The sequence below is a fragment of the Adlercreutzia faecimuris genome (assembly GCF_022669055.1).
GTDB classification, from domain to species: Bacteria; Actinomycetota; Coriobacteriia; order Coriobacteriales; family Eggerthellaceae; genus Enterorhabdus; species Enterorhabdus faecimuris.
The window spans coordinates 230,687-287,197 of record NZ_JAJMLW010000003.1 but is presented as its reverse complement, the minus strand read 5'-3'; the positions used below and the strand labels follow the sequence as shown (position 1 = coordinate 287,197).

54 protein-coding genes are annotated in these 56,511 nt (G+C 68.4%); 8 read left to right on the top strand and 46 right to left on the bottom strand.

What is annotated here, in order from left to right; genetic code table 11:
- The first annotated feature begins 40 nt into the window (after window positions 1–40).
- Entirely contained in the window at window positions 41–421 is a 381-nt protein-coding gene (locus tag LPT13_RS09180) for a hypothetical protein (protein ID WP_242165875.1), read from the top strand.
- A 20-nt stretch (window positions 422–441) separates the two neighbouring features.
- A complete protein-coding gene (locus tag LPT13_RS09175; protein WP_242165873.1) occupies window positions 442–1,707 on the top strand; it encodes a PucR family transcriptional regulator in 1,266 nt (421 codons plus the stop codon).
- A gap of 78 nt (window positions 1,708–1,785) precedes the next feature.
- Here LPT13_RS09175 and LPT13_RS09170 read toward each other — a convergent pair whose 3' ends face one another.
- Both LPT13_RS09170 and LPT13_RS09165 read right to left on the bottom strand, forming a co-directional pair.
- Window positions 1,786–3,099, bottom strand: a complete 1,314-nt coding sequence (locus LPT13_RS09170; RefSeq protein WP_242165871.1) for an MFS transporter — start codon at window positions 3,097–3,099, stop codon at window positions 1,786–1,788.
- Between the two features lie 92 nt (window positions 3,100–3,191).
- Window positions 3,192–4,472 (bottom strand): MFS transporter, encoded by a 1,281-nt coding sequence (locus LPT13_RS09165; protein WP_242165870.1) that lies wholly within the window; start codon window positions 4,470–4,472, stop codon window positions 3,192–3,194.
- 612 nt (window positions 4,473–5,084) lie between these two features.
- Between LPT13_RS09165 and LPT13_RS09160 the strand changes: the two genes are divergently transcribed.
- The 3 genes from LPT13_RS09160 to LPT13_RS09150 are packed head-to-tail and all read left to right on the top strand — an operon-like array spanning window position 5,085 to window position 8,664.
- A complete protein-coding gene (locus LPT13_RS09160) occupies window positions 5,085–6,029 on the top strand; it encodes a dihydrodipicolinate synthase family protein (RefSeq protein ID WP_242165867.1) in 945 nt (314 codons plus the stop codon).
- Between the two features lie 40 nt (window positions 6,030–6,069).
- Complete coding sequence (locus LPT13_RS09155) at window positions 6,070–7,284, top strand: AGE family epimerase/isomerase (protein ID WP_242165865.1); 1,215 nt, start codon at window positions 6,070–6,072, stop codon at window positions 7,282–7,284.
- Between the two features lie 3 nt (window positions 7,285–7,287).
- Window positions 7,288–8,664 (top strand): ROK family protein, encoded by a 1,377-nt coding sequence (locus LPT13_RS09150; protein WP_242165863.1) that lies wholly within the window; start codon window positions 7,288–7,290, stop codon window positions 8,662–8,664.
- Between the two features lie 129 nt (window positions 8,665–8,793).
- Here the strand turns inward: LPT13_RS09150 and nagA are convergent, their stop codons facing one another.
- From nagA to tig, 28 genes are all read right to left on the bottom strand, one after another.
- Entirely contained in the window at window positions 8,794–9,933 is a 1,140-nt protein-coding gene (gene nagA, locus LPT13_RS09145; protein ID WP_242165861.1) for an N-acetylglucosamine-6-phosphate deacetylase, read from the bottom strand.
- A 78-nt stretch (window positions 9,934–10,011) separates the two neighbouring features.
- Entirely contained in the window at window positions 10,012–10,752 is a 741-nt protein-coding gene (gene nagB, locus LPT13_RS09140; protein WP_242165859.1) for a glucosamine-6-phosphate deaminase, read from the bottom strand.
- 65 nt (window positions 10,753–10,817) lie between these two features.
- Window positions 10,818–11,366, bottom strand: a complete 549-nt coding sequence (locus tag LPT13_RS09135) for a hypothetical protein (protein ID WP_242165856.1) — start codon at window positions 11,364–11,366, stop codon at window positions 10,818–10,820.
- Between the two features lie 133 nt (window positions 11,367–11,499).
- The gene (locus LPT13_RS09130; RefSeq protein ID WP_242165855.1) at window positions 11,500–12,702 is read right to left on the bottom strand and encodes an ATP-binding protein; all 1,203 of its coding nucleotides are present in this window, start codon (window positions 12,700–12,702) and stop codon (window positions 11,500–11,502) included.
- Between the two features lie 135 nt (window positions 12,703–12,837).
- A complete protein-coding gene (locus tag LPT13_RS09125) occupies window positions 12,838–15,018 on the bottom strand; it encodes a cytochrome C oxidase Cbb3 (RefSeq protein WP_242165852.1) in 2,181 nt (726 codons plus the stop codon).
- A 111-nt stretch (window positions 15,019–15,129) separates the two neighbouring features.
- Window positions 15,130–15,753, bottom strand: coding sequence for an adenylate kinase (locus LPT13_RS09120; RefSeq protein ID WP_242165849.1), 624 nt, complete (start codon window positions 15,751–15,753; stop codon window positions 15,130–15,132).
- 31 nt (window positions 15,754–15,784) lie between these two features.
- On the bottom strand, window positions 15,785–17,065 hold the full coding sequence (gene secY / locus LPT13_RS09115; protein WP_242165846.1) for a preprotein translocase subunit SecY: 1,281 nt from the start codon (window positions 17,063–17,065) through the stop codon (window positions 15,785–15,787).
- Window positions 17,059–17,508: a 50S ribosomal protein L15 gene (gene rplO, locus LPT13_RS09110; RefSeq protein ID WP_242165843.1), complete on the bottom strand. Its 450-nt coding sequence runs from the start codon at window positions 17,506–17,508 to the stop codon at window positions 17,059–17,061. The genes secY and rplO overlap by 7 nt, the downstream gene beginning before the upstream one ends.
- 162 nt (window positions 17,509–17,670) lie before the next feature.
- Complete coding sequence (gene rpmD / locus LPT13_RS09105) at window positions 17,671–17,862, bottom strand: 50S ribosomal protein L30 (protein ID WP_242165840.1); 192 nt, start codon at window positions 17,860–17,862, stop codon at window positions 17,671–17,673.
- A 5-nt stretch (window positions 17,863–17,867) separates the two neighbouring features.
- Window positions 17,868–18,392, bottom strand: coding sequence for a 30S ribosomal protein S5 (gene rpsE / locus LPT13_RS09100; protein WP_242165839.1), 525 nt, complete (start codon window positions 18,390–18,392; stop codon window positions 17,868–17,870).
- 15 nt (window positions 18,393–18,407) lie between these two features.
- A complete protein-coding gene (gene rplR / locus LPT13_RS09095; protein WP_242165837.1) occupies window positions 18,408–18,776 on the bottom strand; it encodes a 50S ribosomal protein L18 in 369 nt (122 codons plus the stop codon).
- Window positions 18,777–18,808: 32 nt separating this feature from the next.
- Entirely contained in the window at window positions 18,809–19,348 is a 540-nt protein-coding gene (rplF, locus tag LPT13_RS09090; RefSeq protein ID WP_242165834.1) for a 50S ribosomal protein L6, read from the bottom strand.
- Window positions 19,349–19,366: 18 nt separating this feature from the next.
- The gene (rpsH, locus tag LPT13_RS09085) at window positions 19,367–19,765 is read right to left on the bottom strand and encodes a 30S ribosomal protein S8 (RefSeq protein ID WP_242165831.1); all 399 of its coding nucleotides are present in this window, start codon (window positions 19,763–19,765) and stop codon (window positions 19,367–19,369) included.
- 102 nt (window positions 19,766–19,867) lie between these two features.
- Window positions 19,868–20,053: a type Z 30S ribosomal protein S14 gene (locus LPT13_RS09080; RefSeq protein ID WP_103265579.1), complete on the bottom strand. Its 186-nt coding sequence runs from the start codon at window positions 20,051–20,053 to the stop codon at window positions 19,868–19,870.
- A gap of 93 nt (window positions 20,054–20,146) precedes the next feature.
- A complete protein-coding gene (gene rplE / locus LPT13_RS09075) occupies window positions 20,147–20,692 on the bottom strand; it encodes a 50S ribosomal protein L5 (protein ID WP_242165829.1) in 546 nt (181 codons plus the stop codon).
- Window positions 20,693–20,842: 150 nt separating this feature from the next.
- Window positions 20,843–21,163, bottom strand: coding sequence for a 50S ribosomal protein L24 (gene rplX, locus LPT13_RS09070; RefSeq protein ID WP_242166218.1), 321 nt, complete (start codon window positions 21,161–21,163; stop codon window positions 20,843–20,845).
- A 44-nt stretch (window positions 21,164–21,207) separates the two neighbouring features.
- Window positions 21,208–21,576: a 50S ribosomal protein L14 gene (gene rplN, locus LPT13_RS09065; RefSeq protein WP_160710046.1), complete on the bottom strand. Its 369-nt coding sequence runs from the start codon at window positions 21,574–21,576 to the stop codon at window positions 21,208–21,210.
- 50 nt (window positions 21,577–21,626) lie between these two features.
- Window positions 21,627–21,887: a 30S ribosomal protein S17 gene (rpsQ, locus tag LPT13_RS09060; RefSeq protein WP_242165827.1), complete on the bottom strand. Its 261-nt coding sequence runs from the start codon at window positions 21,885–21,887 to the stop codon at window positions 21,627–21,629.
- Between the two features lie 20 nt (window positions 21,888–21,907).
- Window positions 21,908–22,102 (bottom strand): 50S ribosomal protein L29, encoded by a 195-nt coding sequence (rpmC, locus tag LPT13_RS09055; protein WP_160710048.1) that lies wholly within the window; start codon window positions 22,100–22,102, stop codon window positions 21,908–21,910.
- Entirely contained in the window at window positions 22,103–22,525 is a 423-nt protein-coding gene (rplP, locus tag LPT13_RS09050) for a 50S ribosomal protein L16 (RefSeq protein WP_242165825.1), read from the bottom strand. It lies immediately after the preceding gene.
- The gene (gene rpsC, locus LPT13_RS09045; RefSeq protein WP_242165823.1) at window positions 22,526–23,245 is read right to left on the bottom strand and encodes a 30S ribosomal protein S3; all 720 of its coding nucleotides are present in this window, start codon (window positions 23,243–23,245) and stop codon (window positions 22,526–22,528) included.
- 3 nt (window positions 23,246–23,248) lie between these two features.
- Complete coding sequence (gene rplV / locus LPT13_RS09040; protein WP_160710050.1) at window positions 23,249–23,590, bottom strand: 50S ribosomal protein L22; 342 nt, start codon at window positions 23,588–23,590, stop codon at window positions 23,249–23,251.
- Window positions 23,591–23,604: 14 nt separating this feature from the next.
- Window positions 23,605–23,877, bottom strand: coding sequence for a 30S ribosomal protein S19 (gene rpsS / locus LPT13_RS09035; protein WP_160710051.1), 273 nt, complete (start codon window positions 23,875–23,877; stop codon window positions 23,605–23,607).
- Between the two features lie 23 nt (window positions 23,878–23,900).
- On the bottom strand, window positions 23,901–24,731 hold the full coding sequence (rplB, locus tag LPT13_RS09030; RefSeq protein ID WP_242165821.1) for a 50S ribosomal protein L2: 831 nt from the start codon (window positions 24,729–24,731) through the stop codon (window positions 23,901–23,903).
- Window positions 24,732–25,253: 522 nt separating this feature from the next.
- Window positions 25,254–26,777: a uracil-xanthine permease family protein gene (locus LPT13_RS09025; RefSeq protein ID WP_242165818.1), complete on the bottom strand. Its 1,524-nt coding sequence runs from the start codon at window positions 26,775–26,777 to the stop codon at window positions 25,254–25,256.
- Window positions 26,778–26,931: 154 nt separating this feature from the next.
- A complete protein-coding gene (locus LPT13_RS09020; RefSeq protein ID WP_242165816.1) occupies window positions 26,932–29,085 on the bottom strand; it encodes a YgiQ family radical SAM protein in 2,154 nt (717 codons plus the stop codon).
- A gap of 1 nt (window position 29,086) precedes the next feature.
- Entirely contained in the window at window positions 29,087–30,088 is a 1,002-nt protein-coding gene (locus LPT13_RS09015) for a diacylglycerol/lipid kinase family protein (RefSeq protein WP_242165814.1), read from the bottom strand.
- A gap of 109 nt (window positions 30,089–30,197) precedes the next feature.
- The gene (gene tig, locus LPT13_RS09010) at window positions 30,198–31,550 is read right to left on the bottom strand and encodes a trigger factor (protein WP_242165812.1); all 1,353 of its coding nucleotides are present in this window, start codon (window positions 31,548–31,550) and stop codon (window positions 30,198–30,200) included.
- Window positions 31,551–31,946: 396 nt separating this feature from the next.
- Between tig and LPT13_RS09005 the strand changes: the two genes are divergently transcribed.
- Window positions 31,947–33,245, top strand: coding sequence for an MFS transporter (locus LPT13_RS09005; protein WP_242165810.1), 1,299 nt, complete (start codon window positions 31,947–31,949; stop codon window positions 33,243–33,245).
- A 392-nt stretch (window positions 33,246–33,637) separates the two neighbouring features.
- On the opposite strand, the gene LPT13_RS09000 is transcribed toward LPT13_RS09005, so the two are convergent.
- The 11 genes from LPT13_RS09000 to LPT13_RS08950 form a co-directional block, all read right to left on the bottom strand.
- The gene (locus LPT13_RS09000; RefSeq protein WP_242165806.1) at window positions 33,638–33,823 is read right to left on the bottom strand and encodes a hypothetical protein; all 186 of its coding nucleotides are present in this window, start codon (window positions 33,821–33,823) and stop codon (window positions 33,638–33,640) included.
- Between the two features lie 165 nt (window positions 33,824–33,988).
- Entirely contained in the window at window positions 33,989–34,348 is a 360-nt protein-coding gene (locus LPT13_RS08995) for an oxidoreductase (RefSeq protein WP_242165803.1), read from the bottom strand.
- A gap of 3 nt (window positions 34,349–34,351) precedes the next feature.
- Window positions 34,352–36,928, bottom strand: coding sequence for a molybdopterin-dependent oxidoreductase (locus LPT13_RS08990; RefSeq protein WP_242165801.1), 2,577 nt, complete (start codon window positions 36,926–36,928; stop codon window positions 34,352–34,354).
- Window positions 36,929–37,078: 150 nt separating this feature from the next.
- Window positions 37,079–38,362: an MFS transporter gene (locus tag LPT13_RS08985; protein ID WP_242165799.1), complete on the bottom strand. Its 1,284-nt coding sequence runs from the start codon at window positions 38,360–38,362 to the stop codon at window positions 37,079–37,081.
- Between the two features lie 124 nt (window positions 38,363–38,486).
- Window positions 38,487–39,800: an MFS transporter gene (locus LPT13_RS08980; protein ID WP_242165797.1), complete on the bottom strand. Its 1,314-nt coding sequence runs from the start codon at window positions 39,798–39,800 to the stop codon at window positions 38,487–38,489.
- 286 nt (window positions 39,801–40,086) lie between these two features.
- A complete protein-coding gene (locus LPT13_RS08975) occupies window positions 40,087–40,548 on the bottom strand; it encodes a molybdopterin dinucleotide binding domain-containing protein (protein ID WP_242166216.1) in 462 nt (153 codons plus the stop codon).
- A 104-nt stretch (window positions 40,549–40,652) separates the two neighbouring features.
- A complete protein-coding gene (locus LPT13_RS08970) occupies window positions 40,653–42,638 on the bottom strand; it encodes a molybdopterin-dependent oxidoreductase (RefSeq protein ID WP_242165794.1) in 1,986 nt (661 codons plus the stop codon).
- A 175-nt stretch (window positions 42,639–42,813) separates the two neighbouring features.
- Complete coding sequence (locus LPT13_RS08965) at window positions 42,814–43,152, bottom strand: 4Fe-4S dicluster domain-containing protein (RefSeq protein ID WP_242165793.1); 339 nt, start codon at window positions 43,150–43,152, stop codon at window positions 42,814–42,816.
- Window positions 43,153–45,693 carry a molybdopterin-dependent oxidoreductase gene (locus tag LPT13_RS08960; protein WP_242165791.1) on the bottom strand — a complete coding sequence of 847 codons (2,541 nt, stop codon included), beginning with the start codon at window positions 45,691–45,693 and terminating at the stop codon, window positions 43,153–43,155. It abuts the gene before it with no gap.
- Window positions 45,694–45,856: 163 nt separating this feature from the next.
- Entirely contained in the window at window positions 45,857–46,150 is a 294-nt protein-coding gene (locus LPT13_RS08955; protein ID WP_242165788.1) for a response regulator transcription factor, read from the bottom strand.
- Window positions 46,147–47,433, bottom strand: a complete 1,287-nt coding sequence (locus LPT13_RS08950) for a hypothetical protein (protein WP_242165786.1) — start codon at window positions 47,431–47,433, stop codon at window positions 46,147–46,149. Before LPT13_RS08950 ends, LPT13_RS08955 begins: the two co-directional genes overlap by 4 nt.
- A gap of 354 nt (window positions 47,434–47,787) precedes the next feature.
- On the opposite strand from LPT13_RS08950, the gene LPT13_RS08945 reads away from it, so the two are divergent.
- Together LPT13_RS08945 and LPT13_RS08940 are read left to right on the top strand one after the other, a co-directional pair.
- Window positions 47,788–50,232 (top strand): molybdopterin-dependent oxidoreductase, encoded by a 2,445-nt coding sequence (locus LPT13_RS08945; RefSeq protein WP_242165784.1) that lies wholly within the window; start codon window positions 47,788–47,790, stop codon window positions 50,230–50,232.
- A gap of 9 nt (window positions 50,233–50,241) precedes the next feature.
- Window positions 50,242–51,018 (top strand): 4Fe-4S dicluster domain-containing protein, encoded by a 777-nt coding sequence (locus LPT13_RS08940; protein ID WP_242165782.1) that lies wholly within the window; start codon window positions 50,242–50,244, stop codon window positions 51,016–51,018.
- A gap of 282 nt (window positions 51,019–51,300) precedes the next feature.
- Here the strand turns inward: LPT13_RS08940 and LPT13_RS08935 are convergent, their stop codons facing one another.
- The 5 genes from LPT13_RS08935 to LPT13_RS08915 form a co-directional block, all read right to left on the bottom strand.
- Window positions 51,301–51,486, bottom strand: a complete 186-nt coding sequence (locus LPT13_RS08935) for a hypothetical protein (protein ID WP_242165780.1) — start codon at window positions 51,484–51,486, stop codon at window positions 51,301–51,303.
- Between the two features lie 77 nt (window positions 51,487–51,563).
- A complete protein-coding gene (locus tag LPT13_RS08930; protein WP_242165778.1) occupies window positions 51,564–52,556 on the bottom strand; it encodes a uroporphyrinogen decarboxylase family protein in 993 nt (330 codons plus the stop codon).
- 77 nt (window positions 52,557–52,633) lie between these two features.
- Window positions 52,634–54,619: an FAD-dependent oxidoreductase gene (locus tag LPT13_RS08925; protein WP_242165775.1), complete on the bottom strand. Its 1,986-nt coding sequence runs from the start codon at window positions 54,617–54,619 to the stop codon at window positions 52,634–52,636.
- A 96-nt stretch (window positions 54,620–54,715) separates the two neighbouring features.
- Window positions 54,716–55,354, bottom strand: coding sequence for a corrinoid protein (locus LPT13_RS08920; RefSeq protein ID WP_242165774.1), 639 nt, complete (start codon window positions 55,352–55,354; stop codon window positions 54,716–54,718).
- Between the two features lie 24 nt (window positions 55,355–55,378).
- Window positions 55,379–56,368 carry a uroporphyrinogen decarboxylase family protein gene (locus LPT13_RS08915; protein ID WP_242165772.1) on the bottom strand — a complete coding sequence of 330 codons (990 nt, stop codon included), beginning with the start codon at window positions 56,366–56,368 and terminating at the stop codon, window positions 55,379–55,381.
- Window positions 56,369–56,511: the final 143 nt, after the last annotated feature.

Below are 56,511 nucleotides of genomic sequence, written 5' to 3'. Positions count from 1 at the left end.
TGGCGTAGGCGAAAGACGCCCGGCCGGGGAGAGGAGCGCCATGGACGATCACAGAGCGTATCAGGAAGCGTATTTGTCAGATCATCCACCCGGGCGCAGCATCACGCTCGGCATGCTCCTCGACGCGCTCGAGCCGCTCGGCATCGCCTCGGCGCCCGATCCCGCGAAGGCGCCCGCGACCCTGCGCTGGGTCGCCTGCTCGGAGAGCGCCGACATTCCCGAGGGGGCCGGGAGCGCCCCCTGGGACGTGGCGCCCGAGGAGGTCGCCCACCTCTGCACGCCCGCGGGCTACCTCGTCCTGCGCGCGGCGCGGCCGGACGCCTTCGCCGTCGTCTGCTCCCCCGACGCCGACGCCCGGCTCGACGACCCCCGCTGCGTGGCGCTGCGCACCGAGCGGCCCTCGTCTACGTCTATCTCGTGATCCGCGGGCTCATGGGGCGGATGGCCGCCTGGGAGCAGACCCTCGACGCGCTCGTGCGGGACGGGGCGTCCGTCACCACCGCGCTCGACGTGTCGCGCTCCGTCATCGGCGGCTACCTCTTCGTCGTCGACAAGAACGGCTACGTCATGGGGCAGTCCTCGTACCTGGAGCCGCCCGACGGCTTCCACCAGGCCGTGGCGGCATCGGGCTTCGCCCCCGCCCGGCAGGAGCCCGCGCCGCGCCATCGCCTGGCCGAGGGCGAGGTCGCGGCCGTGGCGGGCCAGGATCCCGGCGACAGGGACCGCCTCGTGGCCCCGCTCCACCACGACCACTCCCTCATCGGCACGCTGAGCATGGCCTGCCCCGCCGAGGGGCCGGGCGCGGGGACGCGGGACTGCCTGCGCGTCCTCGCCCACGCCGTCGAGGCCCTGTGCGGGCGCGTGCTCCCCTCCCTCACAAGCGTCAACATCCCGCGGCTGCGCTTCTTCGACCTGCTGCTCCAGGGGAGCCGCTTCGACCGGATCGTCGCCAAGGGGCAGCTCGAGGAGCTGCGCATCCCGCCCGAGTCGTGGTTCAAGCTCATCCTCGTCGACATCGACGAGGGGGCCGAGCCGGCCAAGGCGTCCCACATCGCCATGGCGTTCATATCCGAGAAGCGCATGCGCTGCCGCTGCTTCCTCCACAACGGCAGCCTGCTCGTCCTCCAGCACGCCGCCCGGGGGCCGGAGCTCTCCCACCTGGCCACCGAGAAGATCCTGTCGTCCCACGACCTGGCGCGCTTCGACGTGGCCTTCGGCGTGTCCGACCCCTTCGGCGACATCGCCTCGCTGCGCTACGCCTACCACGAGGCGCGCATCGCGCTCGACCTGCGCAAGCCCGTGATGGCGCAGCGCGACGTCGAGCAGTCGCCGCGGCGCAAAAGCGGCGCGTTCTTCTTCCACGAGGCCTTCCCCTTCTACCTGGTGGACCCCGAGCCGAAGGACGAGGGGCTCATGCGCTTCATCTTCGACGTGTCGTTTCTGCCCAGCCTGCTGGAGGAGGACGCGACCAAGGGCACCAACGACTTCCGGCTGTTGTGGACGTACCTCCTGAACGAGCGCAACGCCACCAAGACCGCCCAGGCGCTGTTCGTCCACCGCAACACCGTGCTCTACCGCGTCGAGCGCATCCAGGAGCGGTTCCAGATAGACCTGGACGACTCGAACATCCGCGAGAAGCTGCTGCTCGACTACCGCATGCACTTCCTGTCGGCCCAGGGCAGCAGGCCGCTCGTGGACCTGCGCTAGGGCCCGGACGCGCGCAGGGGCCCCGGCGCGCTGCCGGGGCCCCTGCTGCGTCGGGCGGCGCCTGCCGGGTGCGCCTCCCTAGAGGTGGCCGCCCTCCAGGATGCCCTCGGCGTCGTCGGCGGCGATGGCGCCGGCCGAGGCCGCCTGGTCGTCGGCGATCTTGCCGGCGACGCTCGAGCGGACGTTGGGGAACAGGAACAGCGATGCGACGGCCACGGCGCACACGACGCCGACCCCCACGTAGACGCCCTCGTAGTAGACGATGCCGTCGGTGGCGCCGGTGAAGGCGATGGCCAGGGGCGACACCACGTACGACGCGATGAGGAACATGCCGATGTTCTGGAACGTCGCCTGGATGCCGCCGACCACGCCGTAGTGCTCCGGCTTGACGCCGGGGATCAGCGTGGGGAGCATCTTGGTGAACGGCATGACGGCCGCCATGAAGACGGGCAGGATCACCAGGTAGGCGACCCACGTCCACACCCCGTAGGGGATGAAGAACGTCACCGCGAAGGTGATGCCGGTGACGACCAGGCAGATGACGAAGGGCGCGCGCATGTTCTTGAACGCCTTCGCGAACACGACGGGCATGACCATGGAGGCCACGCAGGTGATGACCGTGTTGATGGTGGACAGGTCGCTGGCGATGGGCGCGGCGGCCGGGTCGCCCATGAGGGCGGTGACGGCCGGCACCATGTACGAGCCGTTGATGTTGGTCATGCCGAACACCAGGAAGGCCACGATGCCGATGGCCCAGACGCTGCGGTCCTTGAGCACCTCGCGCATCATCTGGCCGACGGGCTCGACGGCGCAGTGCTCGTCGGGGTGCTTGCGGTAGACCGCGAACCACGCCACCAGGCCCACCACGATGAGCGCGAAGCTGATCCACCACGCCTGGTGGATCTCCGGCAGGTGCGACCCCACGTAGATGGCGAGCGCCGCGCCGCCGGACATGCCGGCGGTGTAGACGCCCATGGCGAACGAGTTGGCCGTCCCCGGGAACCACATGCGCAGAAGCTTGGCGGAGTTCGCGTTGAGCGCGGCCACGCCGGTGCCCATGAAGAAGCTCGCGACGAACAGCGTCCAGTAGTCGACCGCGAAGCAGCGCCCGAGCGCGCCGAGGGCGGCTATGACGAAGGCCACGAGGAACACCTTCCCCAGGCCGATGCGGTCGGCCAGCACGCCGCCGGCGATGCACAGCAGCACGCCCGAGAAGTACGGGATGGACATGATCATGGAGAACGCCATGGGCTCGCACTGGTACTCCTGCATGACGAGCAGGGCGGCGCCTCCGGGAATGATGAACGCGAACTGAAGCGATACGAGCAGCACCGTCATGCCGGCGAGGATAGCCCAACGCCAGGGCAGCAGCTTCTCTTCCTGCAACTTCATCCCCTCCTTTACGAGGATCGGTTAGAGTAGGCGAGCCCCCGCGCCCACCGCCGCCGCGGGCGGCGCGGCGGGCGCGGGGGCCAGGGCGCGGGCTACTTCGCGCCGTCGGCCTCGCGGGCGGCGGCGATGCCCTCGCGGGACGTCCGGCCCAGCTTGATGCTGAAGACGATGGCGCAGACCAGGCCCACCGCCGACACGACGGCCGGGGGCACGCCGAGCATGAACCAGTCGACGCCGGCCTCGATCATGGCGCCCATGACGGGAGCCGCCGGGATGCCGCCGCCGTTGGAGGCGATAGCGCAGATGCCGAACGCCGCGGCGATGACCGCTGGGCTCTTGGACACCCACTGGACGTTGGTGAAGATGGCCGGCATGACCATGTTCACGGCCAGGCCGAAGAAGAACATCGAGCAGATGGCCAGGGTCACCGTGCTGAACGCGAAGGCGGCCAGGCACGCGGCGACGGTGAGCACGAAGATGGCCACGAGCACCTTGGTGTGGTCGCTCACCTTGTTGAGGATGAAGCCGATGATGAGGCCCGCGGCGATGCCGATGATGTTGAGGATGCCGTTCCAGCTCTGGGCCGCGGCGGGATCCATCCCCACGGCCGCCTGCAGGTAGGCGACGACCTCGCTGGTGTAGCACGAGAACGAGAAGGCGAAGCAGAGCACCATGACGAAGCACAGCCACACGTAGCCGTTCTTGAACGCGTCGGAGATCTTCACGTTGTCGGAGCCGGCCACAGCCGCCATGAGCTCGGCCTTGGGGACGCGCACGCCCACGATGACCAGGACGAGGGCCACGGCTGCGAAGGCGATGCCGAACCAGAACAGCGGATGCCAGTCGAGGTTAGGGCCGCCCGTCAGGAAGTTCACCCCCTCGCCCGGCACCATCAGAAACGGGGCGAGGAAGTTGATCAGCACGCCGCCGAGGGCGATCCACATGGTCCAGATGGCGTTGGGCATGCCGCGCTTGGTGGGGTCGCTGAACAGGATGGTGACGAACGTCGGGCCCGCCGTGGCGATGAGGCCGTTGGCGAAGCCGAAGATGAAGCGGCCGACGAAGGCGATGGTGATGTCGGCGGTCATGACCACCATGACGTCCGAGACGAGGATGCACGCCAGGGCGATGATGATCATGTTCTTCGGGCCGATCTTCGACTGGATGGTGGCCGTGAAGAGCGCCAGGATGGTGCCGGCCACGGAGTTCCAGGACATCAGCCAGCCGGCGCCGACCATGTCGCCGCCGAACGTGTCGGCGACGTAGATCATCGCCGTCGGGATGGCCATGAGGGATATCGAGTACGCGATGCCCGCGATGAGGACGATGAGGAACGTCCCCCAGGAGGCACCGGCGCTTCTCTCTTGCGTCATATGCGCTTTCCTTTCGATGGAGTGGTTGCTTGGAAACGGGCCGATTCCCTACCGAGGACCGTCAGATGAGCGCCCGCGCGCCAGCGGGCGCACCGGGCCGAGCCGGGCCCTGGCGGCGATGGCGCGAGTTGGAGCTGCGATGGATGAGCCCGCGATGCGGGCGATGAGGGCGCAGGGCAGCACGGCGGCCGCGATGCGGGCGGTGACGATGAGGCGTGCCCGCCGATGCGGCGGACGGAGGCTGCTCTTCCATTGGGCGGTCCCCCCTAGAGAATCAGCGTCGGCAGCGCGGCTCCGGCCGATAGTTGCGGGTCGGACGGGCCTGCTGCGCGTGGACGTGTTCTCCGCGGACGTATCCCCTGCCTTGCGAAGCACCCCCATTATAGGAAGGGGCGGCGGCCCCTCCCATACGTGACTATCTCCATGTTTTCCCGCGGCCGCTTGGAAGATGCTCCAAGGGGGCGCCTCCGGCGCCGGCAAGCGGTCGTCTGGCGGGGTTGTGCGGAAGCTGTTCGTTTAGGCGATGTTCCTTGACGCGTGGGGGTAAACCCGCTGATAATCAGCGGGTTAGGAACTAAATCCATCCCTTAGGCAGAAAGAAGAAACGCTTACATGGAAACCTCTCAGTTCCGCGGCGTCATCCCCCCCGTCGTCATCCCCCTGACCGAGAAGAAGTCCCTCGACCTGGAGGCCTTCGATCGCTCCATCAACCGCATGATCGACGCGGGCGTGGACGGCCTGTTCTTCCTCGGCTCCAGCGGCGAGGTGGCGTTCCTCACCGACGCCCAGCGCTACCACGTGCTGCAGGAGGCCGTGGCCATCGTCAACGGCCGGGTGCCCGTGCTCGCCGGCATCATCGACATGGAGACGATGCGCGTCATCGACCAGGCCAAGCGCGCCGCCGGGTTCGGCGTGGACGCGCTGGTGGCCACCGCGCCCTTCTACGCGCTGGGCGGCCCGAAGGAGACCGAGCGCCACTTCCGCGCCATCCGCGAGTACACCGACCTGCCGCTGTTCGCCTATGACCTGCCCGTGTGCGTCCACACCAAGCTCGACCCGGACATGCTCGTGCGCCTGGGCGAGGACGGCGTGCTCCAGGGCGTCAAGGACTCCTCCGGCGACGACGTGAGCTTCCGCTGGCTCGTGCTCGAGAACGAGGACGCCGGCCACCCGCTGCAGCTGCTCACCGGCCACGAGGTCGTGGTCGACGGGGCCTACCTGGGCGGCGCCGACGGCAGCGTGCCGGGCCTGGCCAACCTCGACCCGGCGGCCTACGTGGCCCAGTGGAAGGCGGCCCAGGCCGGCGACTGGGAGAAGGCCAAGGAGATCCAGGACCACCTGGCGCGCCTCATGTTCGTCACCCGCCGCGTGAAGGCCACGGTCGGCTTCGGCGCCGGCGTGGGCGCCTTCAAGACGGCCCTGTGGCAGATGGGCGTCTTCAACACCAACCAGATGCGCGAGCCCGTCCAGCCGCTCGAGGGCGAGGACGTGGAGGCCATCGTCGCCATCCTCAAGAAGGAGGGCATGCTCGACCCGGACGCCCCCGTCCGCGCCTAGCGGCCCGGCCATAGGCAACCCGCGAACCGAAGGAGGGACTTTGACCGCTGACAACACCGCGAGGCTGATCGAGGCGCGCGCCTGGATCCGCGATCAGCTGGACACCTGCACGGCCTTCTGGCTCGAGCACGGCATGGACCCCGTCAACGGCGGCGTCTACACGTGCCTCGACCGCACCGGCGCCGTCTACTCCACCGACAAGAGCGTGTGGATGCAGGGCCGCTGCGCCTGGACGTTCTCGTACCTGTGCCACCTCTACGGCACGCGCCCCGAGTGGCTCGAGGCCGCCAAGAGCTGCCTCGACTTCCTCGAGGACCACTGCATCAACCACGAGGCGGGCGGGCGCCTGTACTTCACGGTGACCGCCGAGGGCGCGCCGCTGCGCCAGCGCCGCTACTGCTTCTCGGAGGGCTTCTACTGCATCGCCAACGCCGAGTACTACGGCGTCACCGGCGAGGAGGAGCACCTGGCCCGGGCGCGCCGCGCCTACCAGCTGGTCTACGACCTGAACAACGGCCTCATCGAGGACCCGACGGGGCTGGGCCCCAAGACCATCGCCGAGACCCGTGCGGGCCGCGCCCTGGGCGACCCGATGATCTTCCTCAACATCATCGGCATCATGCGCCGCGTCGACCCGGCCAACGCCGAGGAGTACGACCGCCACGCCCGCGAGTGCACCGACCGCATCGTGAACGAGCACTACCGCCCCGAGCTGGGCTGCACGCTGGAGAGCGTCAACCTCGACGGCGAGCCGGAGCTGTGGTACACCGCCGGGCGCGTGGTGAATCCGGGCCACGACATCGAGTGCAGCTGGTTCATGATGGACGAGGCCAACTACCGCGGCGACGCCGAGCTGCACGCCACCGCCGAGGCCATCTTCCGCCTGGCCATCGAGGCCGGCTGGGACGAGGAGTTCGGCGGGCTTCTGTATTTCATCGACGCCAAGGGCCTGCCGCCCGAGGCTTACGAGCACGACATGAAGCTGTGGTGGCCCCACAATGAGATCATGATCGCGTCGTCCAAGGCCTACCGCGACACCGGCGACGCGTACTACCTCGACTGGTTCTTCCGCACCCTGGACTACTGCAAGGAGCACTTCGCCGACCCCGAGTACGGCGAGTGGTACGGCTACCTGCGCCGCGACGGCAGGCCCACCATGCCGCCCACGAAGGGGTCGACCTTCAAGGGGCCCTTCCACGTGCCCCGCGCGCTGTGCATGACCGAGCGTATCCTCACCGAGATCATAGGAGACTAGACCATGAACTACCTGGGCATCGACTGCGACATCAAGAACGTCCCCGTCCTGGACAAGGACTTCATCCCCTTCGGCGTGTGGATGCGCGAGTACCTGAAGGGCGCCACCCAGCCCATCGCCGTGGCCGTCGAGCGTGAGGACGGGCTCATCTCCGTGCGCGAGAGCTTCATCCGCGGCGGCGAGTTCGCCGAGGCCGACCTGCGCTACGTCGAGCGCCTCATGAAGTTCGAGCTGTGGTCCATCGGCGGCTTCCGCGTGTACCTGCGCGGCTGCGACGACATCGCCGCCAAGCTGGCCGCGATGTACTCCCCCTCCGGCGAGCGCCACTTCGACTACGAGTTCGTCGGCGACGTCTACGAGAAGCCGCTCGAGGTCATCGCCGTGGACGAGGCCCACTTCCCCGCCGCCAACGAGGCCGCGAAGAAGATCGGCGGCCACATGGAGGGCTGCCGCATCGGCTTCGACGCCGGCGGGTCGGACCGCAAGGTGTCGGCCGTCATCGACGGTGAGGCCGTCTACTCCGAGGAGGTCGTCTGGTTCCCCAAGGTGACCGAGGACCCGGAGTACCACTTCAACGAGATCGTGACCGCCTTCAAGACGGCCGCGTCGAAGATGCCGCGCGTGGACGCCATCGGCGTGTCCTCGGCGGGCACCTTCGTGGGCAACTCCCCCATGGTGGCCTCGCTGTTCATCAAGGTGCCGCGCGAGCGCCGCGAGGAGGTCAAGTCCATCTACGACCGCGCCGGCCTCGAGATCGGCGACGTGCCGCTGGTGGTGGCCAACGACGGCGACGTGACGGCGCTGGCGGGCTTCATGTCCACCGGCGAGGGCTCCATCCTCGGCATCGCCATGGGCACGTCGGAGGCCGTGGGCTACGTCAACGCCGAGGGCAACGTGCTCGGCTGGATCAACGAGCTGGCCTTCGCGCCCGTGGATCTGTCGCCTGAGGCCATGCAGGACGAGTGGTCGACCGACTTCGGCGTGGGCTGCAAGTACTTCAGCCAGGACGCCGTCATCAAGCTGGCGCCGGCCGCCAACATCATCCTCGACCCGGAGCTCTCGCCCGCCGAGAAGCTCAAGGTGGTCCAGGGCCTGGCCAACGAGGGCGACGAGGGCGCGCTCGACATCTACCGCTCCATCGGCTGTTACCTGGCCCACACCCTCGTGCTCTACAGCGCGTTCTACGAGATCAAGACGCTGCTCGTGCTCGGCCGCGTGGCCTCGGGCAAGGGCGGCGACCTGCTCATCAGCGAGTGCAACCGCATCCTGGCCGAGGAGTACCCGGAGCTGGCCGCCCAGATCACGGTGACTCTGCCGGACGAGAAGATGCGCCGCGTCGGCCAGTCCGTCGCCGCCGCCAGCCTGCCCGAGGTGAGGTAGGGCGTCCTGCGCACACCACGCGCACGCCGTGCCGCACGCGCCGCCACCGCACGCGCAAAAGGGAGGGCCCCCGAAAGGGGGCCCTCCCTTTTTTGCGATGGGTTTGACGCCGAGCCTTGCGCCCCTCCCCTACAGGGCGCGGCCTCGGAGGATGACCTGGCGCAGCTCGAGGGTGTCCCGGTCGAGCAGGACGACGTTGCCCACGGCGCCGGGCTCAAGCGTGCCGTAGCGGCCTTCCAGGCCGATGGCGCGGGCCGGGTTGGCCGTGGCGGCCTTGACGGCGCTCGCCAGCGGGATGCCCATGTCGTGCACGGCCACGTAGAGGCAGCGCATGAGGTCGCTCACCGAGCCGGCCAGCGCGCCGTTGTCGATGCGCGCCTCGTACCCGGTCACCGTCACGTCCTGGCCGCCGAGGTCGTAGACGCCCTCGGGCATGCCGGCGGCGCGCAGCGTGTCGCTCACGAGCACCATGCGCTCGTCGCCCATCATGTTGAAGGCCAGGCGCACCATGGCCGGGTGGATGTGGACACCGTCGGCGATGATCTCGGCCGTCACGTCATCGCGCTCGGCGGCGGCGGGGATGGGGCCGGGGTTGCGGTGCTGCATGCCGGGCATGGCGTTGTAGAGGTGCGTGAGATGCCGTGCGCCCGTCGCGAAGGCGCGGGCGGCCGTGTCGTAGTCGGCCGTGGTGTGGGCGATGGAGATGCGCACCTCGTGGGCGAGCGCCGCGATGAAGGCGTCGGCGCCCGGCTCCTCCGGGGCGATGTCCACCAGCTTGAACAGGCCGCCGGCGGCCTCCTGCAGGCGGCGGAACTCGTCCACGCTGGGGTTGCGCACGTGCTGGGGGTTCTGGGCGCCCACCTTGCCGGGCGAGATGTAGGGGCCCTCCATGTTGATGCCCACCAGGTCGGCCTCGTCGGCCGCCGGCTCGTAGTCGCGGGCGGCGCGGGCGGCGCGCGTCAGCACGTCCTCGGGCAGCGTCATGGTGGCGGGGCAGATGGCGGTCACGCCGCGCGACGCCTCGTAGGCGCCCATGCGGTGCAGCCCGTCGAGGTCGCCGTCGCTGATGTCGGCGCCGGCGCTGCCGTGGAAGTGGATGTCCACCAGGCCGGGGATGGCGTAGCACCCCGTCGCGTCGATCGCCTCGCCGTCAGCCTGGGCCTCGTCGGCCACGATGGAGCCGGCGCCCAGGTACACGTCGCGGGCCGTGAAGCGGCCGCCGTCGAACACCTCGCCGCCGCGGACGGCGCCTATCTTCGTCAGTTCCATGCTCGTATCCTCCTTGGTATCGAGGGGCGCCCTGCCCGGCCGCGCAAGCCGCGGGCCGGGCAGGGCGCCGGGTAAGCCTTAGGCCAGATGCGCGCGGCAGCGGGCGCCGGCGGCGGCGTCGCACACCACGGTGACGGCCGGATGCAGCTGCAGCGCCGAGGCGGGCACCTCGGGCACCACGGGCCCGAACAGGCACTTCTCCAGGATCTCGGCCTTGTCCTCGCCGCTGACCACCATGAGGATGCGGCGCGCCTTCATGATGGTGCCGATGCCCATGGTGTAGGCCTCGCGCGGCACCTCGTCGATGGAGTCGAACAGGCGGCTGTTGGCCTGGATGGTGGACTCGGTCAGCTGGACGCAGTGGGTGGCCACCGGGAAGCTCGCGGCCGGCTCGTTGAAGCCGATGTGCCCGTTGTGGCCCAGGCCCAGCAGCTGGATGTCGATGCCGCCGGCGGCCTCGATGGCCTCCTCGTAGGCGGCGCAGGCCGCGTCGGCGTCGGGGTCGAAGCCGTCGGGCACGTGGGTGCGGGCCGGGTCGATGTCCACGTGGTCGAACAGGTTGTCGGCCATGAAGTAGTGGTAGCTCTGGTCGTGGTCGTGGGCCAGGCCGCGGTACTCGTCCAGGTTGAAGGTGGTCACGTCGGCGAAGCTCACCTTGCCCGCCGCGCAGTCGGCCACGAGGTCGGCATACAGGCCGATGGGGGTCGATCCGGTGGCCAGGCCCAGCACGCAGGCGGCGTCATCGGCGATGACGGCCTCGATCTGGTCGGCCGCGACGCGGCTCATGTCCTCATAGGTGTCGACGATCACAAGATCCATGGGTTGTCTTCCTTCCCGGTCGGAGATTTCGCGCTGTCTATCTTAGCGGTTCACAGGCCCGCGGGCTAGAAGAGAAGGACGCCGCGCAGCACCACGTGGGAGAGCCCGCCCGAGGCGTCGACCACCCGCAGGTCGGCCGGCGCGCCCTCGGCCACGACGGCGGCCGGCACGCAGCAGCCATAGGCCGCCTCGTCCAGCGCGGGCACGCGTCCGAGCGCCGCGGCGGCCAGGGCCGCGAGGGGGCCGTCGGCCTCGGCGGGGTCGGGCACGAGCAGCGTCGTGACGCCCCTCAGGGCCGCGTCGCGGGCGGCAGCCGCCAGACGGCCGTCCCACTCTCCCGCGGGCCACAGCGCCGCCTCAGCGGGGCTCAGGGGCTCCACGGCGCCCGGCTCCACGGCGCAGCCGGCCGCGGAGAGCACGTCGTCATCGAAGATGGGCGGCTCGCAGGCCAGCTCGTCGCCGTCGTCGACGAGCGCCGGGGGCGCCGCCTCGGGCGGCAGGCCGCCGCCGTCATCAGGGCGCGCCACCACCTCCTCGATGAGCGCGCCGTCCAGCTGGATGTCGGCGCGCACCGGCGCGCCGTCGACCACGACCGTTCCACCCGCGATGAGCATAGGGCCCCTTCCGCCGTTTCCGCAGACACCCCATCCTATCCCGCCCCCGTGTGCAAAGGCGCCTGCGCGGGCGTTTCTTTGGGCAACTGTTGACAGGCCCCGCCCCAGGCCGCGCGACGCGCGACGAACGGCGTCAGCGGCCCAAGAGCCAGTCGAGGGCGTTCATCCTGACGATGCCGTCATAGGTAGCCGGCGGCAGCGCGTCCAGGGTGAGCAGCACCTTCGGGAAATGGTCGTCGATCATCCTCAGCGGGCGCAACTCCCGCTCGAGGGTGGCCTCGTCGAGCACGGAGGCAGCCACCTGATAGTAGGTGGTACCCGTCCGGCCCCTGGCCACGAAGTCGACCTCGTAGGGACCCACCTTCCCCACGCGCACCTCCAGCCCGCGTCGCAGCAACTCCAGGAAGACCACGTTCTCCAGCTCGCGTCCGTAGTCCCCGACCTCGGATCCGAGGAGAATGCGACGCAGCGCCAGGTCGACGCCGTAGTACTTCGCACCTCCACGCAGCAGCTGCTTGCCCTTGACGTTCAGACGCGGAACCCGGTAGACGAGGTAGCTCTCCACCAACGCGCTCAGGTAGCGTTCCACCGTCTTGTAGTCCGTCTTCCGCCCGGCCGCCGTCAGGCCGCCGGCGATGCCGTTCGAAGTGAGCTCGTTGCCGATGTTGTCGTACACGTAGTCCGTCACGCTCCTCAGGAGCAGGGGGTCGCGGAACTCGCGGCGATCCATGATGTCCTTCACCAAGACGGAGTCGTAGATGCCCTGAAGGTAGTTCCGGTGAACCCCCGGCCGGCCCTCCAATTCCACGGCATAGGGAAACGACCCCACTGAGAGGTAACGGCCGTAGAGCTCCGCCGGCGAGCTCCCGCCGCCCGCCGCCTCCGCGAACTCGGCGAGGGACAGCGGCAGCATGGCCACCTCGACGTAGCGGCCCGAGAGCAGCGTCGCCAGAGTGCCCGACAGCAGGCTCGAGTTCGAGCCGGTCAGGTAGAGGTCGACCCCCTCGCGGATGTAGAGGCTGTCGGCCACGCGGGGGAAATCCGCGACGTTCTGCACCTCATCGAGGAACACGTAGGTGAGCTCGTCGGGGACGAGGCGCGACGTCACGTAGTCGTGAAGCGCCTCCGGGTCGCGTAGCGCCTTGAAATCCATGTCCTCGAAGTTGATGCTCACGATCCTCTCCGGAGCGACTCCCTCGTCCCGAAGGCGTGCCTGGAACAACTCGAGAAGAGTCGACTTCCCGCATCGGCGCACGCCGCTTATCACCTTGATGACCTGCGTGCCCCGGGCCTCCTCGAGGAAGTCGAGATACTCACGCCGCGGTATGAGGTCCATAGCAAGCCTTCTTTCTGGGATCGTAAGCCCATTACATACAAAAATGAAATACTTATAGGATTATATTCCTATTCTCATTCTCTGGAGCTTGAAATGGAAACAGACGGGAGATCGGGCCGAAAGCCGTGCGCAGGGCTAGGTCCAGAACTGGACCATCTCGATGACGTCCTGGAAGGCCCAGGGGTAGATGTCGGAGTACCAGCCGGTCTCAGGGACGAAGCAGAGCAGGCCGCTGTAGAGCACCGAGAGGGCCACCAGCACGATGAGCACCTTCATGAGCAGATCGCGTGCGACGGTGCCGGGCGCCAGGTTCTCGTTGGCGATGAACAGCAGGAGCACCGTGGCGGCCAGGAACATGAAGCTGAAGTCGGCGAAGTAGCGCTGGAGGATGCCGGCCATCTCCGCGTCGAGCAGCGCCACCACGACGCCCGACGCCAGGAGCACCACGATGACGCCCCAGATGGTGCGCGTGGCCCGCTGCCGGTAGCGCAGGGCCAGGATGCGCCGCGAGAACGCGAGCACCCACAGCACCGGCAGGCACGCCAGGATGCCGCCGAAGGTGACCTCGCGGATGGTCTGCCCGAGGTAGGTGGTGGCGAAGGGCTCGGGCTGGATGAACGGGAAGACGCCCGTCACGCAGGGCGGCTGCAGGAAGTAGGCGAAGAAGGCCGGCGCCAGGCGCCCGACGTTCATGCCGCGCTTGGTCATGTCGTTGACCGTCAGGTTGTAGTTGGCGCCGAAGTCGGTGGGCGACCCGAAGCGCGCGTAGTTGTAGCCCATGATGCCCGCCGCCACGACGAGGTAGGGCGCCACCAGGCAGGCGAACTCCCGGGCGCCGGCGGGACTGAACAGCCGCCGCTGGGTGATGTAGGTGCGCCAGAACAGGGGGAACGCCAGCAGCGACAGCACGAGCAGCTGCGGGCGGCACCCGGCCACGAGCGCCATGCACAGCGACCCGCCGAGGTACCACGCGCAGGCGTGACGCGACAGCCGCCCCCGCATCCAGCAGTACAGGCCCCACACCGAGAACGCGAGCCCGCACATGATGGGCAGCGAGTAGAACGTGGGGAACTTCACCAAATACAGGATGCCGCTGCAGAACACGAGCGGCACCTGCAGCAGCAGGTAGAGACCGAGCGAGACGGACTTGAAGTGGTAGCGCGCGAAGCGGTCGAGCAGCGCCGAGCACCCCAGCACGAAGGCGAGCGCCGCGATGAGCACGCCGATGGCCGTGGGGAAGCTCAGCCCCGTCAGCAGGTAGAACGGCAGGTAGAACAGCAGCACCGGCACCACGCCGAAGTAGACGTAGTAGTGGCCGTCGTGGTAGGCGACGTCGAAGAGGTAAGGCTCGCCGGTCTCCTTCTGCGCCTCGTCGCGCGCCCCCTTGTCGTAGGGGTCGTCCATGGCCTTGAGCCAGTCGGGCGGCTCCTCGTCGAGGTAGAGCTGCCCCTTGGCCATGGCGCGCGCCAGCTCGGCGTACTGCTGGGCGTTCTCGCCGCCGGTCTCGTAGACGTTGACGATGCTCTTGCCGTCCCACGACCCGTAGTTGTACGACGACGTGGCGACGCCCACCAGGTTCGACCCGTAGAACAGAAACGAGCTCACGAGCGCCAGCTCCACCGCCACCGCCACGACGATGCCGGCCTTCGACCGGCGCGGGTTCTCGACGATGTTGATGCGGTAGATGCCCGAGCGCGGCCGGAACAGGTACACGAGCGCCAGGATGCCCGCCGTCCAGGCGAAGCGGGTCACGTTGAAGTCGAAGGGGTGGTGCGCGTTGAGCGACACCGTCCACAGCTTGATGGGGTAGCGGGTATCCTCCCCCACCACCTCGATGCGCAGGTTGTCCACGTAGCCGGCCGTGTTGAGGTTGAGGTACTCGCTCTGGGTGGACATGGTGGACACGTCGGTCACGGGCACGCCCACCGTGTACTCGGTGGAGTCGAAGTAGGTCTGGTGGGCCTCGTCGGTGAACTGCACCTTGATCTGCAGGTTCTGGGCCGGCTGGTCGGAGTCGAAGTCGATGCGGATGTTGTGGACCTCGGTGTTGAGGTCCGAGAACTCCATGACGTGGTCGACCGTGGTCAGGCGGAAGAGGTCGTCATCCTTGTCGTAGGGCAGCGTGATGCGGCTCTTCAGGTTGATGGGGTGGTAGCCGGCCGAGGCGAAGTAGTTGAAGTTGAAGACGAACACCTCGAGCAGAAGCGCCACCGCCACGATCACCGCCGCCACGCGCAGGGCGTGAGCGAGGGAGCGGCCGTGCGCGTCGCGCACCCGTCCGCAGGCGTAGGCGATGTTGTTCCTGAGCGTCGGCATAAGGGGGATTATAGCGGACGGGCGCCCCGCCGGGCGCCGGCGCGCCCCCAACGCAAGGGCGCCCCTGCCGGATGGCAGGGGCGCCCTCGAGATCCTTATGCCAGGCGGGCCCTAGGCCAGGGCCTCCTTGACGTCGGCGTACACCACGTCGGGGTCGCGGTCGCCATCGATGGTGACCAGGAGCTCGCAGCCGCGGTAGTAGTCGATCAGCGGGCTCGTGGACTTCTCGTACACGTCGAGGCGGTTGCGCACGGTGGCCTCGTTGTCGTCGTCGCGCTGGTACATCTCGCCGCCGCACTTGGGGCACTTCTCGTCGGCGACGGTGCCGATGTGGCCGCAGTCGCGGCACATGCGGCGCGAGCACAGGCGGCCGACGATGACCTCGGGGTCGACGTCGATCAGCAGGGCCGCGTCGAGCGGGCGCTCCAGCTTGCCGAGCTCGGCGTCGAGCGCCACGGCCTGGGCCGAGGTGCGCGGGAAGCCGTCCAGGATGAAGCCGGCCTCGGTGTCGGGCTCCTGCAGGCGCTCGGTCACCAGGCCGATGATGACGTCATCGGGCACCAGGTCGCCGGCGTCCATGTAGGTCTTGGCCTTCAGGCCCAGGTCGGTGCCGGCGGCCACGGCGGCGCGCAGCATGTCGCCCGTGGAGATGTGCGGCAGGTGGTACTCCTCGATGAGCTTGGCCGCCTGCGTGCCCTTGCCGGCGCCCGGGGCGCCCAGAAGAACGATGTTCATTTCCGATCCCTCTCTCTCCTGCGTGAGACGCTTACTTGAAGAACCCGTCGTAGTTGTGCATCTTCAGCTGGGACTCGATCTTGCTCATGGTGTCGAGGGCCACGCCGATCATGATGAGAATGGACGTGCCGCCGAACGCCTGGATGAGCTGGTTGCCGGTGAAGAAGAAGATGATCGTCGGCACCACGGCGATGCAGGCGATGAACAGGCCGCCCGGCAGCGTCACGCGGTTGATCACGTTCTTGATGTAGGTCACCGTCGCCGTGCCCGGGCGCACGCCCGGGATGAAGCCGCCCTGCTTGCGGATGTTGTCCGCCGTCTCCTCCGGGTTGAACACCATGGAGGTGTAGAAGTAGGCGAAGAACACGATGAGCAGGATGGTGAGGATCCAGTTGATCCAGCCGGTGGACACCGCGTCGGCGAAGCCCGTGAGCCAGTCGACGTTGAAGATGGCGGCCAGCTGGGCCGGGAAGTAGATGATGCAGCTCGCGAAGATGATCGGGATGACGCCCGCGGCGTTCACCTTCAGCGGGATGTAGGTGGACTGGCCGCCCATCATCTTACGACCCTGCACGCGCTTGGCGTAGTTCACCGGGATGCGGCGCTGGGCGCGCTCGACGAAGATGATCAGCGGGATGCAGACCAGCACCACGGCCACGATGAGGATGGTGAGCGCGATGCCCATGCCCAGGTCGGCCGTGAGGTTCACGGACGAGAAGATGGCGGAGGGCACGCGGGACACGATGCTCACGAAGATGATGAGCGACATGCCGTTGCCGATGCCGCGCTGGGTGATGAGCTCGCCCATCCACATGATGAAGGCGGTGCCCGCGACCAGCGTGAACACGATGATGACGTCGGTCAGCAGCTCGGGCACCTCAGTGCTGAAGACCACGCCGTAGGCGGGGGACTTGAACAGCAGGAGGTAGCCGATGGCGTTGATGAGGCCCAGGCCCAGCGTCAGGTAGCGGGTGACCTGGGTGATCTTGCGACGGCCGGCGTCGCCCTCGCGGGCCCAGCGGCCCACGGCGGGGATGACGCCCTGCATCAGCTGCATGATGATGGACGCGGTGATGTAGGGCATGATGCCCAGGGAGAACACCGAGAAGTTCGAGAGGGCGCCGCCCGTGAACAGGTCGAGCATCGTCATGGCCACTCCGGTGTCGGAGAAGGCGGTGGCGAACTCGTGGAACGGGATGCCCGGCACCGGCACGTAGGCGCCGAAGCGGTACAGCGCCAGGATGGCCAGCGTGAACAGGATCTTCTTGCGGAGCTCCGGAACCTTCAGCGCGTCAAGGATTGAGCTTAGCAAGGCTCCTCGACCTTTCCTCCGGCCGCCTCGATCTTGGCCTTGGCGGAGGCGGACACCTTGTCGACCTTGACCGTGAGGGCCTTGGTCAGCTCACCGTCGCCGAGCACCTTCACCAGGGCGTCGGCGTGCTTGATGATACCCTTGGCCTTGAGGGACTCGCCGTCGACCACGTCGCCGGCCTCGAACTTCTCCTCGAGGCGCTTGACGTTGACGGGCAGGTACTCCACGCGGTTGATGTTGCGGAAGCCGGGCAGCTTCGGCAGACGACGGGCGAGCGGGGTCTGGCCGCCCTCGAAGCCGGCGCCCTTGCCGCCGCCGGCGCGGGACTTCTGGCCGTTCAGGCCGCGACCGGCCGTCTTGCCGGTGCCGGACGCGCCGCCGCGGCCGACGCGCTTGCGGGCCTTGGTCGAGCCCTCAGCGGGGATGAGATCCTTGAGTTCCATGAAACATTCTCCTTCGTTTCGCTTCCGGGCGGTCCTCCCCGCCCGGCGCCGGCAGCTCGCCGCCGGCAAACTTCCATTTATCATGGCAACGGCGCGCCCGCCAAGACGGGCACGCCGGTTGTCAATTATATCCTAGGCAGGTGCTCTTTCGGGCAGCGAAGCCTAGATCTCCTCGACGGTGATGAGGTGCTTCACCTTGAAGAGCATGCCGCGGACGGACTCGTTGTCCACCTGGTCCACGGTGCGGCCGATCTTGCCGAGGCCGAGCGCCTTGAGGGTCTTGCCCTGGTCGGCGGGACGGCCCACCGCGCTCTTCACCTGAGTGACGCGCAGGGTCTTCTTAACGTCTGCCATGGGAGCTACTCCTTCCAGCCGAAGATCTCGGCCACCGACAGGTCGCGGCGGGCGGCGACCTCCTGCGGGGTCTCGAGGTTCTTCAGGCCCTCGGCCGCGGCCTTGACGATGTTCATGGCGTTGGAGGTGCCGAGCGACTTGGTGATGACGTCCTGGACGCCGGCGAGCTCCATGATGGCGCGCACCGGGCCGCCGGCCATGACGCCGGTGCCGGGGACGGCCGGCTTGATGAGCACGCGGCCGGCACCGTACTCGCCGAGGATCTCGTGCGGGACGGTCTTCTCGGGGGTGAGGGCCACCGTGAACATGTTCTTCTTCGCGTCCTCGACGCCCTTCTTGATGGCGGTGGGAACCTCCTGGGACTTGCCCATGCCCACGCCGACGCGGCCGTTGCCGTCGCCGACGACCACGAGCGCGGTCAGGGCGAAGCGGCGGCCGCCCTTGACGACCTTCGACACGCGGTTGATGTAGACGACGCGCTCCTGGAGCTCAGGGACGGCGCTCTCCTGCTGTCTGTTGTTACGAGCCATAAGCTATAACCCCTTCTAGAATTTCAGACCCGCTTCACGGGCGGCGTCGGCCAGGGCCTTCACGCGTCCGTGGTACAGGTGGCCGCCACGGTCGAACACGACTTCCGTCACGCCGGCTTCCAGTGCCTTCTTGCCGATGATGCCGCCGAGGACGGCAGCGCCCTCGACGGTGGCGCCGCTCACGTCGGCCGCCTTGAAGTCAGGGCCGAGCGTGGAGGCCGCGCAGAGGGTGCGATGGGCCACGTCGTCGATCACCTGAGCGTAGATGTTGTTGTTGCTGCGGGTGACGCAGAGGCGGGGCCGCGTGGGGGTGCCGGAGATCTTGCCGCGCACACGGCGGTGGCGACGGCGCAGCCCGGCCTGCTTTTTCTGAAGCTTATCCATGATTATCCCTTCAATCAGATGCCGAAATGCGCTTAGTCCTTGCCGGCCTTGCCGACCTTGCGGCGGACATGCTCGCCCTCGTAGCGAATGCCCTTGCCCTTGTAGGGCTCCGGCTTGCGCCACTTGCGGATGTTGGCGGCAACCTGGCCGACCTGCTCCTTGGAGGGGCCGGTCACGATGATCTCGGTCTGGCTGGGCACCTCGAAGGTGATGCCCTCGGGGGCCTCCACCAGCACGGGGTGGGAGTAGCCGAGCTGCATCTCGAGGTCCTTGCCCTTGAGCGCGGCGCGGTAGCCGACGCCCACGAGCTGGAGCTTCTTGGAGAAGCCGGCGGACACGCCCTCCACCATGTTGTGGAGCAGGGTGCGGGTCAGGCCATGGAAGGCCTTGGCCTCGCGGGTGTCGTCGGGGCGGGTGACGATGAGCTCGTCACCGTCGCGGGTGATGGTCATCATGGGCTGGAAGGTGCGGGTGAGCTCGCCCTTCGGGCCCTTCACCGTCACGGTGGTGCCGTCGATGGTCACGTCGACGCCAGCAGGAACGGCGATGGGCATCTTGCCGATACGAGACATGCTGATTCCCTTCCTTTCCTACCAGAGGTACGCGATGACCTCGCCGCCGATGCCCTTCTTGCGGGCGTCGCGGTCGGTCATCACGCCGTTGGACGTCGAGATGATGGCGGTGCCGAGGCCGCCGAGCACGCGGGGCAGGTCGTCCTTGCCGGCGTAGATGCGCAGGCCGGGCTTGGAGATGCGCTTGATGCCGCGGATGGTCTTGGCCTTCTTCGGGCCGTACTTGAGGGTGATCTCAAGGGTGCCGCGGGGCTCGCCGTCGATCACCTGGTAGGAGCGGATGTAGCCCTCCTTCTCCATGATGCGGGCGATCTCGACGAGCTTCTTGCTCGTGGGCATGGACACCGTTTCCTTGCCGGCAGACTGGCCGTTGCGCACGCGCGTCAGCATATCTGCGATGGGATCGGTCATTGTCATTTTGTGTTTCTCCTTTGATCCGTGATGAGCCGGGCGTTCGGTTCGTCAGCGCCCATAGCGCCTCCGCCTGTCACGCCGGCACACCCTAAGCGTTTTCCAGTCTTACCAGGAGGACTTGGTCACGCCGGGCAGCTCGCCTTTGTTGGCCAGTTCCCGCAGGCAGATGCGGCACAGGCCGAACTTGCGGTAGTAAGCGCGGGGGCGCCCGCAACGCGTGCAGCGGTTGTGCTGGCGCGTCGAGAACTTCGGCTCGCGCTTGGCCTTGGCGATCATCGATTTCTTAGCCATGCATTTCCTTCTTTCTTATGCTTGAGCCCGCATCCCCAGCGGGCCTTTGCCTGAGGTTACGCAAGCGGGCCGCCCGTGGGCGGCCGGCCTGTTTTACTTGCTCTTGAACGGGAACCCGAGCGCGGAGAGCAGCGCGAAGGCACCGTCGTTGTCTTCCGCGGTGGTGACGAAGGTGATGTCCATGCCGCGGGTACGGTCGATCTTGTCGTAGTCGATCTCGGGGAAGATCAGCTGCTCGGTGATGCCGAGCGTGTAGTTGCCGCGGCCGTCGAAGCTCTTCGGCGAGATGCCGCGGAAGTCGCGCACGCGGGGAAGGGCGGTCGCCAGCAGGCGGTCGAGGAACTCCCACATGCGGTCGCCGCGCAGGGTCACCTTGCAGCCGATGGCCTGGCCCTCGCGCACGTGGAAGCCGGCGATGGACTTCTTGGCGCGGGTGATGCAGGGCTGCTGGCCCGTGATGACGCGCATGTCAGCCATGGCGGCGTCGAGCAGCTTGGAGTCGCCGGCGGCGGCGCCGACGCCCATGTTCACCACGATCTTCTCGAGGCGCGGGACCTGGTTGATGTTGGCGATGTTCAGCTCGGACTCGAGCTTGGGAACGATCTCGCTCTTGTACTTTTCCTTCAGACGAGGAGCCATAGTCTCTCTCAACCTTCCTTCGATGAATTAAACGCAGGATTTCCGACCCTGCGTCCCCGGCGCATCCTTACGCGCGGGGCCATGGGGCGCGGGGCCCGACTGGGGAACGTTACCGAAAACGGCTGCCCCGGTCAAGCCCCGCCGCAATCGCTAGTCCTGGACGGCGGGGATGTCCTTGCCGCACTTCTTGCAGACGCGGACGAGCTTGCCGTCGTCGCGGCGACGGGCCACGCGGGTGGCCTCGCCGCAGCTGGGGCACACGAGCATCACGTTGGACACGTGGATGGGGGCCTCGATGGTGGAGATGCCGCCCTGGGGGTTCTGCTGGGTCGGGCGCATGGCCTTCTTCATGAAGTTGACCTTCTCCACGACCACGCGCTGCTTTTCGGGGACGCAGCGCAGGACCTTGCCCTGCTTGCCCTTGTCCTTGCCGGAGATCACCTTGACGGTGTCGCCGCGGCGGATGGTCATCTTGTGCTTCTTCTGCTGAGCCTTAGTCAATCTGGACACCTCCTCTACAGCGTCTCAGGTGCCAGGGACACGATCTTCATGTACTTCTTGTCGCGCAGCTCGCGGGCGACGGGCCCGAAGATGCGGGTGCCGCGCGGCGCACCGTCGTTGTTGATCAGCACGCAGGCGTTCTGGTCGAAGCGGATGTAGGAGCCGTCGGCGCGACGGACCTCCTTCTTCACGCGCACGACCACGCAGCGAACGACCTCGCCCTTCTTGACGTTACCGTTGGGCATAGCCTCCTTGACGCTGCAGATGATCACGTCACCGAGGCCCGCGTAGCGGCGCTTCGAGCCGCCGAGGACCTTGATGCACTGCACCTTGCGAGCGCCGGAGTTATCGGCCACCGCGAGCATGGTTTGCATCTGAATCATTGCTCTAACCTATCTTTCTCACTAGTAGGTAGCTTGGCGGAGCCGGTAAGCTACTTGGCCTTCTCTACGATCTTCACCAGGCGCCAGCGCTTCATCTTGGACAGCGGGCGGGTCTCCATGATCTGAACGGTGTCGCCGACGCCGGCCTCGTTGTTCTCATCATGGGCGTGGAACTTCTTCGTGGAGGTGATCATCTTGCCGTAGACGGGATGGGGCTTGCGCTCCTTGATCGCCACGACGATGGTCTTGTCATTGGCATCGCTGACGACGACGCCCTGACGGACCTTACGCAGATTGCGCTCATCAGTCATATTCAACACCCTTTCCTAAGCTACGCGCTCAGCTCGCGAGCACGCATCTCGGTCTGGATGCGCGCGATGTCCTTCTTGACCTGCTTGACGCGAGCGGTGTTGTCGAGCTGGCTGGTGGCCATCTGGAAGCGCAGGTTGAACAGCTCGGCGCGCGCCTCCTTCAGCTTCGCCTGCAGGTCCTCGGCAGAAAGCTCACGAATCTCTGCTGCTTTCATCTATTCCTGCCCTTCCGTTTCGCGGGTGACAATCTTGCACTTGATGGGCAGCTTGTTGATAGCCAGGCGCAGGGCCTCGCGGGCGGTCTCATCGTCGACGCCGGCGATCTCGAACATGATGCGGCCCGGCTTGACCACAGCTACCCAGCCCTCGGGGTTGCCCTTGCCGGAGCCCATGCGGGTCTCGGCGGGCTTGGAGGTGATGGGCTTGTCGGGGAAGATCGTGATCCACACCTTGCCGCCACGCTTCATGTGGCGGGTCATGGCGATACGGGCGGCCTCGATCTGGCGGTTGGTGATCCAATGCGGCTCCAGGGCCTGGATACCGTACTCACCGTGGTTCAGACGGGTACCGCCCTTGGCCTTGCCCTTCATGGAACCACGCTGCACCTTGCGGTGCTTGACGCGCTTGGGTACGAGCATTTACCTCTGCCCCCTCTCGTTACGGTCACGGTCATTGCGGCGGCCGCGGCTCGGACGGGAGCTGCCCTCGAGCGCCGGCTGGGGAGCCTTCTGGCCGGGCAGCATGTCGCCGTGGTACACCCACACCTGGACGCCGATGGAGCCCATGGTGGTGGCGGCGGTGGCGAAGCCGTAGTCGATCTTGGCGCGCAGCGTGTGCAGCGGCACGCGACCCTCGCGGTACCACTCGCGGCGGCTCATCTCCGCGCCGCCCAGGCGGCCGGAGCACTGGATGCGGATGCCCTTGGCGCCGGACTTGCGGGCCGACTGGACGGCCTTGCGCATGGCGCGGCGGAAGGCCACGCGGCCCTCCAGCTGCTCGGCGACGGACTGGGCGATGAGCTCGGCGTCGAGCTCGGGGCGCTTGACCTCGACGACCTCGACGGACACGGGGCCGTTGGCGACCTTCTCGAGCTTCTTGCGCAGGGCGTCGATCTCGGCGCCCTTCTTGCCGATCACCACGCCGGGACGGGCGGTGGTGATGATGACCTTGATCTTGTCGCCGGCGCGCTCGATCTCGACCTTGGAGACGGCGGCGCGGGCCAGGTACTTGTCGAGGAACTTGCGGATGGCAAGGTCGTTCTCAAGGGTCTTGGCGTAGTCCTTGCCGGCGTACCAGCGGCTGCGCCAATCCTCGGTGATGCCGAGGCGGAACCCGGTGGGGCTTACTTTCTGGCCCATGCTTTAGGCCTCCTCTCGCGGAGCGACGACGATGGTGATGTGGCTGGTGCGCTTGCGGATGCGAGACGCGGAGCCCTTGGCGCGGGGGCGGATGCGCTTAAGCGTGGGGCCCTCGTCCACATAGGCGGCCTTCACCACCAGCGTGTCGGCGCGCAGGTGATTGTTGTGCTCGGCGTTGGCCACGGCGGAGTTCAGCGTCTTCTCGACGGTCTCGGCCACGGCGCGGTTGGTGAATGCGAGAATCTCGCGGGCCTGCTCGACGGACTTGCCACGCACCTGGTCGACGACGATGCGTGCCTTGCGGGGGGAGACGCGAACGTAGCGCGCTACTGCTCTAACTTCCATTCTTCACCCCTATCCTATCGCTTGCCCTTGTCGGCGGAATGACCCTTGAAGGTACGCGTGGGCGCGAACTCGCCCAGCTTGTGGCCGACCATGGATTCGGTAACGTAGACCGGCACGTGCTTGCGGCCATCGTGCACGGCGATGGTGTGGCCCACCATGTCCGGGAAGATGGTGCTGGCACGCGACCACGTCTTGATGACGTTCTTTTCGCCTGCCGCGTTCATGGCCTCGATACGGGCGAGAAGGCGCGGCTCTACGAAAGGACCCTTTTTCAGACTTCTGCTCACTATTGCTCCTTAATGCTTCCGCGCTACTTCTTGCGACGACGGATGATGAGGCGGCTGGAGGCCTTCTTCGGGTTGCGGGTGCGATGGCCCTTGGTGGGAACGCCCCACGGGGTGACCGGGTGACGGCCGGCGGACTTGTTCTTGCCCTCACCGCCGCCGTGCGGGTGGTCGACCGGGTTCATGACGGTGCCGCGGACGGAGGGGCGGATGCCCTTCCAGCGGTTGCGACCGGCCTTGCCGACCTTGATGTTGGAGTGCTCGGCGTTGCCGACCTCGCCGATGGTGGCGCGGCAGGTGATGAGCACGCGGCGCATCTCGGAGGAGGGCATGCGGAGGATGGCGTAGTTGCCCTCCTTGCCCATCAGCTGGATGGAGGTGCCGGCGGAGCGGGCGATGGCCGCGCCCTTGCCGGGCTGGAGCTCCACGTTGTGCACGAGGGTGCCGACGGGGATGTTGGCCAGGGGCAGCGCGTTGCCGGGCTTGATGTCGGCGTCGGGGCCGCTCATGACCATGTCGCCCACCTTCAGGCCCTTCGGGTGGATGATGTAGCGCTTCTCACCGTCCACGTAGTGGAGCAGGGCGATGCGGGCGGAGCGGTTGGGGTCGTACTCGATGGTCGCGACCTTGGCCGGCACGCCGTCCTTGTTGCGCTTGAAGTCGATGATGCGGTAGCGCTGCTTCGTGCCGCCGCCCTGGTGGCGCGTGGTGATGCGGCCGTTGTTGTTGCGGCCCGCCTTCTTCGGCTTCGGCGCCAGCAGCGACTTCTCCGGCTTAGACGTGGTGATCTCCGCGAAGTCGGAGACCGTCTGGAAGCGTCGGCCGGGGCTGGTCGGCTTGTACTGTTTTACTCCCATTTCTTTCCTTCCTTGGGGCATCGCGCCGGGTCGTGCCTGGTAACGGCAGGCGTCTCCGGAGGTCGCCCTCGCTGCGAGGTCCCTGCTCGCGCGCCTCTCCGCACACCAGGGGCCTCCTCTGTATTCCGCGGCCAGGCGATTGCCGAACGGGCTCCGAGGGAGGCTCGGGGCCTCGACTCCGCCTAACCACGCGTCCGGGTGTATCTATACACGAGCAGACGCAAAGAGACATTATATCCGCGCAGACGGGGAGTTTCAAGGCTGGATTTACGCCGTGAGCTGGCGACACATTTTGCGCACATGGACGCGCGGCGGGAGGGCGCGCGGGGGGCGCGGCGTGCACGGGTTTTCGCGGTTCGTATCCATTTCGTCGAGTTTCCCGAGGCACTTCGCGGGCACGCGGCCCTCCCAGACGGCAAAAGCCCTGGTCGCGTTTCGCGGCGGGAGCAGGCGGCGCCCCGATTCGGGGGAATCGGGGCGCCAAAGCTCGGAAAACTCGTTGAAGTGGATATGAAACGGGGATCAGCCGACCACGTCGTTCTCGAGCTCGTCCTCGAGGGCGCGGGGCGCGGGCTGGGCGCCAGGCACGGGCTGGGCGCCGGCGGCAACGGATGCAGCGGCGTTGGGCGCGGCGTCGTTCTCGGCGCGGCGCAGGGGGCGGCTGGCGGGCTGGGCGGCCAGCTCGTCGACCGCCTCGGCGGTGGGGGCGCCGTCGTCGGGCAGCACGACGTTGAGCAGGATGCCCGCGACCGAGCCGACGGCCAGGCCGGAGAACCCGACGGCCACGCCGCCGATGACCAGCGTGATGGCCCCGGTGGCGCTGTAGGCGATGCCGAGCGAGAGCACGAGCACGATGGCGGTGATGAGCACGTTGCGGCTGCGGGTGAAGTCGACGCGGTTCTCCACGAGGTTGCGGATGCCCACCGCCGAGATCATGCCGTAGAGCACGAGCGACACGCCGCCGATGACGCAGGCGGGCATGGCGGCGATGACCGCCGCGAACTTCGGGCAGAACGAGAACACGATGGCGAACAGGGCCGCCAGGCGCACGACGCGCGGGTCGAAGACGCGGGTGAGCGCGAGCACGCCGGTGTTCTCGCCGTAGGTGGTGTTGGCCGGCGCGCCGAACAGCGACGCCAGGATGGTGGCCAGGCCGTCGCCGAGCAGGGTGCGGTGCAGGCCGGGGCTGGCGATGTAGTTGCGCCCGCAGGTGGAGCTGATGGCCGACATGTCGCCGATGTGCTCGATCATGGTGGCGAAGGCGAGCGGCATGATGGTGATGATGGCCGTGATGGCCAGGCCCGCGTCGAAGCCGGGGCCGATGAGCGAGAACACCGTGTCGTCCCACAGCACCGGCAGCCCGATCCAGGCGGCCTCGGCCACGGGCGCGAAGTCGACCTCGCCCAGGAGCGCCGCCACGACATAGGCGCCGATGACGCCCAGGAGGATGGGGATGATGCGGATCATGCCGCGGCCCCAGATGTTGGCCACGACGATGATGGCGATGGCCACGAGCGCCACGAGCCAGTTGGTCTCGCAGTTGGCGATGGCCGACGACGCCAGGATGAGCCCGATGGAGATGACGATGGGCCCGGTGACCACCGGCGGGAAGAAGCGCATGACGCGCAGGGGCCCGAACACGCGGAACAGCGCCGAGAGCACCAGGTAGAGCAGGCCCGCGCAGGCCACGCCCAGGCAGGCGTAGGGCAGCAGCTCGGGCTCGCCGTTGGGGGCGATGGCCGCGTAGCCGGCGATGAAGGCGAACGACGAGCCGAGGAAGGCCGGCACCTGCCCCTTGGAGATGAGGTGGAACAGCAGCGTGCCGATGCCGGCGAACAGCAGCGTCGCCGAGACGGACAGCCCCGTCAGCGTGGGCACGAGGATGGTGGCGCCGAACATGGCGAACATGTGCTGGAGGCCGAAGAGCGCCATCTTGGGCGCCCCGAGGCTGCGCGCGTCGAAGACCGGCGCGCCGGGGGCGGCCCCCGCCACGGCCGCGTCCTCGCCGGCTTGCGACGCCTGCTGGCTGGTATCCCTGTCGGTCATGGCTCCTCCGCCCTCTCGTGGGTGCGTTGCGACGGCGCCCGCGGGGCGCCGGGGGCGATGGTACCACGGCCGGGGCGCGCCGGGGGCGGGGACGCGCGGGACGCCCCCTATATAAAGGTAAGCGCGGGGCGACGGGCGTGGCGGCGCCCCTCCCCTACTTGCCCTGCTTGCGGATGCCGCCCTTGTGGCCGTTGGCCTTGGGGGCCGGGCCGCGGCCCTTGCGGTTAGCCGCGCGCGGGCCGGCGTCGCGCGACGGGCGCCCGCCCCGATCGTCGGCGCGGCGCGGCGCGGGGGCGCCCGGCCTCCCGGGCTCCTTCCCCGCCTTCCTCCCCGCCGTCTTCGCCTTCCCGGCTCCCTTCCCCGCCTTCCCGGCGCCCTCCTTCTTCCCCTTGTCGGCCTTCTCGGGCCTGACCAGGCACTTCGGGCCGTAGCCGATGAGGTCTTCGCGGTGGGCGCGGCGCAGGGCCTCGCGGACGAGGTCGTGGTTGGCCGGGTTGCGGTACTGGATGAGCGCGCGCTGGAGCGCCTTCTCGTGGGGGCTGCGCGGCACGTAGACGGGCTCCATGGTGCGCGGGTCGAGCCCGGTGTAGTACATGGCGGTGGCCATGGACCCGGGCGTGGGGTAGAAGTCCTGCACCTGCTCGGGGTTGTGGCCCATGTCGCGGCAGAACTCGGCCAGCTCCACGGCGTCGGCCAGCGTGCAGCCGGGGTGCGACGACATGAGGTAGGGCACGAGGAACTGCCGCTTGCCCGCGCGGCGGTTCTCCTCGTCGAAGGCGGCAGCGAAGGCCTCGTAGACGGCGTGGGGCGGCTTGCCCATCACGTCGAGGACCCGGCGCGAGACGTGCTCGGGGGCCACCTTGAGCTGGCCGCTCACGTGGTGGGCCACGAGCTCGCGCAGAAACGTGGGGTCGGGGTCGGCCATGACGTAGTCGAAGCGGATGCCCGAGCGCACGAACACCCGCTTGACGCCGGGCAGCGCGCGCAGCTCGCGCAGCAGGGCCACGTAGTCGGCGTGGGTCACCTCGAGCCTGCGGCACGGCTCGGGCGCCAGGCAGCGCTTGCCCGGGCAGGCGCCGCGGCGCAGCTGGTCGGCGCAGGCCGGGCCGCGGAAGTCGGCCGTCGGGCCGCCCACGTCGTGGATGTAGCCCTTGAAGTCCGGGTCGTCCGTGAGCGCCCGGGCCTCCTCGAGCAGCGACTCGTGGCTGCGCGCCTGCACGATGCGCCCCTGGTGGAAGGTGAGCGCGCAGAAGGCGCACTCGCCGTAGCAGCCGCGGTTGCTGACGAGCGAGAACTTGACCTCGGCAAGAGCCGGCACGCCGCCGGCCTCGTCGTAGGAGGGGTGCCACGCGCGGGTGAAGGGGAGCCGGTAGACGGCGTCCATCTCGGCCGTCGTGAGCGGCTCGGACGGCGGGTTCTGCACCACGTAGACGCCGTGGGGGTAGGGCTCGACCAGGCGGCGGCCGGTGAGGGGGTCGGAGTTGGCGTACTGCGCAGCGAAGCTGGCGGCGAAGGCGCGGCGGTCGGCGGACAGCTCGTCCCACGAGGGCAGAAGCTCGTAGTCGACGACGTGGTCGAGCGACGAGGTGCGAAAGACCGTGCCGGGGATGAACGTGAGGTCGGACACGGCCAGCCCCGCGTCGAGCGCCTCGGCGATGGCCACGACGGAGCGCTCCCCCATCCCGTAGGACACCAGGTCGGCGCCGGAGTCGAGCAGGATGGAGCGCTTGAGGGCGTCCGACCAGTAGTCGTAGTGGGCCAGGCGGCGCAGCGACGCCTCGATGCCGCCCAGGATGATGGGCGCATGCTTGTAGGTGCGGCGGATGAGGTTGCCGTAGACGACGGCCGCGTGGTTGGGGCGCCGGCCGCCGACGCCGCCGGGGGTGTAGGCGTCGTCGTGGCGGCGGCGCTTGGCGACGGTGTAGTGGTTGACCATGGAGTCCATGTTGCCCGCCGACACGAGAAAGCCCAGGCGCGGCTCGCCGAAGACCGTGACGGAGGCGTCGTCGGTCCAGTCGGGCTGGGCGATGACGCCCACCTTGAAGCCCTTGGACTCGAGCAGGCGCACGATGATCGCGGCGCCGAAGGAGGGGTGGTCGACGTAGGCGTCGCCGGACACGTAGACGAAGTCGACCTGGTCCCAGCCGCGGGCGCGGGCGGCCTCGGCCGTAAGCGGCGGGAAGTCAACCTCGCTGTGGCGCGGCGCGGGCGCGGGGGCGCCAGCGGGGCGCGAGGCGGCCTTGCGGGCGGGAGTGGACGTCCCGCCTCGCGCGCCGGTGGGGCGCGGGTTGGCCTTGCGGGCGGCCATGCTAGGCGTCCCCTTCCGCATCGGAGGCCTCGGGCACGTGGACGTAGCCCCGCGGCGACAGGTCGCCCACCACCTCGGCGCGCGCCTGGGGCGGCACGAGCACGTGCAGCGCGTGGGGCGTCACCGTGATGTCGAAGGCGGTGCCGCGGAGGCGCTCACCGTCCACCTGGGCGGGCGGCTCCTCGTCGAACTCGACGCGCACGCGGCGCACGCGGCGGAACTCCAGCTCGCGGAAGCGGGTGTGGCGGCCGTCCTTGGCCAGCATGAAGATGAGGGTGGCCTTGGCGCGCGAGAGCGGCGGGTGGGCGATGACCACGTCGAGGCGGCCGTCGGCCACCGAGGCCTCCGGCGCCACGGAGAAGCCGCCGCCGTAGGTGGGGCCGTTCTGCACTGCGAAGAGGAACATCTCGCCGGGCTGGAGCGGGCCGTCGTCGAAGGAGACGCGGTAGGGCCGGCAGTCCAGGTGGTGCATCAGCTGGTCGAGGCCGGCCGCCAGGTAGAGCGCCGTGCCCGTGCGGCCCGTGCGCCGGCGCCGCTCCACCGTGTCGAGCGCGATGGCGGCGTCCAGGCCGAAGGAGACGGTCTCGGCGAACCACTCGCCGTTCACCCGCCCCACGTCCACCGCGACGGGGCGCGCCGCCACCAGCTGGCCCACGGCCCGCGCGACGTCGCAGCTCATGGACAGCGTGCCCGCGTAGTCGTTGCCCGATCCCACGGGGATGACGCCGAGGGCCGGGCGCGCGTCGGCCGGCAGCGCCATGAGCCCGTTGACCACCTCGTGGATGATGCCGTCGCCGCCGAGCGCCACCACCACATCGAAGCCCGCCGCGCCGGCGGCCAAGTCGACGCCGTGGCGCGGGCCGGCAGTGGGCCGCACCTCCACCGCGGCGCCGCGCAGCGCCTCGCGCAGCAGCACCTCGGCCTCGGCGGCCGCGTCGGCGCCGCGGCCGTTCTGGGCCGCCGGGTTGGCGATGAGCAGCACGCGCCTCGCGTCCAGGGTCACAGGCGCCTCCTTCCTCGGAAACAGCGGAAGCCGGACGTGCCGGCTTCCGTGGGATTATACGCTTCGCGCGCGGGCGCCCGCGGGGCGGCGCGCTTCGTTTGCCGAGGTGCTACTCGGCGGATTCGACCTCGGCCTCGGCCTCGGCGACGGCCTCGGGCGCGGGGGCGTTGGGGTCGACCTCGGTGATGATGGCGTGCTCGAGCACCCAGTTGTTGGCCTTCAGGCGCTCAGCGGACTCGCGCAGGGCGAAGCCGCGGCCGGACTGCTCGAACTGCTGGCGCAGCTGCCTGGGGTTGGCCTGCGGGTTCATGGCGCGGCAGGCGGCCTCGATGTCCTCGTCGGTCAGGCTGAGCTTCTCGTGGCGGAACACGGAGTCGAGCGCGAAGCCCTGGACGAGCATCTCGCGGGTCTGAAGCATGAGCATCATGCCGAACTGCTGCTCGCCGCCGTTCTGGGCGACGAAGTCCTCCCAGCTCTGGCCGGTCTGCTGCAGCTCCATGCGCATGTTCTCCATGAGGTTGGAGCGCATGGCCTCGTACACCTCGTCGGCGATCTTGCCCTCGAAGCGGCGGGCGAGCTCGCTCACGGCCAGGTTGCGCTTGTAGGCCTCGTACTGCTCGCGGGCGCTGCGCTCGACGTTGCGCTGCACGTCGGCGCGCAGGTCGGCCGCGCTCTTGTACATGGGCATGTTGGTGGACACCCACTCGTCGTCGATCTCCGGCACGGTGGCCTTCTGGATCTCCTTCACCGTGACGGTGCAGTCGATGACCTCAGTGATCTCGTTGAAGTCCTCGTCGAGGCCGGGGCCCTCGAAGGTGAAGGTCTTGGTCTCGCCCGGCTGCATGCCGAGGATCTGGCTGTCGAAGCCGTCGGGCATGTAGCCCTCGCCGGCGGTGTAGGTGCGGCCGTCGGTGGTGAGGCCGGCCACCTCCTCGCCGTCCTTGGTGCAGGTCATGGCGATCAGGCAGCTGTCGCCCTTCTCGACCGGCTTGGCGTCGGCGGCGACGTAGACGGTGTAGCGCTCGGCCATGTCCTTGAGCTGCTGGTCGACGGCCTCCTCGTTCACAGCGAACTTGGGCACCGTAATCTCGACCGGGTCGTAGGACTTGAGCTCGTAGTCGGGCTTGAGGGCCACCGTCACGTCGAAGGCGAACTCGCGGTCGCGCTTGAGGGCCGACTTGGGCTCGGGCTGCGGCGGGAAGGACGGGATGATGTTCTTCTTGTCCAGCGCGAACGGCACGAGGCCCTGGATGGCGCCGGCCTCGACGATGGAGTCGAGGTTCTTGATGCCCATCTTCTCCTCGGCCACCTGGGCGATGGTCTTGCCCTGCTCGGGGCGCAGGCCCATGGACTGGGCGAAGCCGAGCTGGCCGGCGTGGAGGGCGTTGTTGACCTCCTCGGGGGTGGCGACGCACTCCAGGCGCACCTGGTTGCCGTCGAGCTTCTTCATGCTGACTTTCATGGATGCTGCTCCTTTTACTTGCAGTTACGGTTAGGGGCGGGCGCGCGGCCCGCGGCATGCACGGGGCGTATTCTACCGCAACCTCGGCAAACGCCCGGCGACGATGGGCAACTTAGGGCGAGCCCGGGCAGAAAATCATATAAGCCCGCTGTGAGGGAGGGGCGACGGCGCGCCGGAGCGGGCGGGGCGCGAGGCGCGGCGCACGCGGGGCGCGTGGACGCGACGGCGGGCGCAGGACGCGAGGGCGAGACGGACGTAGGGCGGGACGGCCCATGGGCGGGGGCCGTTAGGGCGTGGCGGGCCATGACAGCGGGGCGCGCATTCCTTATAATACCGATTAGTATTATAAGGAATGCGCGGGAGAGGCCTGGGGACGCGGGCTGGGAGGAGGGCGCCATGAAAGCGCGATGGGGACGGCTGGCGGCGGGCTGCCTGGTGATGGCGATGATCGGCTTCATCTACGGGTGGTCGGTGTTCTCGGCGCCGCTCGTGGAGGAGTTCGGCTGGGCGCCCTCGGCGCTCTCGTTCACCTTCACGCTGCTCATGTGGGCGTTCTGCGGCGGCGGCATCGTCGGCGGGCGCCTGGTGCGCCGGATGGGCGCGCGGCCGGTCATCTGGCTGGCGGCGGCGATGACCTTGGCGGCCTTCGCCTCGACGGCGCTTTTGGCCCGGGCCGACGCGCCGTGGCTGCTCTACCTCACCTACGGGATCCTGGGCGGGGGCGGCGTCGGCATCGGCTACACCGCGGCCATGGGCGCCGTGATGGCGTGGTTCCCCGACCGCGCGGGGCTCGCCTCGGGAATGATGCTTCTGTGCTACTGCCTGTCGACCATGGTGCTGAGCTCGGCGGCCGCCTGGCTGTTCGGCGCGGTGGGCTGGAGGCCGGCCTTCGCCCTGCTCGGCGTCGGCACGAGCGCCGTGGTGGCGGCGGCCGCGGCCTTCCTGAGTCCGCCCGCAGCCGGCGACGTGGTGCGGGGCGGCGCGGAGGGAACCGGCGCGCCCGGCGGGAAGGCGGCCGACCCCGCGCCCGGCGCGGCGGACGCGGCGGAGGCGCCCGGCGCGGCGGCTGCCGCGAGCGCGCCCGGTGCCGCGCCCTCCCCCGCCGGCGCGACCACCGCCGCCATGCTGCGCACCCCCGCGTTCTGGGCCTACGCGACCTGGATGGTGATCGTGAGCTGCATCGGCCTGGCGGTCATCGGATCGGCCAACCAGCTGGCCGTCGCCGCCGGGGCCGCTCCCGCGGCGGCCGTCGCGGCGGTGGGCGCGCTCGCCCTGTGCAACGGGCTCGGGCGCCTGGCCATGGGCGTCGTCTTCGACGCGCTCGGCACCGCCACGTGCACCCTCGCCACCTCGGCGGTGCTGGCGGCGAGCGTGGGGCTGCTCGCCGGAGCCATCGTCGCGGGATCGGTGCCGGTGGCGTTCGCCGGCATGGTGCTGGCGGGGCTCGGCGCCGGGGGCATCTCGGTCATCGGGTCGAGCTTCACGGCGACGGCGTTCGGCGAGACGCACTACGCCGAGAACCTGGCCGTGCTCAACCTGGCTCTCATCCCCGCGGCGCTGGCCGGCCCGCTCGCGCTGAGCGTGCCGCTCACGGCCGGCGCCGGCTACCTGCCGGGGCTCGCCGCGCTCGCCGCTGCCGCCGCGCTCGCCGCCGGGGTGTCCCTGGCCCTGCGCCGCCTGCTGCGTAATTCGTAGCGTCGCCTCACCGGCTCGCCGACCCGCCGGTCGCGCCAGCCCCGTCGGCCCCACCGGGCACGCCCGCGCCTCCCTCTCCCCTGCCGCAAAATCGGACTTATCACACGTGCCTGCCAGAAATCGCGACTTATCACACCCACCGAGGGCACCGAGGCGCGATAAGCGCCCATTTACGTGTGATAAGTCCACTTTTCTGGCAGAAAACGCCAGAGAAGCCGACTTATCACCCCGAACCGCGAGATTCGCGTGTGATAAGTCGGCTTTTCTGGCACGACGCGACGCACCGGCGTGCGGCCGCGAGTGCCTCGGATTCGCCGGCGCGGGGCCGGCCGCAGGCGGTCGCGGGGCGACACGGGGCCGCAGGCGGCGCGGCCGCCGCGCGGCGGCTCGGCCTAGCCCTGGGGGCTGCCGGGCAGCGGCGGGAAGGGCGGCGGCAGCGTCGCGCCGCACTCGGGGCACGCGCGCACGTCCTCGTCCAGGACGAGGACGCCGCAGCCGGGGCACTTGCGGCGGCCCAGCTGGCCGTTCATCTCGTCGGCGCGCCCGCACTCGTTGCACAGCGTGCAGCAGTAGCACATGGGCCGTCCCCCTCCTCTCGTCCGCGGCGGCCACGCGCCCGGGGCCTCGCCCGGGCCCACGCGGCCGCCCCTCACCTCAGGGGGCCGCCGACGCCGGGGGACGACCCGGCGCCAGCGGCCCCTCCCCCGCCGGCCGCGGGGCCGGCGGGAACGCGCCTGGCAGGCCTACGCGCTCGCGCAGGGGCGCCAGAGCACCTGCTTGGGCTTCTCGAGCATCTTGGCAGCCAGCTCCTCGACGGGGCCGAACTCCATGCAGAAGGCCAGGCAGTGGTGCACGCAGGCCGGGTCCTTGCCCTTGGCCACGCGGTCGGCGCACAGATCGCACAGGTCGGTCGGCACCGGGATCTTGTTCCAGTTGAAGCAGTCGCCGCCCTCGCCGGAGTCGTCCTTCTGCCACGGGCCGTCGTCGAAGACGCGGATGCCCCACTTGCCTACGGGGAAGTCGTGGGTCTCCTTGCAGGCGACGACGCAGGACTCGCAGCCGGTGCAGTACTCGTAGTCAACCAAAAGTCCGTACTCAGCCATCGCTTACCACTCCTTCTTCGCGGAATCGACCTTGAACTTCTCCTCGACCAGGCCCATGTCCGTGTCGTAGCTCTCCTGCAGCGGGGTGATCGAGCAGCAGTTGCACTTGTAGGGGCCGCCGTAGCCGAGCTTGGAGTTGTAGTGGTTCGACACCAGGTCGTTGACGTTGGAGCGCCACAGGCCGTAGAGGCCCTTCTCGTCGGCGTGGTCGGACTTGACGTAGCCGTTCTGGATGTGGGTGCCGTTGACCTCGAACTCCAGCGGGCCGTCCTCGAGGATCTCGCCCACGGGGATGACCTGGTCGCGGGCCTCGTCGTCGGCCGGCATCTCGGGGAACCACCAGCCGTGGTCGGCCTGGACGGTGCCCTTCTTGACGATGGGCGACACCTTGGCCTTGAACTTGGCGCGGCCGAAGTCGTTGGCGATCTCGACCCACTGGCCGTCGGCGACGCCGATCTCGGCCGCGTCGGCGGGGTTGATCTCGATCAGCGGATCGGGATGCAGCTCGCGCAGCACGGGGATCTGACGGTGCTCGGCGTGGAAGGACGCGTAGTTGCGGGCGCCGGTGGTCAGGATGTAGGGGTACTTCTCGGCCAGCTCCGGGTCGACGGCCGGGCTGAACGCCGGCTCCTGGTAGTAGGGCAGCGGATCCTCGCCGTAGTTGGCGTAGGCGGTCGACCACAGCTCGACGCGGCCGGTCGGCGTGAGGAAGCCGGGATGGCGGTCGGGGCGCAGCTTGCCGGACTCGTACTTGCGGTAGTTCACGCCGCGCTGGAAGCCGACGCGGTGGCGCAGGGAGTCGAAGTCCATCTTGATCGGGCCGGAGGTGCGGCGCTGGGTGAGGAAGTCGTCCAGGTCCTTGAACATGGGCGTGCCGTCCTCGTTCTTGAGGCAGTCCTGCTCGAGGTAGGCGCCCAGCTCGATGATGAGGTCCATGTCGGCCTTGACCTCGCCCACGTCGACGGCCTTGTTGACCGCGCCGTAGAAGACGGGCGACCCGCCGTAGTGGGTCATCACGACGTCGTCCTTCTCGGCGCAGGAGGCCAGGGGCAGGAACAGGTCGCAGGCGGCCTCGATGGCCGGGGTGATGAACAGGTCGGTGGCCATGCAGAACTCGAGGTTCTTCAGGCCCTCGTACCAGCCGTGGGGCTGCGCGCAGCAGGTGGGCGCGAGCAGGGTGGTCGACTGGATCCAGCCCATGCGGATGCGGTAGGGCTCGCCCTTGGTCAGCGCGTCGAACATCATGTCGGCCTGGGCGTTGCGGATGTTGTCGACGTAGAGCGGGTACTCCTTGTAGCCGACGGTCTTGTCGCGCAGCTCCTGGGGCAGGCTGTCCCAGCCGATGCGGCGCGTCGGGCGGGCGGCGTCCTCGGCGGCGTTGTCGTCGGCGCCGGCGTCGGCCTTGTCCAGGTTGAACTCCTGCTTCTCGCCCGCGGCCGGCGCGTCCTCGACGCCGGGGGCGGCGTCGATCTCGGCCACGATCTGGCCGCCGGGCACGTCGATGTTGCCCGTGATGGCCATGAGGGCCAGCACGCAGTGGGCGGCCTGGTTGCCGTTCTGGTTCTGGTCGAAGGCCAGGCCCCAGGCGATGGAGGCCGGCTTGGCGGTGGCGTAGAGGCGCGCCGCCTTGTAGATGTCCTCGACCGGCACGTCGCAGATCTCGGCGGCCTTCTCGGGGGTCATGCCCAGCTCGGGGTCGTTGATGCGGGCGGCGAACTCGTCGAAGCCGTAGGTCCACTTCTCGACGAAGTCGTGGTCGTAGAGGTCCTCGTTGATGATGACGGACAGCCACGCCATGGCCATGGCGGTGTCGGTGCCGGGGCGCACGCGCAGGTGCACGACGGCGCGGGTGGACAGCCAGTTGACGCGCGGGTCGACGGAGATGAGCTTGGCGCCGCGCTTCATCAGGTCGATGACCGCGTGGCCGAAGAAGCCGTCGCCGTTGGACGCGAGCGGCATCTTGCCCCACATCACCATGACGCCGGGCACGATGAAGGCCGGGTTGTCGTAGGTGCCCTCGAGGCCGCCGGCGTAGTCCATCTCGGGGTAGTAGGCGCCCAGCACGTGCGAGCAGGACATCGAGCGCGGCTGATAGCACGCGTAGCCCGACTGGGTATAGCAGGCGTTGGGGGTGCCGAGCACGGCCTGGGCCATGTCGGACACCAGGATGCCGCCGGAGCGGCCGGTGCCGGAGAACACGGCCATGGACTCGGCGCCGTAGGTGTCGCGGAAGTAGTCGCGCTTCTCCTTGACGATGGCGAAGGCCTCATCCCAGGTGATGCGCTCCCACTTGTCGTGCTGGCCGCGGAACTCGGGGTCGCGCTTCATCGGGTAGATGACGCGGCTCGGGTTGTAGACGTAGTCCTTGAGCGCCAGGCACCGCGCGCACAGGCGGCCCTTGGTGATGGGGTTGTTCTCGTCGCCCTCGACGTGGTCGATGACGCCCTCGTCGTTGACGTAGATCTTCAGGCCGCACCCCACGGGGTGGCAGCCCGGCGGCGACCACATGGAGGTACGCACGACGGTCAGGCCGTCCTCCTCGTACTTCCACGGCTTTCCAAGGTCGTTCTTGAATTCCATACCGCTCCTTCCTCTTTCTCTCTGCGGCGCAAACCCCCGCGCCGCCGTCCCGACTATAGGCGGGCGGGGCCTCCGGGCGCATCGGGCACCAGTGCCCAACCTACGCCGAAAACCCCGCCGGATGCCTTAGCCATGAAGTATTATTCTCGATTAGGCAATAACTTGATCTGGGGAAACAGTGACTTCCTCCCGCTCAACCTGCTTGCGCAGCAGGTAGGCCACGCGCACCGTGACAAAGGCCAGGACGGCGATGCAGATGCCCAGGGCGAAGGCGGGGACGAAGCTGCCGGTGGTGTCGAAGATGCCGGCCACGGTGACCGGGCCCAGACACCCTATGACGCCAGTGCCGATGCGGGTGTAGGCGTAGATCTTGGGGTAGTCGCGGCCGCCGAACAGCTGGCGGACCAGCAGCGGGGTCGACACCGACACGAGCGAGTTCTGCGCGCCGAAGAGGAACGCCGACACGTAGAGCATCACCAGGTTGTCGCCGGCGAAGACGAAGCCGAGGAGCCCGAGCGCCACGCACGCCAGCTGGATGTTCACCGTGAACTGCACGCCTATCTTGTCGTTGAGGAAGCCCACGATGTACTTCTCGACCACGTTGCCCACCATGACCGCCGTGAGCAGCGACGAGCCCACCATCGGGCTGAAGCCCACGGACTGGGCGAACCCGGGCAAATGCGAGTTGAAGCCCGCGAAGTAGGCGATGAGCCCGGCGAACAGGAACATGCACCAGAAGGGCACGGTCTTGAGCGCCTGGCGCGCCGCGACGCCCCGGTACTCGTCGTCGGCGGCGGACTCGCCCGCCTCGTCCTCCTCGGTCCAGCCGTAGGGGCGCATGCCGATGTCCTCGGGGCGCAGCTTGAAGACGAACAGCGTCCACGGCAGCACGAGCACGCCCATCACCACGGCGGCCACGAGGTAGGCCTCGCGCCAGCCGAGCGCCTGGATGAACAGGGTGAACACCGGCGAGAGGATGGCCCCGCCGATGCCGGAGAACGACATGGCCACGCCGAGGGCCAGGCCCTTGTGGGTGTGGAACCAGTTGCCGATGAGGATGGGCGCGGGGATCACGAAGATGAAGCTGCCGGCCAGGCCGAACACGATGCCCGACGCCCACCACTGCCACGGCTCGTCGTAGAAGCCCATGGCGGCCACCGCAGCCACCACCAGCAGGAACGACACCGAGAGCAGCCGGTTGATGTTGAAGCGCGTGATCCAGCGCCCCACGACGGGCATCGCGAACACGGTGGCGATGAAGTAGAACGTCAGGTAGAGGGATATCTCCGAGCGGGAGAAGCCGAGGCTGTCGCAGACCGGCACGAAGAACACGCCGGCCGCGTCGAGCACGGCCCCCAGGCCTCCCGCCTGCATGAAGCAGCATCCGATGAGGATGAGCCATGCGTAGTGGACGCGGTTTCCGAAGATTCTCATGATGGGTCACCTGTCTATCGCGCGATGCGCGCCGGCGCATCCTACATAGATGAAGTAGATGAACGGGAAATCGGGGGGATGAAAGCCGTGCGGCGCCTCGCGGCGCCGCACGTCGACGGGATGCCTAGCCGCGAGTCTTCTCAGGCTCGCCCTCGGCCGTCCACTTGTCGCGGAACTTCTTGGCGGTCACCACGGCGACGACCATGCACGCGGCGATGATGACCTCGAACACGATGCCGCAGCCGTAGGCGGCCTGGAAGCCGCCGGTGAAGCTGGCGACCAGGGCCACGAAGGTGGCGCCCAGGCCGCCCAGCAAGGCGATGGGCATGTTCATGTAGGAGTAGATCTCGCCGTAGCGGCGGTCGCCGTAGCAGGCGCGGGTCACCAGCGGCAGGCCGACCGACATCATGGCGTCGCCCGTGCCGATGCAGAAGCCGGCGATGATCATCGGGACCATGTTGTCACCCAGGAAGAAGACCATGAGCGCGAAGCCGATGGCAGACACGGCGGCGAAGCCGACCATGGCGTTCTTGATGCCGATCTTGTCGGCCAGGGTGCCCAGGGTGATCTTGCCGAGGATGTTGCCGACGGCGGCGGCGGAGATCATCGTCGCGCCGAGCATGGCCAGCTCAGGGCCGCCCACGGACTGCACGGCGGTGGGCATGAGCGACTTGTAGCCGCCGCCCAGCGAGATCAGGCCGGCGCCCACCAGGATGGCCCAGAAGGCGATGGTGCCCAGGGCGAACTTGCCGTTGACGCCCACGGCCTTGGGCTGCTCGCCCTCGGAGGTCTCCTTCTCGATGCCCCAGGGCTCCAGCCCCACGTCCTGCGGACGGGTGCGGAAGAAGAAGAACGCCGGGATGAGGATGAGCACGGCGGCGATGAGGGCCTCGATGGTGAAGCCGAACTTGTAGCCCTCGGCCTTGACGAGGCCGGCGAACACGGGCGACCACACGAAGGTGCCCACGCCGGTGAAGGCCGACGCGATGCCCAGGAACTTGCCCGCCTGCTTGGGGGCGAACCAGTTGTTGATCAGCACGGAGGGGCCCACCAGGAAGATGGCGGGGCCGGCCAGGCCGAACAGGGCGCCGGAGATGTAGATCTGCCACACCTCGGTCCACACGTTGAACAGCAGGCAGCCGATGACGATGAGGCAGCCGCTGACGCCGAACAGAATCCGTGCGTCAACCTTGTCGAACAGGCGGCCGCAGAACGGCAGCCAGACAAGCATGACGTACGAATACACGGTCATGAGCAGGGTCACCTGCGTCACGTCGGGACCACCCGTGGCCGGGTTGACCAGGCCGAAGGCCATGGCCATCGGCGCGAAATAGTTGCCCATCACGTTGAGCACCAGGCCCATGCCGCCGGCCATCATCATGCAGACGCCGATGAAGACCAGCCAGGCGCGATGGAACCCCTTCTTTTCTTCAGCCATATTCTTACCTTTCCTTCGTTCGTTGCGAAACGAGCATGAGAAGCGAGTCGTCGTGCTCCCCCCTTCGGTCTCCTCGCTCTCCCCCAACCTTTCGCACCCGCGCTCCGGCGCGGGTTGCCCGCATTCTGTTCGGATTCGGCGCAAACCGCATGGGGCGGCGCTTCCTATCCTTGGGAAAATTGGCCGGCCCGAGGGGGTAAGCGTAGGAAATCAGGGATTAGCCTAGGTTCTGACCTGGGGAGACGCCGCACCCCTGACGGCGCCTCCCCTGCCGCGGCGCGGCCTTCTAAGCCTCGGCGCCCCGCTTCATGCGCTCCTGCCAGCTGTCCTCCTGGCCATAGGCGTAGGGCTCGCCGGCGACGTAGTCATCGCGGAAGCCGCCGAGCTGGGTGACCACCTCGCCGGGGGCGGGCGCCATGTTGTCGGGCGCGCACTTGTAGATCTTGCAGACGATGCTCTTGAAGGGGCAGCCGATGCCGCCCGGGCCCGTCTCGTAGGACGCGGTGAGGTTGTTGATGTTCACGTCCCACATGCCGAACAGGTTGGGGAACGCGGGCTCCTGCTCGGGGTACCACCAGCCGTGCTCGGCGTAGACGTAGTTCGGGTTGAGCGTCGGGTCGATGTGGGCCTTCTGGCGGCAGCGGCCCTCGGAGTTCTCCAGCCAGATCCAGTCGCCCTCGTGGATGTCGTACTCCTCGGCCGTCTGGGCGCTCACCTTGACGATGGGGTCGGGGTGGAACTCGCGCATGGTGGCCTGCTGGCGGTTCTCGGAGTGGAAGTACTCGTAGGAGCGCGACCCGTTCACGCAGATGAACGGGTACTCGGCGCGGAACTCCGGGTCCTCGAGCCACTTCACGGAGTGGATGGACTCGTGGTGCTTGGGCCACGGGTCGATGCCCCAGGCGCCGAAGGTGGCGAAGGGCACCAGCTCGATGCGGCCCGACGGCGTGGCGAAGCCGGGCGTGCCGTCCGGGCGCAGCAGGCCCTTCTCGTACTTGCGATAGGTCGCGCAGAAGTCGTCGTACTCGTAGCCGCACTTGTCCTCGACGAGCGACTTGAAGCTGCACGTGCCGTCGTCGTGGTGCTTCTTCCAGAAGTCGGTGTGGGCGTCAGGCACCTCCACCATGCCGGCCTTGGAGCGGCCGGCCGACTTGTAGGACTTGCCCGTCTCGGGTCCACGATGTTGAAGCCGGTGTCCAGGTAGTCCTGGAGCAGGGCGTCGAGCGTGGGCCAGCGCTTCTGGAACAGCTCCGGGTTCATCTTGTTGCCCAGCGCCACGATGAGCTCCTCGTCGGACTTGGCCTCGTACCACTCGGAGACGCTCTTCATGGCGCGCAGCGGGGTCCACCACACGCGCATGGAGTCGCGCTCGGCGGTGGTCTTGAGCGGCAGGAAGATGTCCGCGAAGGCCACGGCCGTCGGCGTCAGGTACGGGTCGGCCACCACGCAGAACTCCACGTTCTCAAGCATCTGGTAGATGCGGGGCGCGGCGTTGCCCGTGCAGGTGATGGCGTTGGCCCCCTGGGACCAGAACATCTTCATGGGGTAGGGCTCGCCCGTCTCGAAGGCGTGGTTGACCGCATCGCAGTCGGCCATGCCGATGAAGTGCACGTAACCGGGGTGCGTTACGTCCACCGTGAGCTTCTTGGCGAAGGTCTCCGGCGGGCAGTAGAGCTGCGCGGTGGCGTAGCCCGGGTTGATCTCGAAGCCGTTGCGCACGAGCAGGTTGGTGCCCGGCTTGTCGATGTTGCCCGTGATGGACATGAGGTTGGAGACGGTCTGGCACAGCTGGATGGAGTCGTTCTGCGTGTCGAAGGCCAGGCCCCACTGGATGGCCGCGCGCTCGGCCGTGGCGTAGAAGCGCGCCGACTCGCGGATGAGCTCGGGGTCGAGCTCGCAGATCTTGCCGGCCCACTCGGGCGTGAAGGGCTCCACGTAGGCCTTGAGCTCGTCATAGTAGGCGCACCACAGATCGACGAACTCGCGGTCCTCCAGCTCCTCGTACATGATGACGTGGAGCCAGGCAAGCGCGATGGCCATGTCCGTGGCCGGGCGCAGCGGCAGCCAGTAGGCCGCGTGCGCGCCCCACCAGGTGAGCTGCGGGTCGATGGAGATGAACTGGGTCCCCTGCTGCATGCAGGCCACCAGCCAGTGGCCCAGGTAGCCGTCGGCGTTGGACTTGAGCGGCTCGCAGCCCCAGATGACCACCACGTCGGGGCGCACCCACTCGGGGTTGGCGTAGCGGTCGGCATGGCCCTCGGAGGCGTCCACGATGGGGAAGTCGCCGATGGAGGCCGCCGTGCCGCAGGTGCGCGGCAGGTAGCAGGAGTAGCCCGACGACCCGATGGCGCCGATGTTGGGCGTGCCGAGGCACGCGCCGCCGAGGAACGGCACCCAGGACGAGATGTTGCGCCCGGTGCCGTGGTTCACGAAGATGGACTCGCGGCCGAACCCGGCCTCGTCGATGTTGACGCGGATCCACTCCGCGATGGTGTCGAGCGCCTCCTCCCAGCTGATGCGCTCCCACTTGTTCTCGCCGCGCGCGCCAACGCGCTTGAGGGGCCACTTGGGCCGGTCGGCGTAGTTCACGCCCTCCTCCAGGTTGAGGCAGCGCATGCACAGGCGGCCGTTGGCGCAGGGATCGAGCGGGTCGCCCTCGATCTTCTCGAGCTTCCCGTTTTTGGTGTACATCAGCACGCCGCAGGAGGTGTGGCAGCCGGGGGCGGAGTAGGTGTAGGTGCGGGTGACGGTGTAGCCGTCCTCCTCCCACTGCCACTCGCCGGCGTGGTAGGCCTCGCGGTCGATGCCGTCGAGGAACTCTTGGTAGTTGAACAGCATGGCGGTATCCCCTTCTCTCGTAGTGCTCTCGCGGATGCGGGCCGCCGCCCGGGCAGGGCGGCGACGGGGCCGGGCCGGGGGCGCCGCGACGGGCGCGCCGGGCGAACCGGCCCGGAAAGCAGGAAGGCGCGACGGGTTATGCCGCCGCGCCTTCCGCCGTCAGGTCAGGAGTGCTCTATCGGGTGAAGAGGGCGCAGCGGGACGAGCCGTCCATCTTCTTGGCCAGGTCCTCGACCTCGCCGTAGTACATGCACCAGGCCTGGCAGTGCTGGACGCACATGGGGAGCTTGCCCTTGGCCGTGCGGTCGGCGCACATGTCGCAGGCCTTGGTCATGACGGGCAGGTAGGTCCACTCCCAGTGGTCGGCGCCGGCCTTGCCGGCGTACTCGAAGGGGCCCGTCTCGGACAGCTTGATGCCGAACTCGCCGGCAGGCAGGTCGAGGTGCTTCTTGCAGGCCACCTCGCAGGAGTGGCAGCCGGTGCAGAACTCGTAGTTGATCAGGATGCCCTTCATCTAGAATCGTCCTCCCTCGCGCGTGGTGTTGTCATGGGTCCAGGCGAACGGCTCGGTGGCCACGTAGTCGTCGCGGAAGCCGCCGAGCTTCGTCACGACCTCGCCCGGGGTGGGCTCGTTCACATCCTCGGTGCACTTGTAGATCTTGGCCGCGACGCTCTTGAGCGGATTGCCGATGCCGCCCTGGCCGGTCTCGTAGGAGGCGGTCAGGTTGTTGATGTTGCAGTCGAAGGTGCCGTACAGGTGCGGGAACGCCGGCTCCTCCTCGGGGAACCACCAGCCGTGCTCGGCGTGGATGTAGTTCGGGTTGAGCGTCGGGTCGATGTGCACCTTCTGGCGGCAGCGGCCCTCGGTGTTCTCGATCCAGATCCAGTCGCCCTCGTGGAGGTCGTATTCCTCGGCGGTCTGGGCGCTCACCTTCACGAGCGGCATGGGGTGGAACTCGCGCATGGTGGCCTGCTGGCGGTTCTCGCTATGGAAGAACTCGTAGGAGCGGGATCCGTTGATGCAGATGAACGGGTACTCGGCGCGGTACTCCGGGTCCTCCATCCAGCGGCGCATCGTGAGCGACTCGACGTGCTCGGCCAGAGGCGGGATGCCCCAGGCGCCGAAGGTGGCGAAGGGCACGAGCTCGATGCGGCCCGACGGCGTGGCGAAGCCGGGGGTGCCGTCAGCGCGCAGCAGGCCCTTCTCGTACTTGTAGTACGTGGCGCAGAAGTCGTCGTACTCGTAGCCGCACCGGTCCTCGACGAGCGACTTGAACGAGCAGGTGCCGTCGTCGTGGTGCTTCTTCCAGAAGTCGGTGTGCACGTCGGGGACCTCGATCATGCCCGCCTTGGAGCGGCCGGCCGACTTGTAGGACTTGCCCGTCTCGGGGTCGTAGAGGTTGAACCCGACGTCCAGGTAGTCCTGGAGCAGCGCGTCGAGCGTGGGCCAGCGCTTCTGGAAGAGCTCGGGGTTCAGCTTGTTGCCGAGCGCCACGATGAGCTCCTCGTCGGACTTGGCCTCGTACCACTCGCTGACGGCCTTCATGGCGCGCAGCGGGGTCCACCACACGCGCATGGAGTCGCGCTCGGCGGTGGTCTTGAGCGGCAGGAAGATGTCGGCGTAGGCGACGGCGGTCGGCGTCATGTACGGGTCGGCGACGACGCAGAACTCCACCTTCTCGAGCATCTTGTGGACGCGCGGGGCCGCGGTGGCCGAGCAGCTGATGCCGTTGGCGCCCTGGGACCAGAACATCTTGATGGGGTACGGCTCGCCGGTCTCGAAGGCGCGGTTCACCGCGTCGCAGTCGGCCATGCCGATGAACTGCGTGCAGCCGGGGTGCACCAGGTCGACGGTGAGCTTCTTGGCGAAGGTGTCCGGGTCGCAGTAGAGCTGGGCGGTGGCGTAGCCGGGGTTGATCTCGAAGCCGTTGCGCACGAGGATGTTGGTGCCCGGCTTGTCGATGTTGCCGCAGACGCTCATGAGGTTGGACACGGTCTGGCACAGCTGGATGGAGTCGACCTGGGTGTCGAAGGCCAGGCCCCACTGGATGGCGCCGCGCTCGGCGGTGGCGTAGAAGCGCGCCGCGTCGCGGATGAGGTCGGCCGGCACCTCGCAGACCTTGGCGGCCCACTCGGGGGTGAACTGGGCCACGTGCTCCTTGAGCTCGTCATAGTAGGCGCACCAGTACTCGATGAACTCCTTGTCCTGGAGCTCCTCGGTGGTGATGACGTTGAGCCACGCGAGCGCGAGCGCCAGGTCGGTGGAGGGGCGGATGGGCAGCCAGTAGTCGGCATGGGCGCCGATCCAGGTCAGCTGCGGGTCGACCGAGATGAAGCGCGTGCCCTGCTGCATGCAGGCCACGAGCCAGTGGCCCAAATAGCCGTCGGCGTTGGACTTGAGCGGCTCGCAGCCCCACACCACCACGACGTCGGGGCGCACCCAGTCGGGGTTGTTGTAGCGGTCGGCGTGGCCCTCGGACGCATCGACGATCGGGAAGTCGCCGATGCCCGCGGCCGTGCCGCAGGTGCGCGGCAGGTAGCAGGAGTAGCCGGAGAAGCCGATGGCGCCGATGTCGGGGGTGCCCAGGCACGCGCCGCCGAGGAACGGCACCCAGGACGAGATGTTGCGGCCGGTGCCGTGGTTGACGAAGATGGACTCGCGACCGAGGCCCTTGGCGTCTAGGTTGTCGTGGATCCAGTTGGCGATGGTGTCGAGCGCCTCCTCCCAGGAGATGCGCTCCCACTTGTTCTCGCCGCGCTCGCCCACGCGCTTGAGGGGCCACTTCGGGCGGTCGGCGTAGTTCACGCCCTCCACCAGGTTCAGGCAGCGCATGCACAGACGGCCGTTGGCGCACGGGTCGAGCGGGTCGCCCTCGATCTTCTCGAGCTTGCCGTTCTTGGTGTACATGAGCACGCCGCAGGAATCATGGCAGCCGGGCGCCGAGTAGGTGTAGGTGCGCGTTACGGTGTAGCCGTCCTCCTCCCACTGCCACTCGCCCTCGTGATAGGCCTCGCGATCGATGCCATCGAGGAACTCCTGGTAATCGAATAGCATGTCCCAACTCCTCTCTTCAGTTCTCTCCTCAGCCGCCCCCGGCGCGGGGCGCGGGGGCCGCCTCGGGCATAACGATAGAGAAGCCCCCGCCGCCTTTCATGAGGTGGCAGGGGCTAAATGGGCAACGTAAGGTTTGGGGGGTTACGCCGCGCGCCGGGCGCGCCTAGGCATCGCGCTCGTCGATGTCGGCGGTCTCCACCAGATCCATGAGCTCCTGGCGGGAGTGCACGCCCGTCTTCTGGTAGATGTTGTAGATGTGGGCCTTGGCCGTGTGCGACGATATGACCAGCTTCTCGGTGATGTACTCGGCGTTACGGCCCTTCGCGAGCATGGTGAGCACCTCGCGCTGGCGGCTGGAGAGCCCGTAGCGGTCGGCCACGGCCTCGCACTTGAGGTGGAAGGTGCTCGGGCGGTGCGCGTCACCCTCAGAGGACGCCGCAGGCACGCCGTCGGTCACGGGCGAGTCCAGCTTGCGGATGGGCGTGCCCGGGGTGACGGTGAGCGCCCCCCCCCGTCGGATTCCACGCGCTTGAAGCGCTTCTCGTCCGGGTAGTTGTCCTCGGTCATGACGAACGAGGCCGAGAAGATGACCAGCAGCATGAACACGACGACCGACCCGGGCGTCACGAGCGGCCCGAAGAACGCGACGGAGCCCGCCGTGAACCCCGCGAAGGCCAGCACCATGCCGAGCGCGATGCCGAGGAAGCTCATGAGGCGTCCGAAGGAGAAGGCGCGCACGGCCGACAGGTCGCAGATGACGATGTGCTTGCACACCGCCGACAGCGAGCAGGTGGTCGGGAAGAACGACCCGCACAGGAGCAGCAGCGCGAAGATGACCACGAGCGGCTCGGGCACGAACACGAGCGGGAACACCACGATGGCCGACCCCGGCAGGAACCAGCGCATGGTCACCGACTCGGTGACGCGGTGGGTCTTGAGCGAGTCGTAGAGCAGAAGCAGGCACGTGGCGCTCACCATCACCTCTATGATTATGTAGGGCCAGTCGTGGACCGTCTGGGTGGACAGGATGCAGCCCACCGCGTAGCCGGCCGCCATGCCCGAGGTGGCCGTGGCCAGGTACGACCGCCACACGATGCGGTGGCGCTGGTCGGACTGGGCGCGGCTGGCGCGCGAGCGCTCGCGCAGGTCGAACAGGTGCATCACGATGAGGTAGCACCCGAGCGCCACCAGCGGGAAGAGCGCGGCGAAGGCGAACAGCAGCGCCTCGCTGATGAAGAGCAGCCACACGCAGGCGAGCGCCGCGGCCGCGAAGATGCCGTTGACGTAGACGCGCAGCGACCCGTGGAAGAACAGGCAGACGTATTCGCCGTAGAGCGGGCTCAAAAAGCCGAAGCCGCAGCCGGCCACGAGCGAGGGCGCCCACAGAAGCCCGGGCTGCCCGCGCAGGACCCACAGCGCCGCGGTGCCCGCGACGGCGCACGCGGCGGCGATGACGAAGTGGGTCATGCGGTGGGCCACCAGCGCGTCGGAGAGCCACCACACCGCCGCCAGCGCCGCGCACACCCCGCCGACGAAGGCGAGGTGCGCCCCGCCGGAGATGAGCCCCTCGGGATCGGCCAGCGGGAAGAAGACCGACGTGCCCAGCATGAGGAAAAGCCAGCCGTAGCAGGCGACCACGCCGATCAGACCGATGAGTATGCGGGGATTCACGAGTATCCACCCCGCAGTCTGAGTGTCCTCGGCATCCTGCGAGATATCGACGTCAGCCTCTTTCACCACGGCCCTACACCCCCTATCAGAACAACTCCGGCCATACTACCAATCCTTCGCCGACCGAAAGCGGGGGGAAGGGGGGCTGGAGGGCAGTATAAGGCGTGAGGTATTACGCCCCGACGGAAAGATTAGATGCGACTCCCCATGGGAATTCGGCGGGCGGGCGGCCCCCGGGAGGGGGCGGAGGAGGGCCCGGGGCTAAGCATCGCAAAATAGGACGCCGCATCCCATCTCGCCGGGCGCGGCGCGCGGCAAATAGCATGGCGCGCTGAATGCCGCGCACCGGCGCGCTTCCTAGACTGCTCCTTGAGCGAATGCTCGCAGATGCGAGCGTGAGCGAAGTAAAGAGAGAGGAGAGTTATGGCCGATTACAAAGAGTGGTTGGACGAGCTCAACCGCGAGGCGTACCACGACGGCGAGTGGCAGTGGCAGGAGGGGGACTTCACCGTCACGCGCACGACGCACTGGTCGCCCCCGGGCTGTCACATGGGCTGCGGCGTCCTTCTGTACACCAAGGACAACAAGCTCGTGAAGGTGGAGGGCGACCCGCTGAACGCCGTCGCCAACGGCAAGCTGTGCATGCGCTGCCTGACCATGCCCGAGGCCGTCAACCACCCCGACCGCCTGAAGTACCCCCTGCGCCGGGCCGGCGAGCGCGGCGAGGACAAGTGGGAGCGCATCAGCTGGGACGAGGCCTATGACGAGATCACCGAGAAGGTGCTCAAGATCAAGGAGGAGCACGGCTCCGAGACCATCGTGGTCGTGCACGGCACCGGCCGCAACATCGGCTGGCAGGTGCCCTACTTCGCGTCCGCCTGCATGCAGACGCCCAACGTCTCCACCTTCGGCTTCACCGGCTTCGCCTGCTACCTGCCCCGCATGATCGGCACGTCCGCCAAGCAGGGCGACATGTTCATCGTCGACGCCTCCCAGGCCCACTGGGACCGCTACGCGTCCGATCGCTGGCAGGTGCCCGGCGTCATCCTGGTGTGGGGCAACGAGCCCATCAAGTCCAACGCCGACGGCTTCCTGGGCCACTGGCTCGTGCAGTGCGTGCAGATGGGCTCCAAGGTCATCTCCGTCGACCCGCGCCTGACCTGGTGGGGCGCCCGCGCCGCGTTCTGGCTGCCCGTCCGCCCCGGCACCGACGCCGTGGTGGCCATGGCCATGCTCAACGTCATCATCGGCGAGGACCTCTACGACCACGAGTTCGTGGAGAAGTGGACCTACGGCTTCGAGGCTCTGGCCGAGCGCGTGGCCGACAAGACGCCGGAGTGGGCCGAGCCCATCTGCGACGTGCCGGCCGACCGCATCCGCGGCGCCGCGCGCCTCATCGCCACCGCGTCGTCGTGCGCCTGCCAGTGGGGCCTGGCCTTCGAGCAGCAGATCGCCGCGCTGGGCGTGACCGAGTCGGTGGCCGACATCATGGCCATCACCGGCAACATCGACAACCCCGGCGGCAACGCGCTGTATCGCTGCGCGTTCCTCATCGAGAAGCGCTACGGCCTGGGCGACGAGTACATCTCCAAGGAGACCTACGCCAAGAAGCTCATCCCGCAGACCTCGGGCATCAACGAGTCCAACATCGTGTCCTGCGCCGACACCGACGCCATCCTGGCGGCCATCGAGACCGGCGAGCCCTATCCCATCCAGATGTTCTGGATCCAGAGCTCGAACGCGCTCTCCTGCGCGTCCATGGACCCGGCCCGCACCCGCGCGGCGCTCATGAAGGTGCCCTTCATCGTGGTGGCCGACCCGTTCATGACCCCGACGGCCCAGGCCGTGGCCGACATCGTGCTGCCCGTGGCCATGAGCTGCGAGCGCAACTCCTGCCGCACCTGGTGGACGCCGGTCCGCACCATGGTCAAGGTGACCGACTTCTACGAGGCCAAGTCCGACGAGCAGATCTGCCTGGACCTGGGCAAGCGCATCATGCCCGAGCACTGGCCGTGGGAGACCGACGAGGAGTGGGCCAACTGGTACCTGACCGACCAGCTGACCCCCGGCGGCACCGAGTACCAGCGCACCTGGTGGGATACGGTGCACGAGCCCTCGAGCCCCGAGAACGGCTGCTACGGGACCAGCTGCAACGGCACCGCGTACTGGGAGTGGGACGCCACCTACGACAAGTACGCCAAGGGCATGCTGCGCCCCGACGGCCAGCCCGGCTTCAACACCCCGACCGGCCGCGTCGAGCTGTGGTCGTTCGGCTTCGACCACTGGGGCGTCGACCCGCTGCCCTACCACATCGAGCCGCCCGAGAGCCCGCTCTCCACGCCGAACACCTTCAAGGAGTTCCCCATCATCCTGTCCGGCGGCGGCCGCTCCTTCGAGTTCTTCCATAGCGAGCACCGCCAGCTGCCCACCATGCGCGAGTTCCACCCCTGGCCGCTCGTGATGGTCAACCCCGCCGACTGCGAGAAGTACGGGGTCAAGGACGGCGAGTGGATCTGGGTCGAGAACAGCCGCGGCGCCCGCTTCAAGCAGAAGGTCAAGGCCACCATCGAGGTGCAGCCCGGCCGCATCCACGCCGAGCACGGCTGGTGGTTCCCCGAGCAGGACGGCGCCGAGCCCAACTTCTACGGCACCTACGACTCCAACCTGAACAATATGACCGAGGCCTTCCGCACGGGCCAGGGCGGCATCGGCAGCGCCATCAAGTCCATGCTGTGCAAGATCTACCCGGTGCAGGAGGGCGACGTGCTTCCCCATGACGTCATCGCCGAGAAGGGCGACTTCGCCGCCTACGAGCCCGGCAAGCCCTACCAGGTGGTCGAAGAGCCCGTCGTCACGGTCATCAACTAGGAGGAGCAGATGAAGGGAATCCTGATCAACTACGAGTACTGCACGGGCTGCCACAGCTGCGAGGTCGCCTGCCGCAACGAGCTCGGCCTTACCGCCGGCGAGTACGGCATCAAGCTGACCGAGGTGGGCCCCTACGAGTACACGACCCCCATCGCCGCCGACACGCCCTACGAGTGGGTCTACAACCCCACCATCACCAAGGCCTGCGACCTGTGCGAGGCCCGCACGGCCCTGGGCAAGATGCCCTCGTGCGTCCAGGCCTGCCAGGCGTGGTGCATGTACTACGGCGAGGTGGAGGACCTGGCCAAGAAGATGGACGGCAAGACGCGCTGGGCGCTCTACGCCCCGCTGTCCGACGACGCCCGCTCGGCCATGGTGGCCGAGCGCGAGGCGCTGGCCGTCGAGGCCGGGGCCGCCGGCGTCAAGCACGTCGACACCGCGGCGAAGGTCGCCGGGAAGACCGAGTCCTACGGCACGTGGGTCGGCGACATGGAGCTCAACATCACGCTGCGCGGGGTGGAGAAGCTCGAGGCGTTCCTGGCCGAGTTCGCCACCATCGACCTGGAGGCGGCCAAGCTCGACCTCGAGGCGCAGATCATCTCCGACGAGAAGGCGACCGCCTACGTGCTGGCCGCTGACAAGGCGGTCGACGGCGCGGCCCACGAGCTGGGCCTCATGGCCATCGCCATGAACTACGACGCCCAGGGCACGCAGCTGGGCGGCGGCAAGGCCTACCTGGACAAGGGCCAGGCCGTGGCGCGCAAGGACGTCACCATCATGTTCTAGCGCCGCGCTGGCGCCGACGCCTGACGCCGCGTGCTAGCGCCGCGTGCCGGCGGAAAAGAGAGGGGCCCCGGGCGGGGCCCCTCTCTTTTCGGGGCGCCTCCTGCCGCAAAAGCCGACTTATCACATCCCCGTGTCAGAAAAGCCGACTTATCACACCGGCCTCAGGCGGTCAGAGGTGATAAGTCGGCTTTTGCGGCAGAATCTGGCAGAAACGGGGACTTATCACACGTACGGGCCCTCGCCCGGTGTGATAAGTCCGATTTTGCGGCAGGAGGCGTGGGCCTACCCCTCGTTGCCCACGGGGGTGGGCGGCGCGGGCTCGAGCTTGACGGCCTTGAGCTTCTTGCCGCCGCACGCGGGGCAGCCCGCGGTGCCGGGCGGCACGTCGGCGCCGCAGTCGGCGCAGACGAACTTGGCGCGGGCCGAGTAGGCGCCGCACTTGTTGCAGTGGGTGCAGGGATAGCACATGGGTCGTCTCCTCCTCAAGCGCCCGGCGCCGGCAGCCCCCCCCCGGGAAGGGGCGACGGCGCCGGGCAGGTGCGCTGCTAGGCGAAGTCGCGGGCCGAGCAGCGGTCGATCTCGGCGCTCACCGCATCATACACCCCGGGGTACCCGCTCACGTTCAGGCCGGAGGTGAGGCACGGGATGAAGCCGGTCTTGCGGTCGACAGCGGCGATGGCGGCGTCGACCTCGGCGCGCACCTCCTCGGCCGTCCAGTCGGGCTTGTCGAGGACCTGCGACTCGATGCCGCCCATGAAGGCGACCCGGCCGGCGTAGCGGTCGACGAGCGCGGGAATGTCGTTGGTCGTGCGCAGGGTGCCCTGCCAGATGTCGACCCCCATCTCCGCCATATAGGGCACGAGCGTCTCGCCGAAGCTGTCGGAGTGATGCACGATGAGCTCGACGCCGTGGTCGCGCCAGTAGCCGTAGATGCGCTTGTACGGCTCGAGCAGGAACTCCTCGAACATCTCCGGCGCCAGGAAGGTGGATATCTGGGTTCCCCAGTCGTCGTGGTGGAACAGGGCGTCGGGCCTCACGTACTTGAGGTGCATGTCGGCCAGGCGCAGCTCGTAGTCGACGATCTGGTCGATGAGCGCGTGCATCTCCTCAGGCTCCTCGTAGAAGTCGACCAGGGCCTCGGTGATCTCGCACAGGTGGTGCACCCGCTCGAAGACGCCGGGGAACACGGCGCTCGTCACGAACTGCTCGGCGCGGTCGACGGCGGCGGCGCGCTCGGCGATGGGCTCCCAGAAGGCCGGGTCGTCCAAGTCTCCGGGCACCCTCACCTGGCTGCGCCAGTCGCAGATGTCGGTGATGACGCGGTGGGCGGCGTCGTGCATGGGGAACAGCCCCGGCTGGCCGTCGACCTGCTGCTGGTAGCACCCCCAGGCGTCGATGAGGTAGCCCTCGTCGGCCAGGTGGGACCGGTCGGACAGGGGGCTCGCCATGATGAGGGCCAGGGCCTCGAACTGGTTGACGTAGCGGTCGGGGCTGCCCCCGCGGATGCACTCGATGAGGTTCTGTCGCTTGGTGAGCACGGGCGGCTCCTTTCGGGAGGGGGACGCCCCGCCGCCGGCTCGCGCGGCGGCGGGCGCGACGAGGGGCGAGCGGGGGGCTACAGCGATCCGGCCAGCTCGTGGGCGTCCCAGATGGCGTTCATGATGTTGGCGACCGAGCGGGCGTCTCCGATCTTGTGGACGGCGGGGGCGGCGAAGCGCAGCTCCTCGTACAGGCCGTCGCGCGAGCGGTAGCCCACGCACTCCACCACGCCCGTGGCCGGCACCCGCAGCTCCTCCTCGGGCGTCTCCACGGTCACGCAGCCGTCGGCGTAGCCCACGGCCTGCGAGCCGGTGAGCACGCGCACCCCGTGGAAGGGCAGCAGCTTGCGCAGCATCTCGAAGTTGGCGGGGCACAGCGGCCCGTTGAGCTCGAGCACCTCGCCCCGGGCCTCCACGACGGTCACCGCGTGGCCCGTCTGGGCCAGGTGGAGCGCCAGCTCACAGCCGACCAGGCCACCGCCGATGATCACCACGTCGTGGCCCGGGTCGGCCTCGCCCAGCAGCACGGCCTCGGCGGCCAGCAGCGGCGCGCCGTCGAGCGGGAAGCCCTTGGGCTCGGCGCCCGTGGCCACTATCACGTGGTCGAAGCCGCCCTCCTCGGCCATCGCCGCCGTCACCGGCGCGTTCAGGCGCACCTCGACGCCGGCGCGGCGCAGCTGCTCCTCGTACCAGGCGATGAGCGCGTGGTCGTCCTCCTTGAAGGCCGGCGCGCCGCCGGGCACCAGGTTGCCGCCCAGGCGCCCCTTGGCCTCGCAGAGCACCACGTCGTGTCCGCGCAGGGCCGCCACGCGCGCCGCCTCCATGCCGGCCGGGCCGCCGCCGGCCACGAGCACCCGCTTGCGCGCGAGCGCCGGGGTGAGCGCCGCGTAGCGCTCGCGGGCGCATTCCGGGTTAACCGCGCAGGAGATGCTCTTGTAGCGGATCATGCGGCCGAGGCAGCCCTCGTGGCATGACAGGCAGGGGCGGATGGCCGCCTCGTCGTCGCGGCGGAGCTTCTCCACGTAGAAGGGGTCGGCCAGAAGCGGGCGCGCCAGGCCGACGATGTCGCAGATGCCATCGGCCACCGCCGCTGAGGCCATGGCCGGGTCATCCATGCGCCCGGCGCAGATGACGGGCACGTCCACCGCGTCCTTGACCAGCTTGGCGTAGCGGCGGTAGAGGCCCTTCTCCTGGTACATCGGCGGGTGGTTCCACCGCCAGGCGTCGTAGCTGCCCACGTCCACGTCGAGCGCGTCGTAGCCGTAAGATGCCAGCAGGCGCGCGGCCTCCACGCCCTCGTCCACGTCCCGGCCCTGCTCGGCGAACTCCTCGCCCGGCAGCGCGCCGTCGCGCAGGCCCTTGATGAAGCTCTTCGGGGAATAGCGCAGGGTCACGGGGAAGTCGTCGCCGCACTGGCGCTTGATCTCCTCGCACACCTCGCGGGCGAAGCGCAGGCGATTCTCCAGGCTCCCGCCGTACTCGTCGTCGCGCTGGTTGAACAGGCTGATGGCGAACTGGTCCATCAGGTAGCCCTCGTGGACGGCGTGGATCTGCACGCCGTCGAAGCCGGCGTCCCGGGCGATGCGCGCCGCCTGGCCGCACTGGCGCGTGATGTCGCGGATCTCGTCGACGGTGAGCGGGCGGCAGTCCACGTCGAACCAGCGGTTCTGGACGGCCGAGGCCGACACGGGCGCCTCGCCCTCGGGAAACTCGGCGTAGACGCGCCCGAAGCCGGCCGACACCTGCAGGAAGATGCTCGACCCGTAGGCGTGGACGCGCTCGGTCATCTCGCGCGCGGTGCGGATGAAGTGCGACGGGTTGATGGTGGCCGACGGCGTGGAGGGATACTCATGGGTCTCGATGTTGTTGGCGGCGTGGGTCACGCCGGTGATGATGAGGCCGGTTCCGCCCTTGGCGCGCTCGACGTAGTAGTCGATGCCGCGCTGGGTGAAGCCGCCCTCCGCGTCTCCCAGGCCCATGGGGCCCATGGCGCACAGGGCGAAGCGATTGGGCAGCGTCGCCCCGGCGATGCTCACCGGCTCGAACAGGTTGCGGTACTTCACGGAAACTCCCCTCTCGATGGCGTCCCCTCCCCCTCGAGGGGACGGCGGCGGAAGAAGAAGCGCCCCCGCCGGGCGGCGAGGGCGCAGGTGGGGCGGCTAGCCGCGCACGAGCTCGACGGCCTTGGCGGCCGCCGCGCCGGCGTCGGGCGTCCAGGCGTCGGCGCCCACCTCGTCGGCGAAGGCCTGGGTGACGGGCGCCCCGCCCACCATCACCTTCACGCGATCGCGCAGGCCCGCCTCCTCGATGGCGCGGATGGTGGCGCCTATCTCGGGCATGGTGGTGGTGAGCAGCGCCGAGCAGCACACGATGTCGACGTCGTCGTTCTCCTGGATGAACGTCACGAACTGCTCCGGCGCCACGTCGACGCCCAGGTCGGTGACCTCGAAGCCCTTGCCCTCGATCATCATGCGCACGAGGTTCTTGCCGATGTCGTGCATGTCGCCCTTGACGGTGCCGATGACGGCCCGGCCCACGGGCTCGGCGCCGGCCTCGGCCAGGTGCGGCTTCAGGACCTCGGTGCCGGCGCTCATGGCGCGGGCGGCCACGAGCATCTCGGGCACGAAGGCCTCGTTGCGGCTGAAGCGCTCGCCGATCTCGGTCATGGCCGAGACGAGGCCGTCGTTGAGGATCGCCTCGGGGTCGAGCCCCTCGTCGAGCGCCTGCTGCACGAGCGGCGCGACCTCCTTGCGCTTGCCGCGCAGCACGGCCGAGGAGATGTCGTCGATGATGGTCATGATGGGTTCCTTTCTCTCAGGTGGTTACGCGACGGGGTGCTCGGCGGCCCACTGGCGGCCGTAGCGCTCGAGCTCGGCGTTGAGGATCTCGCCGTTGCGCACGCGCAGAAGCGGCGCGGGCGCGCCCGGGAAGAACCGGCCGGCCGGGCAGTACGTGTCGATGCAGCGATGCACCTCGGCGACGATGTCGGCCTCGGGCGTGTCGGGCGCGTCGATGGCCGGCCCGTCGATGCCGCCGATCATCGCCAGCTTGCCGCCGGTCTTCTCCTGGATGGCGACGATGTCGTTCTGCGGGATGACGCCCTGCCAGATGTCGATGCCGATCTCGGCCATGTCCTCGACGATGGGCTCGCAGATGCAGTCGGCGTGGTGGACGTAGATCATGCCGCACTCGTGGATGACCTGGGCGATCTCGGTCTGCAGCGGCTTGATCATCTCGCGCCACACGTCCGGCGGGAGGAACAGGTTCTGCTTGGAGCCCCAGTCATCCTGGAAGAAGATGACGTCGGGCTTGAGGCGCCGCGCCGCCTCCTTGATGGAGCGCTTCTTGTAGTCGGCGATGGCCGTCAGCATCTCGAACATGGCCTCGGGCTCCTCGAGGTAGGCGCAGAAGGCCTCCTCCATGCCCATGAGGAAGTGGGACCGCTCGAACAGGCCCTGGGCGTTGAAGTACTCGACGAAGCGCTCGCTGCGGTCGACGCTGGCGGCGCGGGCCTCGGCCTCGGACCAGTCCAGGCCGTCGAGCGACGGGATGACCAGCTGCTCGCGCCACTTGGTCACGTCGGTCACCACGGCGTTGTCGGCCGTCACGTGCGGGTGCTTGCCCGGCGCGTCCGGCGGGAAGACGCAGACGGTCCCCCAGGAGTCCTTGTGCTCGAGGCCGTCGCGGGCCACCGAGTCGCTCTTCCAGATCGGGTCCATCATGATCTCGACGGCGCTCTGGAAGTCGCCGTACCACTCCGGCTGCCTTCCCTCCAGAATGGCCATCATGTTCTCGCGTGGGGTCATTTCCATGGACATCCTTCCCTTTCCCTCGATGCTTCCCCCTTGGGGGGAACGCGCCCGCCACGGCGGCGGGACCCCTGGGACGCAGCCTATAAAACCCGCTGCGCGCGGGCATGGGGCCCGAGGGCTTATCTTGGGATGGGGTCGCGAAA

Coding starts and splice junctions, on each gene's coding strand:
- LPT13_RS09180 (WP_242165875.1), top strand. CDS start 41: ATGGACGATCACAGAGCGTATCAGGAAGCGTATTTGTCAGATCATCCA.
- LPT13_RS09175 (WP_242165873.1), top strand. CDS start 442: ATGGCCGCCTGGGAGCAGACCCTCGACGCGCTCGTGCGGGACGGGGCG.
- LPT13_RS09170 (WP_242165871.1), bottom strand. CDS start 3,099: ATGAAGTTGCAGGAAGAGAAGCTGCTGCCCTGGCGTTGGGCTATCCTC.
- LPT13_RS09165 (WP_242165870.1), bottom strand. CDS start 4,472: ATGACGCAAGAGAGAAGCGCCGGTGCCTCCTGGGGGACGTTCCTCATC.
- LPT13_RS09160 (WP_242165867.1), top strand. CDS start 5,085: ATGGAAACCTCTCAGTTCCGCGGCGTCATCCCCCCCGTCGTCATCCCC.
- LPT13_RS09150 (WP_242165863.1), top strand. CDS start 7,288: ATGAACTACCTGGGCATCGACTGCGACATCAAGAACGTCCCCGTCCTG.
- nagA (WP_242165861.1), bottom strand. CDS start 9,933: ATGGAACTGACGAAGATAGGCGCCGTCCGCGGCGGCGAGGTGTTCGAC.
- nagB (WP_242165859.1), bottom strand. CDS start 10,752: ATGGATCTTGTGATCGTCGACACCTATGAGGACATGAGCCGCGTCGCG.
- LPT13_RS09135 (WP_242165856.1), bottom strand. CDS start 11,366: ATGCTCATCGCGGGTGGAACGGTCGTGGTCGACGGCGCGCCGGTGCGC.
- LPT13_RS09130 (WP_242165855.1), bottom strand. CDS start 12,702: ATGGACCTCATACCGCGGCGTGAGTATCTCGACTTCCTCGAGGAGGCC.
- LPT13_RS09125 (WP_242165852.1), bottom strand. CDS start 15,018: ATGCCGACGCTCAGGAACAACATCGCCTACGCCTGCGGACGGGTGCGC.
- LPT13_RS09120 (WP_242165849.1), bottom strand. CDS start 15,753: ATGAACATCGTTCTTCTGGGCGCCCCGGGCGCCGGCAAGGGCACGCAG.
- rplO (WP_242165843.1), bottom strand. CDS start 17,508: ATGGAACTCAAGGATCTCATCCCCGCTGAGGGCTCGACCAAGGCCCGC.
- rpmD (WP_242165840.1), bottom strand. CDS start 17,862: ATGGCAGACGTTAAGAAGACCCTGCGCGTCACTCAGGTGAAGAGCGCG.
- rpsE (WP_242165839.1), bottom strand. CDS start 18,392: ATGGCTCGTAACAACAGACAGCAGGAGAGCGCCGTCCCTGAGCTCCAG.
- rplR (WP_242165837.1), bottom strand. CDS start 18,776: ATGGATAAGCTTCAGAAAAAGCAGGCCGGGCTGCGCCGTCGCCACCGC.
- rplF (WP_242165834.1), bottom strand. CDS start 19,348: ATGTCTCGTATCGGCAAGATGCCCATCGCCGTTCCTGCTGGCGTCGAC.
- rpsH (WP_242165831.1), bottom strand. CDS start 19,765: ATGACAATGACCGATCCCATCGCAGATATGCTGACGCGCGTGCGCAAC.
- LPT13_RS09080 (WP_103265579.1), bottom strand. CDS start 20,053: ATGGCTAAGAAATCGATGATCGCCAAGGCCAAGCGCGAGCCGAAGTTC.
- rplE (WP_242165829.1), bottom strand. CDS start 20,692: ATGGCTCCTCGTCTGAAGGAAAAGTACAAGAGCGAGATCGTTCCCAAG.
- rplX (WP_242166218.1), bottom strand. CDS start 21,163: ATGACCATCCGCCGCGGCGACACCGTCAAGGTGATCTCCGGCAAGGAC.
- rplN (WP_160710046.1), bottom strand. CDS start 21,576: ATGATTCAGATGCAAACCATGCTCGCGGTGGCCGATAACTCCGGCGCT.
- rpsQ (WP_242165827.1), bottom strand. CDS start 21,887: ATGACTGATGAGCGCAATCTGCGTAAGGTCCGTCAGGGCGTCGTCGTC.
- rpmC (WP_160710048.1), bottom strand. CDS start 22,102: ATGAAAGCAGCAGAGATTCGTGAGCTTTCTGCCGAGGACCTGCAGGCG.
- rplP (WP_242165825.1), bottom strand. CDS start 22,525: ATGCTCGTACCCAAGCGCGTCAAGCACCGCAAGGTGCAGCGTGGTTCC.
- rpsC (WP_242165823.1), bottom strand. CDS start 23,245: ATGGGCCAGAAAGTAAGCCCCACCGGGTTCCGCCTCGGCATCACCGAG.
- rplV (WP_160710050.1), bottom strand. CDS start 23,590: ATGGAAGTTAGAGCAGTAGCGCGCTACGTTCGCGTCTCCCCCCGCAAG.
- rplB (WP_242165821.1), bottom strand. CDS start 24,731: ATGGGAGTAAAACAGTACAAGCCGACCAGCCCCGGCCGACGCTTCCAG.
- LPT13_RS09025 (WP_242165818.1), bottom strand. CDS start 26,777: ATGACCGACAGGGATACCAGCCAGCAGGCGTCGCAAGCCGGCGAGGAC.
- LPT13_RS09020 (WP_242165816.1), bottom strand. CDS start 29,085: ATGGCCGCCCGCAAGGCCAACCCGCGCCCCACCGGCGCGCGAGGCGGG.
- tig (WP_242165812.1), bottom strand. CDS start 31,550: ATGAAAGTCAGCATGAAGAAGCTCGACGGCAACCAGGTGCGCCTGGAG.
- LPT13_RS09005 (WP_242165810.1), top strand. CDS start 31,947: ATGAAAGCGCGATGGGGACGGCTGGCGGCGGGCTGCCTGGTGATGGCG.
- LPT13_RS09000 (WP_242165806.1), bottom strand. CDS start 33,823: ATGTGCTACTGCTGCACGCTGTGCAACGAGTGCGGGCGCGCCGACGAG.
- LPT13_RS08995 (WP_242165803.1), bottom strand. CDS start 34,348: ATGGCTGAGTACGGACTTTTGGTTGACTACGAGTACTGCACCGGCTGC.
- LPT13_RS08990 (WP_242165801.1), bottom strand. CDS start 36,928: ATGGAATTCAAGAACGACCTTGGAAAGCCGTGGAAGTACGAGGAGGAC.
- LPT13_RS08985 (WP_242165799.1), bottom strand. CDS start 38,362: ATGAGAATCTTCGGAAACCGCGTCCACTACGCATGGCTCATCCTCATC.
- LPT13_RS08980 (WP_242165797.1), bottom strand. CDS start 39,800: ATGGCTGAAGAAAAGAAGGGGTTCCATCGCGCCTGGCTGGTCTTCATC.
- LPT13_RS08975 (WP_242166216.1), bottom strand. CDS start 40,548: ATGCGCGAGTTCCACCCCGACCCCATCGTCAAGGTGAGCGCCCAGACG.
- LPT13_RS08970 (WP_242165794.1), bottom strand. CDS start 42,638: ATGCTGTTCAACTACCAAGAGTTCCTCGACGGCATCGACCGCGAGGCC.
- LPT13_RS08965 (WP_242165793.1), bottom strand. CDS start 43,152: ATGAAGGGCATCCTGATCAACTACGAGTTCTGCACCGGCTGCCACTCC.
- LPT13_RS08960 (WP_242165791.1), bottom strand. CDS start 45,693: ATGCTATTCGATTACCAGGAGTTCCTCGATGGCATCGATCGCGAGGCC.
- LPT13_RS08945 (WP_242165784.1), top strand. CDS start 47,788: ATGGCCGATTACAAAGAGTGGTTGGACGAGCTCAACCGCGAGGCGTAC.
- LPT13_RS08940 (WP_242165782.1), top strand. CDS start 50,242: ATGAAGGGAATCCTGATCAACTACGAGTACTGCACGGGCTGCCACAGC.
- LPT13_RS08935 (WP_242165780.1), bottom strand. CDS start 51,486: ATGTGCTATCCCTGCACCCACTGCAACAAGTGCGGCGCCTACTCGGCC.
- LPT13_RS08920 (WP_242165774.1), bottom strand. CDS start 55,354: ATGACCATCATCGACGACATCTCCTCGGCCGTGCTGCGCGGCAAGCGC.
- LPT13_RS08915 (WP_242165772.1), bottom strand. CDS start 56,368: ATGGAAATGACCCCACGCGAGAACATGATGGCCATTCTGGAGGGAAGG.